Origin of the sequence: Nocardia sp. NPDC005978 (assembly GCF_040614455.1) — a bacterium.
Taxonomy (GTDB): Bacteria; Actinomycetota; Actinomycetes; order Mycobacteriales; family Mycobacteriaceae; genus Nocardia.
This window is the reverse complement of sequence record NZ_JBEXUS010000039.1, coordinates 1-57433: the sequence shown is the minus strand read 5'-3', so window position 1 is coordinate 57433 and position 57433 is coordinate 1. Positions and strand designations below refer to the sequence as shown.

The 57433-nt window shown below is 67.7% G+C and carries 51 protein-coding genes and 2 pseudogenes (1 of these 53 cut by a window edge); 23 read left to right on the top strand and 30 right to left on the bottom strand.

The window, feature by feature from the left end; genetic code table 11:
- Together ABZ319_RS19520 and ABZ319_RS19515 are read right to left on the bottom strand one after the other, a co-directional pair.
- Nucleotides 1-36 carry the 5' end (the start) of an APC family permease gene (locus tag ABZ319_RS19520; RefSeq protein WP_354987831.1) on the bottom strand. It extends 1524 nt beyond the left edge of the window, so the window shows 36 of its 1560 coding nt (coding positions 1-36); its start codon is at nt 34-36; its stop codon lies beyond the left edge, outside the window.
- Between the two features lie 31 nt (nt 37-67).
- On the bottom strand, nt 68-634 hold the full coding sequence (locus ABZ319_RS19515) for a hypothetical protein (RefSeq protein WP_354987830.1): 567 nt from the start codon (nt 632-634) through the stop codon (nt 68-70).
- Nucleotides 635-783: 149 nt separating this feature from the next.
- Between ABZ319_RS19515 and ABZ319_RS19510 the strand changes: the two genes are divergently transcribed.
- Nucleotides 784-1326 carry a YceI family protein gene (locus ABZ319_RS19510; RefSeq protein ID WP_354987829.1) on the top strand — a complete coding sequence of 181 codons (543 nt, stop codon included), beginning with the start codon at nt 784-786 and terminating at the stop codon, nt 1324-1326.
- A gap of 279 nt (nt 1327-1605) precedes the next feature.
- On the opposite strand, the gene ABZ319_RS19505 is transcribed toward ABZ319_RS19510, so the two are convergent.
- The 5 genes from ABZ319_RS19505 to infC all read right to left on the bottom strand — a co-directional run bounded on the left by ABZ319_RS19505 (nt 1606) and on the right by infC (nt 5382).
- Nucleotides 1606-3030 carry an alpha/beta fold hydrolase gene (locus ABZ319_RS19505; protein ID WP_354987828.1) on the bottom strand — a complete coding sequence of 475 codons (1425 nt, stop codon included), beginning with the start codon at nt 3028-3030 and terminating at the stop codon, nt 1606-1608.
- Nucleotides 3031-3115: 85 nt separating this feature from the next.
- Nucleotides 3116-3913 carry an RNA methyltransferase gene (locus ABZ319_RS19500; RefSeq protein ID WP_354987852.1) on the bottom strand — a complete coding sequence of 266 codons (798 nt, stop codon included), beginning with the start codon at nt 3911-3913 and terminating at the stop codon, nt 3116-3118.
- Between the two features lie 41 nt (nt 3914-3954).
- Complete coding sequence (gene rplT, locus ABZ319_RS19495) at nt 3955-4335, bottom strand: 50S ribosomal protein L20 (RefSeq protein ID WP_354987827.1); 381 nt, start codon at nt 4333-4335, stop codon at nt 3955-3957.
- Nucleotides 4336-4426: 91 nt separating this feature from the next.
- Entirely contained in the window at nt 4427-4621 is a 195-nt protein-coding gene (rpmI, locus tag ABZ319_RS19490) for a 50S ribosomal protein L35 (RefSeq protein WP_354987826.1), read from the bottom strand.
- A gap of 65 nt (nt 4622-4686) precedes the next feature.
- The gene (gene infC, locus ABZ319_RS19485; protein WP_354987851.1) at nt 4687-5382 is read right to left on the bottom strand and encodes a translation initiation factor IF-3; all 696 of its coding nucleotides are present in this window, start codon (nt 5380-5382) and stop codon (nt 4687-4689) included.
- A gap of 313 nt (nt 5383-5695) precedes the next feature.
- On the opposite strand from infC, the gene ABZ319_RS19480 reads away from it, so the two are divergent.
- Nucleotides 5696-6067 carry a DUF1844 domain-containing protein gene (locus tag ABZ319_RS19480; protein WP_354987825.1) on the top strand — a complete coding sequence of 124 codons (372 nt, stop codon included), beginning with the start codon at nt 5696-5698 and terminating at the stop codon, nt 6065-6067.
- Between the two features lie 34 nt (nt 6068-6101).
- Here ABZ319_RS19480 and ABZ319_RS19475 read toward each other — a convergent pair whose 3' ends face one another.
- The gene (locus tag ABZ319_RS19475) at nt 6102-6953 is read right to left on the bottom strand and encodes an SGNH/GDSL hydrolase family protein (protein ID WP_354987824.1); all 852 of its coding nucleotides are present in this window, start codon (nt 6951-6953) and stop codon (nt 6102-6104) included.
- A gap of 223 nt (nt 6954-7176) precedes the next feature.
- Here ABZ319_RS19475 and ABZ319_RS19470 point away from each other — a divergent pair, with 223 nt between their 5' ends.
- From ABZ319_RS19470 to ABZ319_RS19445, 6 genes are all read left to right on the top strand, one after another.
- Nucleotides 7177-7491: a hypothetical protein gene (locus ABZ319_RS19470; protein WP_354987823.1), complete on the top strand. Its 315-nt coding sequence runs from the start codon at nt 7177-7179 to the stop codon at nt 7489-7491.
- Nucleotides 7484-8305, top strand: coding sequence for an LppX_LprAFG lipoprotein (locus ABZ319_RS19465; protein ID WP_354987822.1), 822 nt, complete (start codon nt 7484-7486; stop codon nt 8303-8305). Before ABZ319_RS19470 ends, ABZ319_RS19465 begins: the two co-directional genes overlap by 8 nt.
- Nucleotides 8306-8615: 310 nt before the next feature.
- A complete protein-coding gene (locus tag ABZ319_RS19460) occupies nt 8616-10076 on the top strand; it encodes a fatty acid desaturase (RefSeq protein ID WP_354987821.1) in 1461 nt (486 codons plus the stop codon).
- A 162-nt stretch (nt 10077-10238) separates the two neighbouring features.
- Complete coding sequence (locus ABZ319_RS19455; protein ID WP_354987850.1) at nt 10239-11369, top strand: 3-oxoacyl-[acyl-carrier-protein] synthase III C-terminal domain-containing protein; 1131 nt, start codon at nt 10239-10241, stop codon at nt 11367-11369.
- A gap of 47 nt (nt 11370-11416) precedes the next feature.
- Complete coding sequence (locus tag ABZ319_RS19450) at nt 11417-13405, top strand: ATP-binding cassette domain-containing protein (RefSeq protein ID WP_354987820.1); 1989 nt, start codon at nt 11417-11419, stop codon at nt 13403-13405.
- A 180-nt stretch (nt 13406-13585) separates the two neighbouring features.
- Entirely contained in the window at nt 13586-14428 is an 843-nt protein-coding gene (locus ABZ319_RS19445; RefSeq protein ID WP_354987819.1) for a helix-turn-helix transcriptional regulator, read from the top strand.
- A gap of 772 nt (nt 14429-15200) precedes the next feature.
- Here the strand turns inward: ABZ319_RS19445 and ABZ319_RS19440 are convergent.
- Nucleotides 15201-16682: a DUF222 domain-containing protein gene (locus ABZ319_RS19440; protein WP_354987818.1), complete on the bottom strand. Its 1482-nt coding sequence runs from the start codon at nt 16680-16682 to the stop codon at nt 15201-15203.
- Nucleotides 16683-16874: 192 nt separating this feature from the next.
- Between ABZ319_RS19440 and ABZ319_RS19435 the strand changes: the two genes are divergently transcribed.
- Entirely contained in the window at nt 16875-17687 is an 813-nt protein-coding gene (locus ABZ319_RS19435; protein WP_354987817.1) for a glucose 1-dehydrogenase, read from the top strand.
- Between the two features lie 553 nt (nt 17688-18240).
- A complete protein-coding gene (locus ABZ319_RS19430; protein ID WP_354987816.1) occupies nt 18241-18735 on the top strand; it encodes a hypothetical protein in 495 nt (164 codons plus the stop codon).
- Here ABZ319_RS19430 and ABZ319_RS19425 read toward each other — a convergent pair.
- From ABZ319_RS19425 to ABZ319_RS19415, 3 genes are all read right to left on the bottom strand, one after another.
- Entirely contained in the window at nt 18699-19442 is a 744-nt protein-coding gene (locus ABZ319_RS19425; protein ID WP_354987815.1) for a ferritin-like domain-containing protein, read from the bottom strand. The two genes, ABZ319_RS19430 and ABZ319_RS19425, sit on opposite strands and share 37 nt — an antisense overlap.
- A 227-nt stretch (nt 19443-19669) precedes the next feature.
- Nucleotides 19670-22714, bottom strand: coding sequence for an excinuclease ABC subunit UvrA (gene uvrA / locus ABZ319_RS19420; protein WP_354987814.1), 3045 nt, complete (start codon nt 22712-22714; stop codon nt 19670-19672).
- A 142-nt stretch (nt 22715-22856) separates the two neighbouring features.
- Entirely contained in the window at nt 22857-23678 is an 822-nt protein-coding gene (locus tag ABZ319_RS19415; protein ID WP_354987813.1) for a sigma 54 modulation/S30EA ribosomal C-terminal domain-containing protein, read from the bottom strand.
- A 191-nt stretch (nt 23679-23869) separates the two neighbouring features.
- On the opposite strand from ABZ319_RS19415, the pseudogene ABZ319_RS19410 reads away from it, so the two are divergent.
- Nucleotides 23870-24277 (top strand): annotated as a pseudogene (locus ABZ319_RS19410) (response regulator); the annotation flags it as partial.
- Nucleotides 24278-24425: 148 nt separating this feature from the next.
- A complete protein-coding gene (locus tag ABZ319_RS19405) occupies nt 24426-26159 on the top strand; it encodes a GAF domain-containing sensor histidine kinase (protein WP_354987812.1) in 1734 nt (577 codons plus the stop codon).
- A 21-nt stretch (nt 26160-26180) separates the two neighbouring features.
- On the opposite strand, the gene ABZ319_RS19400 is transcribed toward ABZ319_RS19405, so the two are convergent.
- Nucleotides 26181-27377, bottom strand: coding sequence for a beta-ketoacyl synthase N-terminal-like domain-containing protein (locus tag ABZ319_RS19400; RefSeq protein ID WP_354987811.1), 1197 nt, complete (start codon nt 27375-27377; stop codon nt 26181-26183).
- 166 nt (nt 27378-27543) lie between these two features.
- On the opposite strand from ABZ319_RS19400, the gene ABZ319_RS19395 reads away from it, so the two are divergent.
- Both ABZ319_RS19395 and ABZ319_RS19390 read left to right on the top strand, forming a co-directional pair.
- Nucleotides 27544-28887 carry a diguanylate cyclase gene (locus tag ABZ319_RS19395; protein ID WP_354987810.1) on the top strand — a complete coding sequence of 448 codons (1344 nt, stop codon included), beginning with the start codon at nt 27544-27546 and terminating at the stop codon, nt 28885-28887.
- 126 nt (nt 28888-29013) lie between these two features.
- Nucleotides 29014-31443 (top strand): ATP-binding domain-containing protein, encoded by a 2430-nt coding sequence (locus ABZ319_RS19390; RefSeq protein ID WP_354987809.1) that lies wholly within the window; start codon nt 29014-29016, stop codon nt 31441-31443.
- Between the two features lie 72 nt (nt 31444-31515).
- Here ABZ319_RS19390 and ABZ319_RS19385 read toward each other — a convergent pair whose 3' ends face one another.
- The 3 genes from ABZ319_RS19385 to ABZ319_RS19375 form a co-directional block, all read right to left on the bottom strand.
- A complete protein-coding gene (locus tag ABZ319_RS19385; RefSeq protein ID WP_354987808.1) occupies nt 31516-31965 on the bottom strand; it encodes a universal stress protein in 450 nt (149 codons plus the stop codon).
- Between the two features lie 471 nt (nt 31966-32436).
- Entirely contained in the window at nt 32437-32856 is a 420-nt protein-coding gene (locus tag ABZ319_RS19380) for a DoxX family protein (protein ID WP_354987807.1), read from the bottom strand.
- 81 nt (nt 32857-32937) lie between these two features.
- Nucleotides 32938-33672 carry a helix-turn-helix transcriptional regulator gene (locus ABZ319_RS19375; RefSeq protein ID WP_354987806.1) on the bottom strand — a complete coding sequence of 245 codons (735 nt, stop codon included), beginning with the start codon at nt 33670-33672 and terminating at the stop codon, nt 32938-32940.
- Between the two features lie 379 nt (nt 33673-34051).
- On the opposite strand from ABZ319_RS19375, the gene ABZ319_RS19370 reads away from it, so the two are divergent.
- Nucleotides 34052-34522, top strand: coding sequence for a VOC family protein (locus tag ABZ319_RS19370; protein WP_354987805.1), 471 nt, complete (start codon nt 34052-34054; stop codon nt 34520-34522).
- Between the two features lie 59 nt (nt 34523-34581).
- Here the strand turns inward: ABZ319_RS19370 and uvrB are convergent, their stop codons facing one another.
- The gene (gene uvrB / locus ABZ319_RS19365) at nt 34582-36750 is read right to left on the bottom strand and encodes an excinuclease ABC subunit UvrB (protein WP_354987804.1); all 2169 of its coding nucleotides are present in this window, start codon (nt 36748-36750) and stop codon (nt 34582-34584) included.
- A 443-nt stretch (nt 36751-37193) separates the two neighbouring features.
- Between uvrB and ABZ319_RS19360 the strand changes: the two genes are divergently transcribed.
- The gene (locus ABZ319_RS19360) at nt 37194-37778 is read left to right on the top strand and encodes a DUF402 domain-containing protein (RefSeq protein WP_354987803.1); all 585 of its coding nucleotides are present in this window, start codon (nt 37194-37196) and stop codon (nt 37776-37778) included.
- 113 nt (nt 37779-37891) lie between these two features.
- Here ABZ319_RS19360 and ABZ319_RS19355 read toward each other — a convergent pair whose 3' ends face one another.
- Entirely contained in the window at nt 37892-38323 is a 432-nt protein-coding gene (locus ABZ319_RS19355; protein ID WP_354987802.1) for a hypothetical protein, read from the bottom strand.
- A gap of 186 nt (nt 38324-38509) precedes the next feature.
- On the opposite strand from ABZ319_RS19355, the gene ABZ319_RS19350 reads away from it, so the two are divergent.
- Nucleotides 38510-39037, top strand: a complete 528-nt coding sequence (locus tag ABZ319_RS19350; RefSeq protein ID WP_354987801.1) for a DUF402 domain-containing protein — start codon at nt 38510-38512, stop codon at nt 39035-39037.
- 84 nt (nt 39038-39121) lie between these two features.
- Here the strand turns inward: ABZ319_RS19350 and coaE are convergent.
- Both coaE and rpsA read right to left on the bottom strand, forming a co-directional pair.
- Nucleotides 39122-40042 (bottom strand): annotated as a pseudogene (gene coaE / locus ABZ319_RS19345) (dephospho-CoA kinase); the annotation flags it as partial.
- Between the two features lie 730 nt (nt 40043-40772).
- Nucleotides 40773-42254, bottom strand: coding sequence for a 30S ribosomal protein S1 (gene rpsA / locus ABZ319_RS19340; RefSeq protein ID WP_354987800.1), 1482 nt, complete (start codon nt 42252-42254; stop codon nt 40773-40775).
- Between the two features lie 306 nt (nt 42255-42560).
- On the opposite strand from rpsA, the gene ABZ319_RS19335 reads away from it, so the two are divergent.
- Complete coding sequence (locus tag ABZ319_RS19335; RefSeq protein WP_354987799.1) at nt 42561-43433, top strand: class I SAM-dependent methyltransferase; 873 nt, start codon at nt 42561-42563, stop codon at nt 43431-43433.
- Nucleotides 43434-43452: 19 nt separating this feature from the next.
- Here the strand turns inward: ABZ319_RS19335 and ABZ319_RS19330 are convergent, their stop codons facing one another.
- The 4 genes from ABZ319_RS19330 to ABZ319_RS19315 all read right to left on the bottom strand — a co-directional run bounded on the left by ABZ319_RS19330 (nt 43453) and on the right by ABZ319_RS19315 (nt 46937).
- On the bottom strand, nt 43453-44040 hold the full coding sequence (locus ABZ319_RS19330) for a hypothetical protein (protein ID WP_354987798.1): 588 nt from the start codon (nt 44038-44040) through the stop codon (nt 43453-43455).
- Nucleotides 44041-44320: 280 nt separating this feature from the next.
- Nucleotides 44321-44485: a hypothetical protein gene (locus tag ABZ319_RS19325; protein WP_354987797.1), complete on the bottom strand. Its 165-nt coding sequence runs from the start codon at nt 44483-44485 to the stop codon at nt 44321-44323.
- Nucleotides 44485-45369 carry an SPFH domain-containing protein gene (locus ABZ319_RS19320; RefSeq protein WP_354987796.1) on the bottom strand — a complete coding sequence of 295 codons (885 nt, stop codon included), beginning with the start codon at nt 45367-45369 and terminating at the stop codon, nt 44485-44487. Before ABZ319_RS19320 ends, ABZ319_RS19325 begins: the two co-directional genes overlap by 1 nt.
- A gap of 200 nt (nt 45370-45569) precedes the next feature.
- Nucleotides 45570-46937 carry an FAD-binding oxidoreductase gene (locus tag ABZ319_RS19315; protein WP_354987795.1) on the bottom strand — a complete coding sequence of 456 codons (1368 nt, stop codon included), beginning with the start codon at nt 46935-46937 and terminating at the stop codon, nt 45570-45572.
- Nucleotides 46938-47007: 70 nt separating this feature from the next.
- Between ABZ319_RS19315 and ABZ319_RS19310 the strand changes: the two genes are divergently transcribed.
- Entirely contained in the window at nt 47008-47937 is a 930-nt protein-coding gene (locus tag ABZ319_RS19310) for a LysR family transcriptional regulator (RefSeq protein WP_354987794.1), read from the top strand.
- Here the strand turns inward: ABZ319_RS19310 and ABZ319_RS19305 are convergent.
- Entirely contained in the window at nt 47921-48400 is a 480-nt protein-coding gene (locus tag ABZ319_RS19305) for a DUF4383 domain-containing protein (protein ID WP_354987793.1), read from the bottom strand. The two genes, ABZ319_RS19310 and ABZ319_RS19305, sit on opposite strands and share 17 nt — an antisense overlap.
- Nucleotides 48401-48557: 157 nt before the next feature.
- Here ABZ319_RS19305 and ABZ319_RS19300 point away from each other — a divergent pair, with 157 nt between their 5' ends.
- From ABZ319_RS19300 to ABZ319_RS19290, 3 genes are all read left to right on the top strand, one after another.
- Nucleotides 48558-48989: a helix-turn-helix domain-containing protein gene (locus ABZ319_RS19300; RefSeq protein ID WP_354987792.1), complete on the top strand. Its 432-nt coding sequence runs from the start codon at nt 48558-48560 to the stop codon at nt 48987-48989.
- Nucleotides 48986-49867, top strand: coding sequence for an alpha/beta fold hydrolase (locus tag ABZ319_RS19295; protein WP_354987791.1), 882 nt, complete (start codon nt 48986-48988; stop codon nt 49865-49867). Before ABZ319_RS19300 ends, ABZ319_RS19295 begins: the two co-directional genes overlap by 4 nt.
- A gap of 399 nt (nt 49868-50266) precedes the next feature.
- Nucleotides 50267-51715, top strand: a complete 1449-nt coding sequence (locus ABZ319_RS19290; RefSeq protein WP_354987790.1) for an aldehyde dehydrogenase family protein — start codon at nt 50267-50269, stop codon at nt 51713-51715.
- 196 nt (nt 51716-51911) lie between these two features.
- Here ABZ319_RS19290 and ABZ319_RS19285 read toward each other — a convergent pair whose 3' ends face one another.
- From ABZ319_RS19285 to ABZ319_RS19270, 4 genes are all read right to left on the bottom strand, one after another.
- Nucleotides 51912-52664 (bottom strand): amino acid ABC transporter ATP-binding protein, encoded by a 753-nt coding sequence (locus tag ABZ319_RS19285; protein ID WP_354987849.1) that lies wholly within the window; start codon nt 52662-52664, stop codon nt 51912-51914.
- Nucleotides 52665-52714: 50 nt separating this feature from the next.
- A complete protein-coding gene (locus ABZ319_RS19280; protein WP_354987789.1) occupies nt 52715-53695 on the bottom strand; it encodes an amino acid ABC transporter permease in 981 nt (326 codons plus the stop codon).
- Between the two features lie 9 nt (nt 53696-53704).
- Complete coding sequence (locus ABZ319_RS19275) at nt 53705-54601, bottom strand: ABC transporter substrate-binding protein (RefSeq protein ID WP_354987848.1); 897 nt, start codon at nt 54599-54601, stop codon at nt 53705-53707.
- A 161-nt stretch (nt 54602-54762) separates the two neighbouring features.
- Nucleotides 54763-55851 carry an isocitrate/isopropylmalate family dehydrogenase gene (locus ABZ319_RS19270; protein ID WP_354987788.1) on the bottom strand — a complete coding sequence of 363 codons (1089 nt, stop codon included), beginning with the start codon at nt 55849-55851 and terminating at the stop codon, nt 54763-54765.
- 129 nt (nt 55852-55980) lie between these two features.
- Between ABZ319_RS19270 and trxA the strand changes: the two genes are divergently transcribed.
- A complete protein-coding gene (gene trxA, locus ABZ319_RS19265; RefSeq protein WP_354987787.1) occupies nt 55981-56349 on the top strand; it encodes a thioredoxin in 369 nt (122 codons plus the stop codon).
- 116 nt (nt 56350-56465) lie between these two features.
- Here trxA and ABZ319_RS19260 read toward each other — a convergent pair whose 3' ends face one another.
- Nucleotides 56466-56888: a 2-keto-3-deoxygluconate kinase gene (locus ABZ319_RS19260; protein ID WP_354987786.1), complete on the bottom strand. Its 423-nt coding sequence runs from the start codon at nt 56886-56888 to the stop codon at nt 56466-56468.
- Between the last annotated feature and the right edge of the window lie 545 nt (nt 56889-57433).

The window sequence follows — 57433 nt, the reverse complement described above, 5'->3', positions numbered from 1 at the left end:
GAGCGCGCCTGAGCGCAGGGTACCGGGGGACGTCACCGGGTCAGCCTAAGGGCAACCGTTCAGCACACTAAATCGCCGTGCCCGGCTCCCGTCCCGGGAAGAGCGCCTTCAGCCCCTCGTCCAACTGCCGGACGTTCTGCAGGTTCTTGCCGTAGTCGACCGCGGTGCCGGGGAACCTGGGCCGGCTCTCGAGGCGCACCTCGGTGCGGCCGTCGCCCAGGGACAGCACGGTGGCCGACAGCCGTTCGCCCCAGCTCTTCCAGGAGAACCCCGTGCGGGCGTCGATACGGCCCGCGGTCACGTCGCGCTGGGACACCCGCGCGCCGGAACCCTGGATCAGATGATCGACGGCCTCGAACACCGCGACCGGTTCCGCGATCAGAACCGTGGTGAGCTGCTGGCGGACCGGCGCGTTCGTGGCCGCCTCGCCACCGATCCGGCGCACCGATCGAATGCTGATGGTGCCGAGCAGCAGGGCCATGATCACGCCGAAGAGCAATCCGCCCACCACGCCCACCAGTACGGCGCCACCGGCGCCGCCGCCGAGGATCACGAAATAGCCGGCCAGGAGGACACCGAACAGCGGAGCAGTCCGGACGAAGATTCGGGCGTAGACACGCGTTGCATCGCTCACTTCAGTACCCTACCCGCGCGTAACTTGTGCCCGCACCGAGGCGGGCGCCCGAGCGCGACCACCACGAACCCGGACATACCCGGCGAGCTGCGGAAACACGCGGGAACCGGTGCGGCACAGGGGCATAGACGCCGCCTAGTCTGTGCGCCATGACGACCTCCGAGCAGACAGTTATCGCCCCCGGCTCCTGGACCCTCGACACCGCGCACTCCGCCGTGCACTTCACCGTCAAGCACCTCGGCATCTCGAAGGTCCGGGGCCGGTTCAACCATTTCGACGCCGGATTCATCGTCGACGAGAACGGCGCCGCGGCCATCGAGGCCACCATCTACTTCGACTCCTTCGACACCGGCAACGAGTTCCGCGACAACTACGTGCGCGGCGCGGACATCCTCGATGTCACGAAGATCCCGCACCTGACCTTCCGGGTACCCGAGCCGGTGGCCATCACCGACGAGTTCGACGTCACCGGCCTCAGCACGATCGGCGACGTCAGCAAGCCGGTCACCCTGCACGTGGAATGGGGTGGGGTACAGCTGTTCCCGCTCGACAACAAGCACCACGCCGGCTTCGCCGCCCGGGGCACGATCGACCGCAGCGCGTTCGGGATCGCCCCCGGCATTCCGACCATGCTGGTGAGCGACACGATCGAGATCGAGCTCGACATCCAGCTGATCGAGCCCGGCAACTGACACCCGCCGTGGCGGCGGCGCGGTTGCCGCCACCACGGTTCAGCGGCGCGCGGTGAGACGGTCACGACCTCGACCCCGTCCTTCGGAACGGCCCGCCCGAAACTCCGGAAACCCCTGACAGCCTTGCCCCACACCGGATTTGACGAGTAACACCGCGGCCGTCACGGGTACCACAGCTGTCCCGAGAGTCGGCGGCGTCGATGGAGACGAAAGCCCGGGCGGCGCAACGAGGGTGGTGGCCGTTGGCGGCGGTCACCCATCGGGTGTGGGCCGGGGCGGTCAGCGGGCGCCGGGCACCACCGTGGGCGGGTTCGGGGTGGTGATGGGGGCCTCGGGGGCAGAATCGATGGTGAACTCACCGGTGCGGAGATAGTGCAGGACCGCCGTGTTGAGGGTGGGGTTGGGGCGCGTGAAGTGGCCGTGATCGCCGCCCTCGACCCAGAGGATGTCGCCGCCGAGCGCGGCGGCCATGGCGGGGGCGCCGGAGGTGGCCGGGTCGCGTGGGCTCTGCACCAACATCGGGCGCACGGCGAGGCCGGCGCCGTCGACCGGTACGCGGCGGGTGGTCTGCGGCCAAGCGGCACAGGTGATTCCGGCGCGCATGAGGGCCTCCTGCTGCGCGAAGGGATCGCTGTCGGTGAGCAGGGTGACGGCCATCGTGGTCAGGGCCGCGGGGTTCAGGCCGCTGTCCTCGTTGCAGCGGGTGGCGTCCCGCATCCAGCCCGATGTCATGTCCGACACCGCCGCCGGGCGCGCGAGGTACTTCAGGAATCGCAGCTGCTCCGGATCGTCCCGGTATTCGCGCATGCCCTGGGCGAGGTACGGCCATGCCGATCGCCCGTAGGCCGCGTAGGTGGTGGCGCCGACGATGGGCGAGGACCAGCCGCCGGATTGGCTCGCGGACTGGCGTTTCCACTCCGCGAGCACCTCCTCGCGGGTCGCGCCGAGACCGTAGATCGAGTCGTTGGCCGCGATCCAGTCGAAGATGTCGTTCAGCCTGTCGGCGACGCCGGCGGGCACGCGGGCGACCTGGTCGACCCAGCTCACGTTCGGATCGACATTGGAGTCCAGCACAAGTTTGTCGACGCGCCCGGGGAACAGGGTCGCGTACACCGCGCCCAGATACGTCCCCCAGGACACCCCGAAGAAGCTGATCCGGTCCAGTCCCAGCGCTTCCCGGACCGCGTCCATATCGCGCGCGACCGATTCGCTGGTCACGGTCGCGGGGTAGCCGGGCCGAGCCACCTCGCAGGCGGCGCGATCGGTGATCGGCGCGATGTCCAGCAGCGACGAGCAGGACAGGGGCGTGGACCAGCGCAGCCCGCGCGGCTGCACGGCGAACAGGTCGAACTCCCGCAACTGCGGCACCCGCGTGCTGGGTCCCGACCAGAAACTCAGCGAATCACCGCCGGGCCCACCGGGATTGCCGAACAGCGCGCCGCGGCTGCGGGCCGGGTCCAGCGCCGGAATCCGGCTGACCATGACCTCGATCCGCGCACCGTCCGGGTCGGCGTAGTTCATCGGCACCGATACCGTTGCGCACGAGGCCTTCTCGGCTCCAGCTTCGGCCGGGCACGGACCCCAGGCCGGTGCGGGCTCCGCCGTCGCCGGTGCACCGGGCAGCAGCGCCGCCACTCCGAGCAGCGCGGTCAGCGCGAGCCCGCGACCGCCCGCCACCCACGTCCGTCCTCGTCCCGCGCGCATGTCCGCTCCCCTCCCGAGCTTGACGATCATGGTGAACCGTCGCACGCCGCCCGCCCGGCGGCGGTCGGCGTGCGGTGTATGCGATCTACTTCGCGTGCTGGACGCGCGAGCTGGCGTACAGGCAGATGGATGCCGCCGCGGCCAGGTTCAAGCTTTCCGCACGACCGCGAATAGGAATGCGAATGCGGTGGTCGGCGCGCCGGGAGATTTCCGGATCGAGACCGTGCGCCTCATTGCCGAAGAGCCAGGCCACCGGCCCGCGCAGAATCTCGTCGGCCGAATCCAGGTCGACCTCGCCCTTGGCCGCGGTGGCCAGCACCGTGATGCCCGCCGCGCGCAGGCCCGCCAGCACCGCGTCGATGTCGCGATCCCGGGCGATGGGCACGTGGAACAGACTGCCCGCGGCCGCGCGCACGCTCTTGCCGTTGTGCGGATCGACCGAATCACCGGCCAGCACGACCCCGTTCGCGCCCACCGCGTCGGCGACCCGGATCAGGGTGCCGGCGTTGCCCGGATCGGACATGGCGACCGGGACGGCCAGCAGCCGGGGCGCGGTCGCCAGGATCTCGGTCAGCGGCACATCGATCTGACGGCACACCGCGACCAGCCCGGGCGGAGTCACCGTCTCCCCCAGCGCCTCCGCCGCGCGATCACTCACCAGGGTGGTGCGCACACCGTTGGCCGCGGCGCCCGCGACCAGCTCGTGCTCACGGCCCGCGGCCTTCAGCGAATAGAACAGTTCCTCGACACGACCCGTATCCAGTGCGGATTCCACCGAATTGGGTCCCTCGGCCAGGAACAGGCCGGATTTGCGCCGCACCGGCGCCCGGTGCAGCTTGACAGCGGAAACGACCCGCGGATTGCGCTCGGAGAGCGCTTCCACGGGTCGTTCCGAATGCTGTTGCGTTGTCACGCAGCGGCAGCTTACGCAGCCGGGGCGTTGACGTCGGCCGGGAGAGCGGCCTTCGCGATGGCGACCAGACCGGCGAACGCGGCGGCGTCGGAGACGGCCAGCTCGGCGAGGATCTTGCGGTCGACCTCGACACCCGCGGCCTTGAGGCCCTGGATGAAGCGGTTGTAGGTCATGTCGTTCAGACGCGCGCCGGCGTTGATACGAGCGATCCACAGCTTGCGGAAGTCACCCTTGCGCGCGCGGCGGTCGCGGTAGGCGTAGGTGAGCGAGTGCAGCTGCTGTTCCTTGGCCTTGCGGTACAGCCGCGAGCGCTGGCCGCGGTAGCCCTTGGAGGCCTCGAGAACGGAACGGCGCTTCTTCTGAGCGTTGACGGCCCTTTTGACGCGTGCCACTTGTCAGTCCTTGATCGATTGGGCGGGCGCAGCTTTCGCGCCCGAAGTTAGTCGGGGATGGCGTTCGAGAACGCGAGGTGCTTGCGCAGCCTTAGAGGCCGAGCAGCTTCTTGACGCGCGGGACGTCCGCCTTCGCGACGACCTCCGTGCCGTCCAGACGACGAGTCCGGGTGGACGGCTTGTGCTCGAGCAGGTGGCGACGGTTCGCCTGCTGACGCAGCAGCTTGCCCGCACCGGACACCTTGAATCGCTTCGAGGCGCCGCTGTGCTTCTTCATCTTCGGCATGGAATCCTCAATCTGTCTCGTGCCGGAGGCGCGCCGAAGCGCGCTTCCGCCAATGCTGTTCGTTATTACTGCGGCGGGGTGGCAGCCGGAGCCGGAGCGGCTTCGGGAGCCGGAGCCTCGGCCGGGGCCGCGGGCGCCGGCGCACTGCTGCGCTGCGGTGCCGAGCTGGCCTCGTTCTGAGCCTTCACCCGCGTCTTCGCGCCCTTGTGCGGGGCGAGGACCATGGTCATGTTTCGGCCGTCCTGCTTGGCCGAGGTTTCGACGAAACCGAGATCGGCGACGTCGGAGGCCAGCCGCTGCAGCAGCCGGAAACCGAGTTCCGGCCGGGACTGCTCACGACCACGGAACATGATCGTGACCTTGACCTTGGATCCGGCCTCGAGGAAGCGAACGACGTTGCGCTTCTTGGTCTCGTAGTCGTGATCGTCGATCTTCGGTCGGAGCTTCTGCTCCTTGATCACGGTCTGGACCTGGTTCTTCCGGGACTCACGCGCCTTCTGCGCGGTCTCGTACTTGAACTTGCCGTAGTCCATGATCTTGCAAACGGGTGGACGCGCGTCCGGTGCCACCTCGACCAGGTCGAGGTCGGCCTCCATGGCGACGCGTAGTGCATCTTCAACACGCACGATCCCGACCTGCTCACCACCCGGTCCGATGAGGCGGACCTCGGGTACGCGGATGCGATCGTTGATGCGAGTCTCAGTGCTGATGGGGCCTCCTAGGTCAAGCGGTTCGTCAACGACCGCAAGCAATAACTGCAACCCCAATTTCAACACGAAAGCCCCGGGTTGGTATTTCTCCAACACGGGGCCCGAGTCGACCGGTCCGCGACGCAAACTACTCGCATCGCGCCTGTACAGGGCAAACCCATACAGTTGACTCACCAGAAAAAGGTGAGCGACCGGACCGTAAACCTGGTTCTAGACCGGCAGACGGTGGGAGTCGGGCTCCACTTGATGCCCTGAACCGGAGTCCGGGGCGGTCGTCGCAGGAGAGTCTAACAGCCTCGGGCCGAACCGCCGAATCGGCAGCCCCCTCGACCATTGACAACCTGCTCGATGCCATGCTCTACCCATGAGCGAGGCGTCTTTGAACGAGCGGGAATCGGACCTCATCGAGGGCGAGGCCGTGCGTGAGCTGGCCGAGATCCCGGCGGTCGAGGTTATCAGCCGCGCGGCCGTCATGCTGATGAGTTCCGCCGCGGAGAAGCTGGGCCTGGGCGAGGCCGATCCGTCCGCGAGCCCGCATCTGGATCTGGACGAGGCGCGCCGGGTCATCACCGCACTGGCCGGTCTGGTCACCGCGTCGGTGGAGTACCTGGGCCCGCACGCCGGTCCGATTCGCGAGGGCCTGCAGTCGTTGCAGCGCGCGTTCCGCGAAGCCTCGGCACACCCGGACGCGCCGGGCGCGGGACCGGGCGAGAAGTACACCGGCCCCGTCTACTGAGTTCGGCTCCGCCGGCCGCCGAGTCGCGACCGGTTCAGTTCCCGTCCGCGCGGATCGCGCGGACGATGATGTCGGCGACGCCGCTCATGCCCTCCAGGGTCGGGTGGTACGGAATGAGCGTCTGGGTCGCGAGCAGCGGATCGAACCAGCGCGCGCCGGGCGCGGCGCACATGTCGTGGCCGACGGATCCGGCTCGGGTGTCGATGTAGGTCGCGCCGTTGGCGGCGGCCTCGCGCGCGACAACGGTGTTGAGCCGGTCGAAGGCCCGCTGCACGACGGCCGCGTCCTGGGGGCGCAGGCCGGGCAGGTCGGCGCAGCCACCGTCGCGAACGTAGGTCGGCCAGCCGTCCACGTAGATCTTCGCGTTCGGCGCGAGCGCCGAGATCTGCTGCAGCGCAGCGGCGTACGAGCCGGCGATCGCATCGATGCTGTCGTCCCACGCCGGATCGGCGCACTGCTTCACCCCGCCCAGGTGGCAGCTCAGGATGTAGGTCGTCATGGACGCGTCGTTCGCGCCGATGTGCACGGTCACCAGTTTCGTGGCCGGGCCCAGCGCCTCGAACTGCGGCGCGATGCCCGCGCCCTGCGAGGTGGTCAGGTGCGGAATCTTGGCCGAGCTGCAGCTGCGATCGTCCAGGCGCACCCCGAGCGCCGCGGCGACCAGCTTGGGGGTGTTGGCGGTGGACCTGATGCACTGCAGCGGCGCACCGGAGTCGAACTTCTGGATCCCGGTGGTGGCCGCGCCGGAGTCGCCGAGGGCGACGTATTCCGCGCCGCCGTCGGCCGGGGCGGCCTGCGCGGGCGCGGAGAGCGCGGCGGCGGCGAGGGCGCACAGGCCGGCCGCGAAAGCGCCACGGCCCCAAGGGTTTCGGCGGGTCGTCGTCATTGTCGTTCCCTCGCTCCGGACTTAAAGTGGTACGATTCGGTTTCAGTTTGATTGTGACGCAGGTTACCCTCGGGACACGGCGGCCGCAAGCATGGACACATGTTCGGTCGCAAGACCATTCGTGGCCGCGAATCCGGCGCGGAGAGCCTGTCGGTGGGCCGTGCCATGCTCGAGCCATGACCCACGCTTCGCCGCCGCCGAACCCACCGGGGGGTGCGGATTCGTGGTGATTGCCGAACAGTTGCTTGATATCCGGGGAGTGCCCCTGTTCGACATTGCAGCGCGGTCGACAGCGCTGGAAAAACGCTATTGCCGACCGATAGCCCAATTCTCGCTACCACCTGAAAGTAAGCATCCGGGAATGGGTTTCGCGACACCCGCGACAAAAGCCTTGGCGCGTTCGCGACCACCCTGGTTGGATGCCGGTGTGCCGCCCGATCATGCGGAATGCATCTCGGGTGCTGCATACTACGACGCGGGTGGCGGCAGCCGCCCGCATACCGAGATCACGAACTCTTCGGGGGTTGTACATGATTGACTCCATTTCCCGCGGGACCGGCTCCCATCGGCGTCGCCGGGCACTCGTCCCGGCCATGGTCGCGGCGGCGGCCCTGTTCGGCGCACTGGTGACGGGCTGCACCTCGGACTCCGAATCCAGCACCAGCTCTTCGGCTCCCGCCACGGGCCCGCTCCCCGAGGGCGGCCAGCTGGTGGCCGAGTGCTCGCGCACCACCCAGACCCTGCAGTCGGTCCACCTGGACCTCAAGGTCACCGACATCCCCAACCTGCCGGTGGACTACGTCAAGGCCGACATCACCAACCAGCCGCAGGGTGAGGGCCAGGCGGTCGGCGAGGCCAAGGTCCGGGTCAAGGAAGGCGACACCACCTGGACCGAGACCAAGTTCCTCGTGGTGGACAAGACCCTGTACGCCGGTGACGGCTCCAAGTACGCCCCCGTCGGCCCCGCGGAGAAGATCTACGATCCGGGCGTGATCCTGGACAAGGACAAGGGCATCGCCCACGTCATCGCCCAGGTGCAGAACCCGAAGGTGGAAGCCCGCGAGACCATCGACGGCGTGAACACCGTCCGGGTCACCGGCACCATCGACTCCTCGGTCATCGACCCGGTCGTCCCGCGCATCGGCCAGCAGGCCGGCGTCCTGCCGATCACCCTGTGGATCGCCGATGTCGCGCCGCCGACCACCTCGGTCGCGGCTCGTCCCTCCGCGGACGCCTCCCCCGGCACCGGCCCGAACCTGGTTCGCGCCGTCGTCACCAAGGATTCGGGCAACATCAAGCTGACCCTCTCCGGCTGGGGCAAGGACGTCAACGTCGTCAAGCCCGCCGGCTAGGTCCTAGCTGCTCGCTCCCACGCGGAGCACCGGTCCGGGAAAGCGCCACGGCGGCAACGACTGTCGTGCGCGGTCCCGGACCGGCTGTCGTCTCGGGCCGCGGTGGCGTCCGGCCGCCGCGAGATCGCACGACCGCGCCGCAAGATCACACAGCCGCTCGAGGCGGCGCAAGCGTTTATTCAGTGAAATGCAAGGCGCTACACGCACGATAACCACACAACGCTCGAATGCGGTGTGTGCGTTAGGCATCAGGGGTAGCTAGGAACCCTGATCGGCCCGACAGGCAGCCGGTCAGACATGGAGGATTGAGATGACGAACGACCGCCCGGAAACTGAGGAGCGGGAACTCCGTCCACCTCCGCCCTCGGGTCCGCCTCCGGTGTCGAACGTCTGGGTCTACAACGGCAAAGCCTACGACCTGAGCGACTGGATCTCCAAGCATCCCGGCGGCGAGTTCTTCATCGGCCGTACCAAGAATCGGGACATCACCTCGATTATCGGTTCGTACCACAAGAATCCGGAGGGCATCGCCAAACTGATCGAGCGCTACTCGCTCGATCGACAGGCACTGCCGGAGGACATTCACCCCAAGGCGAACGCGCCCGACTTCCTGTTCAAGGAAGGCTTCGACAGCTGGCGCGATACCCCCAAGTACCAGTTCGACAATAAGAACGACCTGCTGCATCAGGTGAAGAAGCGGCTCAAGGATCCGACACTGGCCGCGCGCGTCAAGCGCATGGACAAGATTTTCAACGTCGTCGTGGCGACCCTGGCGGTGCTGTACTTCGCGGTGCAGGGCCTGCGACTGTGGGACACCAGCTGGATGCCGCTGCCGGTCTTCGTGATCGCGATGGTGCTGCTGCGCAGCTCACTGGCCGGATTCGGGCACTACGCGATCCACCGTGCCCAGAAGGGCATGAACAAGATCTGGGTCAACGCCTTCGACCTCAACTACGTCGCACTGGCCTTCGTCACCGCCGACGGCCACGCGCTGCTGCACCACCCGCACACCCAGAGTGAAGTCGACATCAAGAAGAACGTCTTCACCATGATGATGCGAATCCCCAGGTTGTACCGGGTTCCGGTGCACACCATGCACAAGTTCGGGCACACCGTGACCGGCATGATCATGCGCCTGCTGGACGTCTGCCGCCTCACCCGCAAGGTGGGCATCAAGGACATGTACGGCACCTGGGGCGGTGCGCTGCCGCACTTCATCGGATCCTTCGGCGTGCGCTTCCTGCTGGTGGGCGAGCTCGTAGTGTTCACCCTGGCCGGCGACTTCTGGGCCTGGGCACTGCAATTCGTGCTCACGATGTGGATCAGCACCTTCCTGGTCGTGGCCAGCCACGACTTCGAAGTGGAAACCGAGCACATCGAGACCAATACCGAGGACTGGGGCATCAATCAGCTCGAGCAGGCCTACGACCTCAAGGTCATCGGCAATCGCTACGTCGACTGCTTCCTGTCCGCGGGCCTGAGCTCGCACCGAGTCCACCATGTGCTGCCCTATCAGCGCAGTGGCTTCGCCAATATCGCCACCGAGGACGTATTGCGCGAAGAGGCAGCCAAATTCGATGTTGAATGGCTGCCGGCGAAGAGTTTCTTCACGGATCGCTTTCCGAAGCAGATCCGAACGTACATTCTCGCGGCCTCGGATGAAGCGAAAGAACGGGAGTGGGGCTTCTTCCGCGAGCATTTCGCGCCATCGGCCTTGAAGACCTGTGTCGTCTATACCGCCCAGGGCTTCTCCGGAATCGGCACTGTCTGAATCGATTTCGCCGGTCGTTAACGCAATAGCGCAGCAGCGCAATATCTTTATCGAAAGAAGGGGAGTAATTTCGTGTCTATCACCATTGACGAGGGCGCCGCGCGCCCCGAGGCTCTGAACCGTCACCACGGCTCGAGCGAGCGCTACGACCGGGTCGAGGGGCTGGTCGAGCGGGTGCTGCCGCCGGCGCCGCCGTCCACCGTCGGCGTAATCGAAAGCATCGCAACGGGTTCGCCCGCACCGAGTGTAGATCAGGCCGAGGCCGCCCGCCGGGTGGCCGAGCGATTCACCGATCCCGCCCAGCAGGCGCGCATCCCGCGGGTCTACCAGAAGACCCGGATCACCACCCGGCGCCTGGCGATCGATCCGCTGGATCCGGAATTCCTGCCGTTCAGCCAGCGACCGGCCACCATTCGCGAGCGCATGAACCTGTTCTACCAGCACGCGGTGCCGCTCGCGGTCGACGTAGCGGGCCGGGCCATCGCCGGAATCGATGACCCCGCAGCCGATCTCGGCATGCTGATCTTCGTGACCAGCACCGGCTTCATCGCACCGGGGGTCGACGTCGCGGTGGTCAAGCAGCTCGGACTGTCCCCCACCGTGAACCGGATGGTCATCAACTTCATGGGCTGCGCGGCCGCGATGAACGGCATGCGCGCCGCGGTGGATTACGTTCGGGCACACCCGGACAAGAAGGCCATGGTCATCTGCCTCGAGCTCAGCTCGGTGAACGCGGTGTTCGACGACGACATCAACGACGTCATCACGCACAGCCTCTTCGGCGACGGCTGCGGCGCGGTCGTCATCGGCGCCGGCCAGGTGCATCAGCAGCTGGCCCCCGGCAAAATCGTCATCCGCGGCGGCTTCAGCCACCTGTTCGACGACGCAGAGGACGGAATCGTCCTGGGCGTCAACGACAACGGCATCACCTGCGAACTGTCGGAGAACCTGCCGCAGTACATCTACCGCGGGGTGGATCCGGTCATCACCGACATGCTGCGCGGGCACGGACTACGCAAGTCCGACGTCGATCTGTGGGCCATCCACCCGGGCGGCCCGAAGATCATCGAAGAGTCCGCGAAATCGCTGGGCATCGATGCCGAGCAGGCCGCGGCGGTGAGCTGGGATGTGCTGGCGCGCTACGGCAACATGCTGAGCGTGTCGCTCATCTTCGTGCTCGAGCAGATGGCGGCCCAGGTCGAGTCCGACAAGCCGATCTCCACCGGCGTCGCGTTCTCCTTCGCCCCGGGCGTCACGCTCGAGGGCATCCTGTTCGACATCGTCCGGCACTGAACCGCCGGCATCGACGCGAACATTCGTTCCGAAAGAGCGCAGTAACAATGCAACTCATCAGATTCCTCATCTCGATTTCGTGGGTACGGATCGCGGCGGTCACCGCCACGGGCCTGGTATGCGGCATCGCCAACACCTTCCTGGTGATGCTGATCCGCGGCATCGTCTCGCCGGAACCGCCGCCGTACGTCCATGTCGGGAACTTCGCCCTCACGGCGGTGGTGATCCTGGTGAGCGGCGTGCTGTCGCAGGTGCTGCTGATCCGGCTGGCGCAGGACGCCATCTACCGACTCCGCGCGGAGCTGAGCTCGAGCATCGTCTCGGCTCCGCTGGAGCACCTGGAACGGCTCGGCATGCACCGGCTCATGGCCACGCTGACCGAGGACGTGCGAGCGCTTTCCCAAGCGGTGACGGCGATTCCGAGCATCGTGGTCGACGTCGCCACCATCGTGGGCTGCTTCGTCTTCCTGCTCGTACTGTCCGGGCCGATCTTCGCCATCACGGTGGCGGGCACGCTCGTCGGCATCGCCTGCGTCGAGATCTTCCTCAAGCGAGTGCGCAGGCTGTACCAGGAGGCCCGCGAGAACGAGGACGTGCTGCTGCGTTCCTTCCAGGCCGTGACCCTGGGCATCAAGGAACTCAAGCTGCACCGCGGCCGGCGCCGCGACTTCATGGATCGGCATCTGCTCGGATCAGCGCAGGCCCTGCGCGGACAGAACATCGAAGCAGCGTCCAAATTCTCGATCGGGCAGGGGCTCGGCCAGCTGCTGCAGCTGGCCACCATGGGCCTGATCCTGTTCGTGATCGCCAAGGCGCTCAACGTGCCCGGGCCGGTCATGTTCGGATACGTGCTGGTGACCACCTTCCTGTCGATGCCCATGCAGAACTTCATGCACCGCATTCCGGACCTGCTGCGCGGCGACGTGGCACTGGCCAAGATCCGCGGCATGAACCTGTCCATGGAGACCATGCACAACGAGGACGAACTGCCGTACACCGAACGGCCAGCGGTCACCTCGGCGCGACTCGAGCTGGCGGGAGTCGGGTACAACTACCGGTCCGAAGCGCCGTCACCGTTCCCGACGCCGGGAGCGCCCGAGGGCACCGGACCGCATCCGGGTGGCCGGCCACCGCGGCCCGGCGCGCGAGCGAAGTCCGAAAAGGGCAGTGCCCCGGGGCATCCGGCAGGAGCACCGGCTCATCCCGAGGGTGCGGGCGCACCGCCGAACGGTCCCGGCGGACATCCCGGCGGACCCGAGGGCGGACATCCCGCCGGTCCCGGCGGACAGCCGGGGCACCCCGGCGGCCACCCGCCGCATCGCGGTGGAACACGACCGCCCGGCCCGGATGTCAACGGGCACAGGTTCGTCGAGCACAGCGGGCACGACGGTCGGCCCGCGCCGCTCGGGCACCCACCGCTGGAAGAGAACGGCGACGGCTTCAAACTCGGGCCCATCGACCTCGTCTTCGAGCCCGGTCAGATCTCATTCGTCGTGGGCGGCAACGGCAGTGGCAAATCCACACTCGCCAAACTGATCACCGGCCTGTACGTGCCGCGAATCGGAACCATGACCCTCAACGGCGAACGCATCGACCACGAGAACGTGGAGTGGTACCGGCAGAACGCCTCGGCGATCTTCACCGACTTCCACCTCTTCGAGGACTACCTGGGCTTCGACCGCCCCGGCATCGACGCCGAAGTGCAGCACTACCTCGAGGAACTGCAGATCGCCCACAAGGTGACGGTCAAGGACGGGAAACTCTCGACCATCGACCTGTCCCAGGGCCAGCGCAAACGCCTCGCCCTGCTGACCGCCCTGCTGGAAGATCGCGCCATCTATCTGTTCGACGAATGGGCCGCCGACCAGGACCCCAAGTTCCGCGAGGTCTTCTACACCGAGATCCTCGCCGACCTGAAGGCCCGCGGCAAAACGGTCATCGTGATCACCCACGACGACCGGTACTTCCACCTCGCCGACCAGATCGTGAAGCTCGACTTCGGCAAGGTGGTAGCCGACACCGTCCCGGTCTCCTGACCTCGACGAATCTCCCCCTTTCGACAGCGCCCGGCCGGCATCCCCGGCCGGGCGCTGTCGCGTAGTCACCGGATTCGATCGCAGGTCGGATGGTCACGTAGCCGAACGATTCGAAACGCGACCTCGCGGGCACGTGCGGTGGACCGGAGTAAGCGCCGGGCCACTAGTGTTGCAGCCGATATGGCCGGCACATCCAAGGCGGCGCGCGAGTTGCGCCGAGAGCAGCTCCGAGACTTCCTGCGCACGCGGCGAGCTCGACTCACACCCGCCGATGTCGGCATCGTCTCCACCGGAACCAGGCGTACGCCGGGATTGCGGCGGGAAGAAGTCGCATTGCTGGCCGGAGTCGGAGTGTCCTGGTACACCTGGCTCGAGCAGGGGCGAGACATCAACGTATCGGGATCGGTCGTGCGCGCCATCGGGCGGGCATTGCAATTGGACGATGCCGAGATGGCACATCTGTTCACGCTCGCGGGACTCACCGCACCGCCACCGGGGCGGCACGGAAGTACGCGAGTCGGGCCGGAATTGCGGCGAGTGATCAACGCGTGGACAGCGGGGCCCGCGCTACTGCGCGACCGATACTGGAACATCCTCGCTATCAACGCGATGACCCGCGCGGTATTCGGATACGGGGACGCCGACCACAACTGCTTGATCTCGTTCTTCACCAACGAGCGCTACCGGGCAGCTCATCCGCAGTGGGAAGCAACCGCACCCGCCGTCGTGGCGGCTTTCCGAGCCGACGCCGCTCAGTCGCCGGGGGATCCGGAATTCGAGCGTGTGATCGCCGAACTGCATTCCGCCAGTGTGGATTTCGGGGCACTGTGGGCTCGGCACGACGTTGCCGTACCGCGGCAGGGGGTCAAGGCGATCACGCATCCGGAGGCCGGCGAGCTGCACTTCGACACCACGACGTTGGCGGTCACGGATCAGCCGTCGTGGTTTCTCGAGCTTTATCATCCTCGGCCGGAGAGTGGGACTGCTGAGCGGCTTGTCGAGTTGGATGTGGGGGTTGTTTAGGGGTGTGCGTGGCCGGATGTCGGGTCGTTGGGTGAGTGGTTGCGTTGGTGGACGACTGGATAACGAGATACCAGCGGGGTGCGGTTGGGGTGGGCGGGCTGCGGTTCCTGCCCTGCCGGGCAGAGCAGCCTGGATAACGAGACACCCCGCGGGGGTCGGTTGGGGGTCGGGCTGCGGTTCCAGTCCCCTCTGGGAGAGCTGCCTGGATAACGAGAACCAGCGGGGACCGGTCGGGGGTCGAGCTGCGGTTCCAGCCCCCTCCAGGGAGAGCAGCCTGGATAACGAGAACCAGCGGAGTGCGGTTGAGAGCCTCGACTACGGTTCCAGCCCTCCCGGGGCAAAGCAGCCTGGATAACGGAGTAGCAGCGTGGCCGGGTTGGGAGCCTCGACGGCGGTACCAGCCCTCCCGGGCCGATAAACGTGATCCACCACTAGCGGGGGTAAGAGCGAGCCTCGAATCGACTACCGCTCACCACAATCACCCGCTAAGGCTGTACCAGCATTCAGCGATGACGGATCTTGTGTCTGTAGAGCTCGAGAAGGTTCCCACAGCCATCCAGCCACGCTGGAAGGGCGAACGCGCTCCCAACTGGGGAGCCGAAGTCGGGTACGGCAGGCGAAGTAACCAGCACTGCCTCATTGCTCTTGCTTGTCCTCCCGAACCCCGCTGGAAGGCGCACGGTGCGTGCGGGTTCGGGCTACGTCGGCCACTGGAGTGAACACCAACGCCGCTCTTGAGTTTTGGGCTTTGGCTCCGGCTGGAGGCAGTGCTCTAGCAGAGTCGCCGCGCTGGGATACCCGGAATCCCCGAAGGACTCGGCACACGCGGGTGATGACGGAAATTCACCCGAGGTCTGCGAGCGGGATCGATGTGCGGTGGTGGTATCCACCCGGTTTTGCCCGGATTCTCCGAATCATTGGGCATGACTATCGTTTTCCAGCCGTTCGGGCCGGTATTGATCTGTGCATGGCAGGCATCGCACGCGAATGTCAGGTTCTCGATGTCCGTTTCGCCGCCGTCAGCCCATTCTGTGATGTGGTGGACGGCGGAGCGGGTGGCGGGTGCGTCGCATCCAGGGCGGGTGCACCCGCGTTCGACTGCGGTGAGTGCGAGGCGCTGCTCTGCCGATGCCAGGCGTTGACCGCGTGAGAGGTGCAGTGGGCGGCCGTTGGCATCCACGATCACCAGGTACGGGGTGGAACGCGCGGCCAGTTTGATCGCTTCGGTGATCGAGAGTGTGCCACCGGTATTCGTGGTCGCGAGCCCGGTACGCTGCTCGAGGTCCGTCAGGCGCATGGTCACCACAGTCGAGACCGGCAGCCCCCGGTGATAGCCGAGTTTGGTGGGCCCCATATCGGGGTGCAGGAACCGCAGCAACGCATCGTGATTGCGTTGCGCTTCACTGCGGTGATCACGCTTGGCAGCAGCCCGCAGCACCGCACGAGCAGCGACGGTGGCTGTGTCGGCGTCACTGTCGTCGGTCTCGGTTTCGGTGTCGATCCCGAGTTCTGCGGTGGTGTGCGGGCTCTCGGGATCATCGGGATTGCACATGCCGGGTCGCGCGAACTTGGCGAACATCGGCATGAACACCGCACCCAACTCCGGCGTCAGCAAACCCGAAATAGGGAACATCCCATCCGCGCGCTGGCGTCCGATGCAGATGCCGCGCATCCGCTGGCGGTCGTTGTCCGCGGTCAACACCCCATCGGGGTCGGTGTATGCCAGTACCCGCACCCCGAGTGTGGTCACACCCTTGGGGTCGCCGGTGCGCGCGAAGTCGGTCAGGGAGCGTTCAGCGAGTTCCTTGAGCTTCGGTTCCACACTGGCGGGGATCCGGTCCAGGACCTTCACGATCGCCTGCACGTGCTCGGCGGAGATCTCCCCGGCACGTTGGGCTGCGGCGATGTGTGGGAACACCGGTGGCCGATGGAAACTGCCTTCGGACACGGTGGAGAGCCGGTCGGCGTTCCGCACCCGAGCGGCAGCGTCGAAATGCGAGATCCGCAGGGTCTGTTGCAGGTACACGATGGGGCTCTTGATCCCGGCCTGCGCGGGCAGTCCTCGTGCCGCGCATTCGAGGGCGAAGCGCTGCTTCACCGCTTCGAGTTTGCGGTAGTCCTCTTCCAGCTTCTGCATCATCGCGATGACCTGGTCATCGGATGAGGAAAACAGGGGTGATTCGAGCAGGCCCTCCACCGCGACGCCATGTCCTTCAACATGGTGCGCGATGCTGGATTCCCCTCCCGAATTCATACCCCTATTCTACTCCTCGATAGCCACCTGCAATAGCCCAATTCCATTGTGATACAACAGTATTCAGACTCAACCACGATTCAGAACCACAGTCTCGGCGATGCTGGAACAGCGATCGAACACCCTGGTGGTGCCACACCCGGGATGACCGCACACTGTCACGCCGCCCGCGCGCCGCGCAGTCTGAAACGCATGACAAACAGCACTCCCCGATTCCAGGGCCACGTCGCTCTCGTCACCGGCGGCAGCAGCGGCATGGGACTCGCCACGGCGCGACGGTTGCTGACCGAAGGCGCCCAGGTGGTGATCACCGGTCGCGACAAGGTCCGATTGGACGCGGCGGCAGCCGAACTCACGGCACATGTCGACATCGATGACCCCGCGGATCCGAAAGCCACTGTGACCGAACGCATTCTGGCAGTCCCCGGCGATATCGGAAACGCCACCGACCGCGCGGCCCTCTTCGACGCCATCGACGCCCGCTTCGGCCGGCTCGACGTGGTCTTCGCCAACGCCGGTGTCGGCGTCTTCGACCCCGTCCAGGCGGTGACCGAAGAAAGCTTCGACCACATCGTCGGAATCAACTTCAAGGGCGTGTATTTCACCATCCAGCAGGCTCTTCCGCTGCTGACCGACGGCGGCGCGATAGTCGTCAACGCGTCCTGGACCCTGCACCGCGGCATCCCCGGCGCCACGGTCTACTCCGCCACCAAGGCCGCGATCCACAACCTGTCCCACACCCTCGCCGCCGACCTGGCTCCCCGCCGCATCCGCGTGAACTCGGTCAGCCCCGGCTACATCGAAACCCCGATGTTCCACGAAAACGTCTCTCCCACAGCCCACGCCGAAGTGGTCGCCACCGTCGCCGCGGCCCGCCTCGGCACCGCCGAGGACGTCGCCGCGGCCGTAACCTTCCTCGCCTCCCCCGAGGCGTCCTACATCAACGGCCAGGACCTCGTCATCGACGGCGGCCTGGTCGCCGCCACCCCGGCCGCGATGCTGTAACCGGCACCCGCCCGACCGTCGCGATCCCTCTGCCGCATCTCCCCGAACGAGCTGGTGGCCGTGCGCGGCAACGGAAACTGCATCCACTCGGGATACGCTCTGTCCGGCGGGCGTACGGCGCGGCCAACCACCGCGACAGCGTCGGCGGCGCATGGCACCGAACAGCCTTCGCGCACAACAACTCACGATGATGGGGTTCCCAGCTCGCCGCCGGGGGTGGCAAGGCGACGACCGAGGCCGCGTCCGGGTACACCTCCGAACCAGGCACAGTTCAGTCGTAGATGATGCCCAATTCCCTTGTGCATGAGCTTTTTTGATCGACTTCAGGTCGAATCAGCTCATCCCGGAGCGGGGTGCTCGCAATCGGCTTTGCCGGAGCAGGTTGGCTGCAACGGCAGCGAGCGGTCGACTCCGATGCAGGCTGGTGGCGACGAGGTCGATCAGGATCTTCGACGCACGAATAGTGTTAAACGCCAGCATTTTACAGTGATCTTGTTGTAGCTTGCTCTCGCCAGACCGAATCGCGAGGGTACGGCTCGGCGTTGGAGAGCAGATGAAGAAGTTCGTGCAGTTCCTCACCGCGGCGATCCTGGTCGTCGCCGCCGCGACCATGGGTGCGGGGGCGGCGCAGGCCGCGCCCGAAATGCAGCCCGCGCAAGCGTCTTTGGTGTACACGTGGATCCACAACAACACCGGAGCCGCGATCGGCATCATCAATCCGTACGACGCCGCGCACAATACGCGCGCCACGGCGCTGCCCATGGGGGCCTGGACCAATCAGGCCATGTACGTGCTCTCCACCGGTTACATCGTGATCTACGGCAACACGTGCCTGCGGGTACCGGGCAGCATGGCCAAGAAGACCGACTACCACGGCGTGCAGTCCGACAACGGCTTCACTTTGAACAGCAGCAAGCACTTCAACGTCGGGCTCGGCATCAAGAACAGCCTCGGCGGCGCGCTGATCCTGGCCCAGCAGTACAGCAACCCCGAGAACAACGTCTACGTCAATCACGGAGTCTCCGGCGCGAGTTGCGCCGGGCTCTGACCCCGTGGGCGAATCGGTCCCGGAGTCAGCGACTTCGGGACCGGCGCGGCGGCGCCGGGTCGAGAGGTCTCGGCCACCACGTCGCGGAACAGCGCGATCACGTCGCGGGCGAAATCCGTTCGGGTGACGCCCAATCGACGGAGAGCGGAACCGTGGTCGAGGGCGACGACGAGGGTCGCGCCGAGTAGGACCAGCCACCACGCGAGCAGCAGGACCGATCGAACGGGGCGTGGTGTCGGGGCGAAGGCGAGGCGCAGGCGATCGCAATGGAAGGGAACGTGGCGGAGCTCGTCATCGAGGATCAGCCGGGCCACTGCGGTGGTGACCGGATCCGTGGTGCCATCGCGCAACGCGCGGTAGTAGCGGAGGGCGACGACCTCGGCGATGGACAGCACCATCAGTTCGAGGCGCAGGCCCAGGGCGCGGCGCAATCGCACGAAGATCGCGTCGGTCCAATGGGATGAGATCGTCTCGTAGCCGGCGGAGAGCAGAAGATTTCGCAGCAGCCGGGCGTGGTTGATCTCCTCGGCGACGAACAGGCGGGTCGCCGCCGCGTAGTCCGGATCACCGGCGGCCTCGGCCTTGCGAACGAGGTTCGCGCCGTCGCCGCTCTCGCCGACTTGAAACCGTTGCACGCTGCGGGCCAGGACCGGATCGAGTCGTGCGCCCGCGCCCCACTCCGGATCGCCCGCGGCAGAGCGCGTCACCGCGTTCGCCGCGAACTCCCTTGTCCACGTAGCGAAATCGCTCGGCCGCCCCATAGGTTCCTCCCAGTCTGTCCCGTGATCGGGTCGACTTTCGAGCCTAGGAACAAAGTGTGCGGATCGGTCGATCGATTGGTGGAGATCCTGTGTGCGGATCGCGGACCGAACCCGGCGTTGCGCTCCCCCGCCCGGCCGAGCGGTGAACGCCGCGGCCGGGGTGGGGACGGCGCTCAGCGCAGCGCCGCTGCCTTGCGGCGGGCGGCGGCGGCCTTCTTGGCGGCGGCGTCGGCGGGAGCCGCCGTCTTCTTCGCCGCCGCGGTCGACTTCTTCGCGGTCGCCGCCTCGGGCGCGGACTTCTTCGCCGCCGCCTTCTTCGCCGGAGCCTTCTTCGCCGCGACGGCGCGCGGGGCCGAGGCCGGGGGCGCCTCCAGCACCTCCTTCAGGAACTGGCCGGTGTAGCTGTCGGGCTCGGCGGCAACGTCTTCCGGGGTGCCCTGGGCGATCACCATGCCACCGCCGGAACCACCCTCGGGACCCATGTCGATCACCCAGTCCGAGGTCTTGATGACATCGAGGTTGTGCTCGATCACGATCACCGAGTTGCCCTTGTCGACCAGGCCGTTGATCACCTTGAGCAGCTTGCGGATGTCCTCGAAGTGCAGGCCCGTGGTCGGCTCGTCCAGGATGTAGACCGTGCGGCCGGTCGAGCGCTTCTGGAGCTCGGCGGCCAGCTTCACGCGCTGGGCCTCACCGCCCGACAGCGTCGGCGCGGACTGGCCCAGGCGCACATAGCCCAGACCGACCTCGACCAGGGTCTTGAGGTAGCGGTGGATCGAGGTCACCGGTTCGAAGAACTCCGCGGCTTCCTCGATCGGCATGTCCAGGACCTCGGCGATGGTCTTGCCCTTGTAATGCACCTCGAGGGTTTCCCGGTTGTAGCGCGCACCGCCGCAGACCTCGCACGGCACGTACACGTCGGGCAGGAAGTTCATCTCGATCTTCAATGTGCCGTCGCCGGAGCACGCTTCGCAGCGCCCGCCCTTGACGTTGAAGGAGAACCGGCCGGGCTGGTAACCGCGCACCTTGGCCTCGGTCGTGGCCGCGAACAGGGTGCGGATCTTGTCGAACACGCCCGTATAGGTCGCCGGATTCGAGCGCGGCGTGCGCCCGATCGGCGACTGGTCCACCTGCACCAGCTTGTCCAGATGATCGAGACCGTTGATGCGCGTGTGCCGCCCGGGCACCTGCCGCGCGCCGTTGAGCTTGTTGGCCAGCACGGTCGCGAGAATGTCGTTGACCAGCGTGGACTTACCCGAACCGGACACACCCGTCACCGCGGTGAGCACCCCGAGCGGGAAGCTCACCTGAATGTCGCGCAGATTGTGCTCGACCGCACCCACGACCGTGAGCTGCTTCTTCTTGTCGGTCGGCCGCCGGATCAGCGGCACCTCGATTCGCTCGCGCCCGGAAAGGTAAGCGCCGGTGAGCGATCGCGGATCCTCGAGCAGGCCCGGGTACGGGCCGGAGTACACGACCTCGCCGCCGTGCTCGCCCGCCAGCGGGCCGATGTCGACCACCCAGTCCGAGGCGTGGATGGTGTCCTCGTCGTGCTCGACCACGATCAGCGTGTTGCCCAGGCTCTTGAGCCTGGTCAGCGTCTCGATGAGCCGGCGGTTGTCGCGCTGGTGCAAACCGATCGACGGCTCGTCCAGCACGTACAGCACGCCCACCAGACCCGAGCCGATCTGCGTCGCGAGCCGGATGCGCTGCGCCTCACCGCCGGACAGCGTCGCCGCCGCGCGCCCCAGGCTCAGGTACGCCAGGCCGACATCGAGCAGGAAGCCCAGGCGCGCCTGAATCTCCTTGACCACCTGGGCCGCGATGGCGGCCTGGCGATCGTCCAGGGTCAGCGACAGCAGGAAGTCCGCGGCGTCACCGATCGACAGATCGGCGATGTCGGCGATCGACTTGTCCTGCCCGCCCGCGCTCAGGGTGACCGCGAGAATCTCCGGCCGCAGGCGCGCACCGTTGCAGACGGGGCACGGGATGTCCCGCATGTACCCGTCGTAATGGTCCTTCATCGCCTCGGACTCGGTGTTCTCCATGCGCCGCTGCAGGAACGGCATCACGCCCTCGAAATCGGCGTAGTACGAACGCTTGCGGCCGTACCGGTTGACGTAGGAGACGTGCACCTGTTCGGAACTGCCCTCCAGCACCGCTTTTCGCGCCTTCGCGGGCAGGTCCTGCCAGGCGGTGTCCATGGAGAAGCCGACGGCCTCGGCCAGACCCGACAGCAACCGGGTGAAGTATTCGGCGGTCTGCCCGCGCGACCACGGCGCGATGGCGCCCTCGGCCAGACTCAACTCCGGATCCGGCACCACCAGGTCCGGATCGACCTCCTTGCGGATGCCCAGACCCGTGCAATCCGGGCAGGCGCCGTAGGGCGAGTTGAAGGAGAACGAGCGCGGTTCCAGATCCTCGATGTCCAGGGGATGCCCGTTCGGGCAGGCCAGGCGCTCGGAGAAGCGGCGTTCGCGATCATGGGCGTGCTCGTCGCGATCGACGAAGTCCAGCACCACGATGCCGTCGGCCAGGCGCAGCGCCGTCTCGATCGAATCGGTGAGACGCTGCTTGGAGGCAGGCTTGACCGCGAGCCGGTCGACGACCACCTCGACGTCGTGCTTCTCCTGCTTCTTCAGCTTCGGCGGTTCGGTCAGCGGATACACCACGCCGTCGACCCGCACGCGCGAATAACCCTGCCCGTGCAGCGATTCGAAGAGATCGACGAACTCGCCCTTGCGGGTGCGCACCACGGGCGCGAGCACCTGGAACTTGATGCCCTCCTGCATGGCCAGCACCTGATCCACGATCTGCTGCGGCGACTGCTTCTCGATCAGGTGACCGCAGGTCGGGCAGTGCGGGGTGCCCGCGCGCGCGAACAACAGGCGTAGATAGTCGTAGACCTCGGTGATCGTGCCGACCGTGGACCGCGGGTTGCGGTTGGTCGACTTCTGATCGATGGAAACCGCCGGGGACAGCCCCTCGATGAAATCCACATCCGGCTTGTCCATCTGCCCCAGGAACTGGCGCGCGTACGCCGAGAGCGACTCGACATAGCGGCGCTGGCCCTCGGCGAAGATGGTGTCGAACGCCAGCGAGGATTTGCCGGACCCGGACAGCCCGGTGAATACGATGAGGCTGTCACGGGGTAGGTCGAGATCGACCCCTTTGAGGTTATGTTCCCGTGCTCCGCGCACCGTAAGGCGATCCGCCACCGGCCATCCTTCCAACGTTCGGTATCCAGAATTACCCCCGAAGCCATGCTAGGCGTGCCCACCGACAAGTTCTGTCGAGCGGGCTCGGACGCTGGTCACACCCTGTGTTGTTGTGTCGGCTCCCGCCCGGTCGCGGGCGGTTTCAGCGGTCGGCGATCACGCCCTCGGCGAACCATTCGGTGAGCGCTTCGGTCTGGGTTCGGCGCACACATGTGGCGCTGAGCACGCGCGGCTGCAGTCCGCGATCGCGCGGGCGCTCGTCGCTCCCGATCGCCGCGACCAAGGTGAGGTCGCCGTCGAAGCGGCGGTACAGCAGCCTGCCCCGCCGGGTGCCGGGATCGGTGAAGAACAGATACGGCAGCCCGCCCAGGCACAGCCGCTCCGCGGCCTCGTCCTCGAGCAGCGCGGGCACCGCGTCGCGATACTGGCGCCGGCATCGCGCGCCGAGCGGCCCGCTCCAGCACACGACCGCGTCCGTACCCGTATCGGCGTCGGTATAGAGGTGCGCGTCGTAATCCATGGCGTCGAGCACCAGCGCCGCGTTCGCCGCGGTGGCGACCCGCAGCCGGCAGTCCTTGCGCCGCACGATCTCGCGCGGCTCGCTGACCACCGCCAGCACCGGCCGCGCCGGATCCGGCCACGGCCGCGACGCGACCTCCGGCTCGCACCCGAGCCGCAGATCCAGACGTTCCAGCGCGAACGTGGTGGCGAACCGCCCCGGCCCGGCGACCTGCACCCGGATCGCCTTCCCCAGCGCCCGGACCGACACCTGCACCAGGGTCGGACCGTCCTCAGCACCGGGCCAGCGCAGGCGCACCCGCACCGGTCCATCCAGCCCGTGCCTGCGCAGAATCCGCCCGAGCCCGCGCACCGCCCGCGTCACCTCCGCGGCTGGAACCGCCCCCTGGGTGGTGACAACGAAATCCGGATCCATGCCACTGGACCACACTTCCAACCCGCCCATAGCCAACCACCTTTCCCGTATCCGACCCGGCAACTCGCATTCATGGCATCACGGTCCTCACAACACGAAACAGGGCCGAAAGTCCCCACCGAGATAACAAGTGACCTTCGCCCGTATTCACCTGAGCCATCACGGGTTACGTTCGAAGGGACATTGCGCACCCTGGTTTCACCGAGAGCACGGAGGCAGCCTTGATCACCGTCTTCCTCGTCACCGCACCGGGTACCGTCCGCCGCGGACTCACCGAGATACTGGAGCAGGATCCCGCCCTCACCGTGGTCGGCGGCGCCGCCGATGTCGCCCAGGCGCGCTCGCGAATACCGGCGCTGCGCCCCGACGTCGCGGTGCTGGACGCGCGGCTGCCCGACGGCGACGGCATCGAACTGTGCCGGGAGTTGCTGGCCGGCATCGACAAACTGCGCTGCCTGATCCTGGCCTCCTATCCCGACGAGCAGGCCATGATGGCCGCCATGGACGCCGGGGCCAGCGGTTACGTGGTGAAGGACATCAAGGGCATGGAATTGGCCTCGGCCATCAGGGAAATCGGCGCGGGCCGCTCACTGCTGGACAATCGCGCCGGGGCCGCGCTGCTGGCGCGGCGGCGTGCGTGGGGTGTGGTCGCCGATACCGCGCGGACGACGAAACACCGTACGAGACGGTCACGTTCGGCGTAACAACCCTTCGGCAATCGTGCCGAGCGTAGTATCCACCGTGCTGTGTGCGCGCCCGCCGGACACCAGGACTACCATGCACGACACCACTCGCACCGGACCCTATTCGGTACGTGACACGTTGTCGCAGTTGCGATTACGAGAATTGCTGACCGAGGTCAAAGACCGCGTCGAGCAGATCATCGACGCGCGCGATCGCATCGACGGACTGGTCGAGGCGATGCTCGCGGTCACCTCCGGGCTCGACCTGGATCAAACGCTGCGCACCATCGTGCGCGCGGCCACCAGCCTGGTCGACGCCCGGTACGGCGCGCTCGGGGTGCGCGGGCACGATCAGCAGTTCAACCAGTTCATCTACCACGGCATCGACGATCAGACGCGCATGCTCATCGGCGATCTGCCCGAGGGCCACGGCGTGCTGGGGCTGGTGCTGAGCAAGGCGCAACCGGTCCGGCTGGACGATCTCACCCGGCATCCGGCCTCGGTGGGCTTCCCGCCGCAGCATCCGCCCATGCACACCTTTCTCGGTGTGCCCGTGCGCATTCGCGGCGAACTCTTCGGAAACCTGTATCTCACCGAGAAATCCGGCGGGCACCCCTTCACCGAGGACGACGAGGTCCTCATGCAGGCCCTGGCGGCCGCGGCCGGCATCGCGGTCGACAACGCGCGACTGTACGAATCCGCGCGCACCCGCCAGGCCTGGATCGAGGCCACCCGCGACATCGCCACCGAATTCCTGGCCGACACCGATCCCAACCAGGTGCTGGCGCACGTGGTGGAGCACGCCCGCGAACTCACCGCCTCCCAGCGCGCGCTGCTGGCCGTGGTCGCCGACACCGACACCCCGCCCGAGGAGGTCACCGAACTCGTCGTGGCCCAGTGGTCCGGTCCCGCCGCGCCCGCGGCCGGACCGGACGCGGCCATCGTGCGCACCGTCGACGCGGCGGTCGGGCAGGCCCTGACCACCCGCACCCCGCTGCGCTTCGACGACGCCCGCCACATCGATCTCGGCATCCCCATCGACGACATCGGCCCGGCACTGGTGCTGCCGCTGCACACCCCCGACTCCACCATGGGCGTGCTCATCATCGTGCGCTCGGCCGAATCCGCGCCGTATACCGACGAATTGGTGGAGCTCATCGCCGCCTTCACCGATCAGGCCGCGGTGGCCATGCAGCTGGCGGTGGCCCAGCGGCGCATGCGCGAACTCGACATCCTCACCGATCGCGACCGCATCGCCCGCGATCTGCACGATCACGTCATTCAGCGGCTGTTCGCCATCGGACTCTCGCTGCAGGGCACCGTGCCGCGCGCCCGCGTTCCCGAGGTGCGCCAGCGCCTGAGCGACACCATCAACGATCTACAGGACGTGGTCGAGGAGATCCGCACCTCGATCTTCGATCTGCACGGCGGCAACGGGCACAGCACCCGGCTGCGCCAGCGCATCGAACGCGCGGTGAAACAGCAGACCACCGACAGCGAGATCCGCGCGCTCATGCACATCACCGGCCCGCTCTCGGTGGTCGAGCCCGGGCTCGCCGATCACGCCGAAGCCGTGGTGCGCGAGGCGGTCAGCAACGCGGTGCGGCACTCGGGGGCCAGCACCATCACCATCGACATCGGGGTCGCGGACGATCTCACCATCGTGGTGGCCGACAACGGTTGCGGCATCGCCGACGACATCACCCCCAGCGGGCTGACCAATCTCGCCACCCGCGCCGAGGAGTCCGGCGGCAGGCTCGCGGTCTATCCGCGCCGCGACGGCGAGGAGACCGGCACCAAACTGCACTGGTCCGTGCCGCTGCACTGACACGGGGACGGGTCGCGCGGGTCAGTCCACCGGCCCGAGCACCAGCGCCGAATTGTGCCCGCCCATACCGAGCGAGGTCTTGAGGGTGATGCCGTCGCCGCCGACGGCCACCCCGTCGAGCAGCCGCGGATGCGCGGGCGCCACGATCGGGGACGAGATCACCAGGCCGCGTTCGTACCCCATGGCGATCGCCGCCACCTCCACCCCGGCGGCCGCGCCCTGGCAGTGCCCGGTCAGCGGTTTGGTCGCGCACACCAGCGGCCGGTCCGCGAACATGTCCGCCAGCAGCGCGGTTTCGGCGTCGTCGCACTGTTCGGTGCCCGAGCCGTGCGCGTTCAGGTACGCGATCTCCTCGGGCCGCACGCCGGCGCCGGCCAGTGCGCGGCGCACGCATTCGAAGATGTGCTCGTGGCTGGGTTCGACCGACACGACGTGATAGCCGTCGTTCGACATGGCGCCGCCCAGGACCGCGGCGTAGGGCCGATCGGCCGCGCGGGTCACCACGAACGCGGTCGCGGCCTCGCCCATGCTGAACCCGCGGCTGCCCTGCTGGAACGGACGGCACGCGCTGAGCGGTTCGTCGTCGGTGACCGCGGCGCCCAGGGCCACGAAGTGCTCGACCATGTCGGGGGTCGCGGACAGATCGGTGGCCACCACGATCACGTCGTCGGCGAAACCCTGTGCCAGCCACAGCTGTGCGGTGATCATGGCGACGTTGGCCGAGGAGCACGCGGCCGAGACGTTCATGGACGGACCGTGAAAGCCGAACTCCTGCATCAGCATCGACACCACGGTCGAGGGAAGTAATCGCATGTAGTCGCGCGAGCGCCGCTGCCCGCCGTCGACCAGGTAGAAATCTCGCCATTCGGACACATCCCCCAGGACGATGGCGTGCAGCAGACCGACCGTCCGGCCCGGCCGCCAGCCGCGCGCCGCGGCATCGGCCACGGCCTCGCGCACCGACTGCTGCGCGGCCCGCGCGTATCGGCTCGGCCCCAGCTCCGCGTCCCCACCGTCCGGCACGCGGGCAACCCAACCGTGCCGATCACGTTCGGGGCCGTACCCTGGAAAGAGCCGAGCGGCGGGCTTACCGCTCAGCAAACCTTCCCACAGAGCTTCACGACCCCAGCCGTACCCGGTCACCGCACCGATTCCGGCGATGGTCATATGATCTTGGTGCTGTTCTTCGGTATTCGGGATGGGGATGGTGCCAGCCATGAGCATCGCTCCTTCCAGAGCCGGTGCCTGTAATGATCGTCAAATGCCGCCCGATGCTGTGCGGGACTGTGATTGATTCAATACAGGTCGGCAGGGTGTCACAGCAACCTCGCCGACAACATAATGGTGCCGGGCTCCATCGACGCTTCATGACGACGATCAGGGGGTGCAAGAGGTGGTGGGTAACGATCGGGCAAATGCTCCGACCGATGCTGAGCAGTTGGCCCAGCGGTACCGGACCCTGGTGGAATACAGCCCCGACGCCGTGGTCGTCCACGAGCGCGGCGTCATCGTCTACGCCAACCCGGCCACCGTGCGCCTGCTCGCGGCCGAGACCACCGACGACATCGTCGGCCAGCCCATCACCAAGTTCGTCCATCCGGCCTCGCTCACGCCGATGCTCGAGCGGATCCGCTGTCTCACCATCGCCGGCACCGCCTCGGTGCCCGCGGAGATGACGCTGCTGCGCCTGGACGGCCGCACCGTGGACGTGGAAACCGTCTCGGTGCTCACCGCCTGGCACGAACACCTCGCCTACCAGGTGGTCCTGCACGATCTGACCCCGCAGCGCGCCGCCGAGGCCGCGCAGGAACGCGCCGAGCAATTCTTCGCCACGGTCGTCTCCCAACTCGAGGAAGGGGTGGTGGTGATCGACCGGGAGGGCCGCATCGAATCGGCCAATCCGGCCGCGCGCCGCATCTTCGGCTACGACGCCGACGATCTGGTCGGCACCCGCATCGACGACATCCCGCTCGCGCTGCTCGATGCCAACGCCCAGCCTATGCCGCAGTCCTGGTACCCCGTCATGCGGACCCTGGCCACCGGGGAGACGGTGACCCGCTTCGTGTTCGGCGTCGACCGGCCCGACGGGCAGCGCCGCTGGCTCTCGGCCAGCAGCCGGCTGCTCAATCCGGAGGATCCCAACTCCGCGGCCGTCTCCTCCTTCAACGACATCACCGAATTCCGGGCCAGCCGAAGGCAACTGGAGTACCAGGCCACCCACGACCCGCTCACCGGGCTGGCCAATCGGGCGCTGGTGCTGTCCCGGCTCGCCGCGGCCCTGGGCACCAGCGAGGATCTGCCGGTGTCCACGGTGCTGTTCATCGACCTGGACGGCTTCAAGGCCATCAACGACACCCTCGGGCACGCCATCGGCGACACGGTGCTGCAGATCGTGGCCCAGCGCCTGCAGCGCGGCCTGCGCTCGGACGACATCGTCGGGCGCATCGGCGGCGACGAGTTCCTGGTCCTGCTGTCCGGCCGCACCCTGGGCGAGGACCTGGAAACCCTGGTCACCCGCCTGCGCACCACCATGGCCGAACCGATCATCGCCCGCGGCCACCGCATCCAGGTGAACGCCTCGATCGGCATCACCCCGCTGCACCCGGGTGACGGCCGCACTCCCGAGGCCGTCCTGCACGACGCCGACATCGCGATGTACCGGGCCAAACCCCCCGGCCACCGGGACAGCGCCCTGAGCCGCCGCAGCGACTCGACCCACGCGTCCTGAGCCGCTCGTCACGCCACGAGCAGCCGATACGGCGCGGCGGGCGAACGCGAACTAGACTCGACAACTCTGTTCTCGATGGTGCGCGCGCCCTGCCCGGCGACCGGTGTGGTGACAAGGAGTTCCGTTTTGCCCGACCTCACGCAGGAGCGATCCGTATCCGGATCCGATGCCGAACCGACGGCGGACCTGGAAGCCGAACAGCGGCACCTGACCCTGCTGTACGAGCGGCTCGACGGCATGCGCGAGTACGCGCAGCGGCGGCTGCGGACCGTGCTGCTCGAGACCGGGGGCACGCCGCAGGCCCGCAGTGAGCGCGAGTCGTTCACCCAGCTGTACTCCGAGGACCTATCGAAGTACGACGCCGCCGAACACGGATTGTGTTTCGGGCGAATCGATCTCGCCGAGAGCGCCGAGGAGGACGCGGGACCCGCCGCCGGCCCGGGGAGCAACGGCCGGGTGAGCAACGGCAACGGCCGGGCGGCCACGGGCAACGGCGACGGCCAGGCGGGCGCGGCCGGTGAGGGCGAACGCCGGTACATCGGCCGCATCGGCATCCTGGACGAGCAGTCCGATTACGAGACCCTGCTGCTGGACTGGCGCGCGCCCATGGCACGCCCGTTCTACCTCGCCACCACCGCCGCCCCGGACGGGGTGACGCGGCGCCGGCACATTCGCTCGCGCAACCGCAAGGTCACCGCAGTCAACGACGAGTACCTCGATCTCGGCGCGGCGCAGCGCGACGGCGTGATCGACGGCGCCGGCGGCGTAGGCAGCGAGAGCGCGCTGCTGTCCGCGCTCAACGCCGCCCGCACCGGACACATGAACGACATCGTGGAAACGATTCAGAGCGAACAGGACTCGATCATCCGCTCCGAGCACCGCAGCGTGCTCGTGGTGCAGGGCGGGCCCGGCACCGGCAAGACCGCGGTGGCGCTGCACCGCGCGGCCTACCTGCTCTACACCTACCGTCAGCAACTGGACAAGGCCGGCGTGCTCATCATCGGGCCGAACTCGACCTTCCTGGACTACATCGGCCAGGTGCTCCCCTCGCTCGGCGAGACCGGCGTGCTGCTGTCCACCGTCGGCAACCTGTACCCGGGTGTGCGCGCGACACTGGAGGATTCGCTGCGCGCCGGGGAGCTCAAGGGCTCGCTCGACATGCTCGAGGTGCTCAAGAAGGCGGTCCGCGACTGGCAGGACGTGCCGCGCGAACCGGTGCGCCTGCACTTCGACGGCCGCGAGCTGACCCTGGACCGGCGCATCATCACCAAGGCACGCGGGCGGGCCCGCTCCTCGCGCCGCCCGCACAACCTGGCCCGGCCGATCTTCGCCGCCGGGGTCGTGGACGCGCTCACCGATCAGCTGGCCCAGCTCATCGGCGCCGATCCGCTCGGCGGGCGAAACCTGTTGAGCCAGGCCGATCTCACCGAGATCCGCGACGAGATGCGCGCCGACGCCGAGATCCAGCGCGCCATCGCCGGACTGTGGCCGCTGCTCACCCCGCAGGACGTGCTCGGCGGACTGTGGGCCGATGCCCGCCGCCTGGCCAACGCCGCGGGGAACCTCGGCGCCGAGGACCGCGCCGAACTGCAGCGCACCGACAGCGGCGAGTTCTCCGACGCCGACGCGCCCCTGCTGGACGAGCTCGCCGAACTGCTCGGCATCGACGACAGCGAGGAACGCGAACGCTCGCGCCGGCGCTGGCGTGCCCAGCTCGCCGAGGCGCAGGACGCCCTGGACATCCTGACCGGTTCCGCGCCACAGGATCTCGAGGACGACCTGGACCCGGAACTGCTCATGGCCTACGACCTCATCGACGCGAGCCAGCTCGCCGAACGCCAGCAGGTCCGCACCAGCCAGACCACCGCCGAGCGCGCCGCCGGGGACCGGACCTGGACCTACGGGCACGTCATCGTCGATGAGGCGCAGGAGCTCTCGGAGATGGCCTGGCGAATGGTCATGCGCCGCATCCCCAATCGCTGGATCACCGCCGTCGGCGACGTCGCCCAGACCGGCGACCCGGCCGGCGCGGCGTCCTGGCAGCAGGTGCTGGAACCCTATGTGGCCAAACGCTGGAAGCTCACCGAGCTGACCGTCAACTACCGCACCCCCGCCGAGATCATGGCCATCGCCGCCGACGTGCTGGCCGAGATCGATCCGGGCATGTCGATCCCGCGCTCGATCCGCGAATCCGGCTTCACCCCCGCCGCCCACCGCGTGGCCGCCGCGGAACTGACCGCCGAGGTGGCGCGGCACGTCGCGGCCGAGGCGGCGCACCCGGGCACCACCGCGATCATCGTGCCGCACGACCTCGCGCCGGAATTGGCCGACGCGGCCGATGATTCGGCCAGGGTGCTGACCGTGCACGACGTCAAGGGGCTGGAGTTCGACGCGGTGATCCTGGTCGAGCCGCAGCGCGTGCTCGCGGAGTCCCCGCGCGGCATGAACGATCTGTACGTGGCCCTGACCCGTGCGACCCAGCGCCTGACGGTCGTGCACACCGCCGACCTGCCGCCGGTGCTCGGCAAGATCGCGGACGCCGGAACCACCGCGTAGCAGCGGGGTTCGCCCCGCGAACGCGAAAGCGGCCGTGACCAAGTGGTCACGGCCGCTTCGGCGTACGGGGACTCAGCGCACGGTGTGCACGATCAGCACGTCGCTGCGCGACTTGCGGGCCACGTCCGAGGGCACGGAGCCGAGCAGCCGGCCCGCGAGGGTGTTCAGGCCGCGGTTGCCGACCACGAGCAGATCGGCGTCCACCTCCTTGAGCAGGTGCAGCAGCGACTCGACGGGCTCGCCGACCACCGCCTTCTCCACGATGTTCGCGGCGCCCGCGGCGGCGGCGCGATCGCGTGCCACGCGCAGGATCTCACTGGTCGGGGCCGAGCCGCGGACCTGGTAGGCCTCTTCCTTGAGCACGTCGGCGGCCGCGGCGACATCGCGGTCGTCGGTCGGGTAGTAGGCGCAGGCGATGTACAACGTCGAGCCCTCACCGGCCAGCGCCGCAGCCCGCTCGACGGCGACATACGACGAGTCCGAGCCATCGGTACCGACGACGATCGTCCGGTAGGCGGTCATTCTCTCCTCCAAGTACAAGGGTCGGGGGCCGCGACGCCCGCGTGCTGCGGATGAGTCGGCGGCGACTGCGCCTGACAATAGCGGCATATCCGACGGAAATTTTCGATATGGCAACACATCACACTCGCGTGGCGCATCGGACGCAGCACACATTCCGCGCGCGGATACCGAACGGACCCCGGCTACCAGCGAATTTCCATTGGCCGCCGGGAGACGGCGTAAAACGTCAACCCTATTGCGCGCCTGGGATATTGGTCACAAGCGGTGTTTCCTGCCCGGAAACGCCCGGATGAAACGGATCGGCCCATCCGGTGCTCGACACGCACCGGATGGGCCGGAAATACAACCGCTACCCACTCACCGCTGGTGATAGTCGGCCCAGAACCAGCCGAGAATCACGCTCATGATGTTCATGCGCTCCTCTTCGTTGTGGCCGATCACAATGCCGCGCAATACTAGCGCGCCGATCGGTCAGAGGTTGAAAAGCGGTCCGGTGAGCGTCAATCCGAGGCAGTGGCCCGCCGCGGAGAAGAAGGCGAAGAGCATGAGCGCCGCACCGGCGAGCGCGACATCCTTGTTGAAGCTGATCATCTCGGTCTGCTTCGCCTCGGGATCGGTCTCCTTCCAGAACGGGTGCATGAGGAAGGCCGTCGGGAGCAGGAAGATCACCAGCAGCAGCGCGCCGAGATCGGCCCAGACGCCGAACAGCACGCTCAGCCCGCCGACCAGCAGCAGCACACCCGAACCGATGACCGCGAGCTTGGGCGAGGGCACGCCGCGGAACTGCGCGTACTGCGCCATCGCGTCGGCTTTGGTGAGATGGCCCATCGCTGAGCCCAGGAACAACGCGGCGAACAGGATCCGCCCGATCAAAACCAGCACATCCACCATGGCTCACTCCTCGGTTGATCGACTCTGCCAGTAGGTGACATGGCAACCAACTGGTCGTGCGACTTCCTTATTCCCAATATCTCAGGACAGTAGCGAGGCGCGGGCGTATTCCAGCGGAGAAATTCCGATTTCCTGGCCGAACTCGCGCGAAAAGTGCGCTTGATCGAAGTAGCCCAGGTCGAGCGCCAGCGCGGCCAGGTCCGACGTGCGGCCCTGCGCCAGCAGATGCGCGCCGTCCTGCAGGCGGTAGCGGCGCAGCACGGCCTTCGGGGTCGTGCCCACGTAGCGGCGGAACAGCCGTTGCAGGGTGCGGACCGGAATGTCGAAACGCTCGGTGACCTGGTCGACCCGGGTGAGCTCGCGGTCCTGCGCCATGGCGTCGATGATCGTCAGCACCTGCCGGTACGGCGCGTCGTCGGTCACCGCGCGCCGCTCGGCGATGCCGGCCAGGAAGTCCTCGACGAGCGTGCGGCGCTGTTCGAGTTCCGGCTCGGCCAGCACCGCCTCGGCCAGGCCCGCCGCCTCGGGGAAGACCTCGGTCAGCGGGACCGCCCGATCACGCAGGGCGCCCACATCCATCCCGGTGAACGCGCCGAAGCCGCCCGCCAGGAACTTGACCCCGAATGTCTCACCCGCCTCGGCCAATTCGCGGACGTACTTGGTGGTCCACACCCCGGAGACGAAGCCCCCGAGCCGCTCCCGGGTGTTCTCGAAGGTCACGTTCACCGCCGGGAACGGCAGTACCTCGGCGTAGTAGGGCTCGAGGCCGCGCCGATCCCAGCGCACCGCCCAGTACCACTCGACGTAGCGGGACACCCGCTCCCCTGCCGCTAGCCGGGCGTGGTTGTTGACCGCGGCCTGCTCCCGGGGTCGCAGAATGCCTTTCGCGGTTTCCGGCGGCGGCACCGGGCGCGGGGCGAACGTGCCCGGAACCGGGACGGCGGGATTCGGGCCGGAGTCCGCGTGTGGGCCGCGTACGGCTACCGGGCGCTCAGGGCCGAAGTCGGCGTGTGGGCCGCGACCTCCCGCCGCGGACTCGGGACCGGGAACAGGGCGCGAATTGCGGCCGCCCGCCGGGGAATTCGGGCCGACGGGCGGGGTCCGCGGTGCGGGGTGCGGGCGCTCAGGGCCGGGCATCGGGGGCCTGTCGCATTCCTACAAGACCACGAAGCCGGTGCGGAGCAGAGTTCTTCCCATGAGCGAAACAGTGCATCCCATCCCCGCGAACTACCACTCCATCACCTGCTTCCTGGCGGTCCCGGACCCGAACGCCGCCATCGACTTCTACTCCGCCGTCTTCGGTGCGGCCGTACTCAGCCGCAATGATCTGCCCGACGGCCAGGCCGCGCACGCCGAACTGCTGATCGGCGATTCCACCATCCAGGTCGGCGTGCCCATGCCGGACGAGGGCGTGCGCGCGCCCGAGGCGGGCTGGGTGCACAGCAGCGTCGTGCACTACTGCCCCGATGTCGACGCCGTCGCGAAACTCGCGGTCGAGCACGGCGCACGCCACGTGGACGAGCCGCAGACCTTCGTCACCGGCGACAGGTTCGGCCGGGTCATGGACCCCTTCGGTCACCGCTGGATCGTCATGACCCGCGTCGAGGACGTGTCCCGCGAAGAGGCCGAACGCCGCGTCGACGAGTGGCTGGCCCGGCAGGGCTGAACCCGCACCGCCTCGGGGAGCGCTTGCTCCCCGGGAGGTTCGGGGCCGGCCGGACCCGTTCACTGCAGACCGGCAGCGTCCATGCCGCGCAGCTCCTTCTTCAGATCGGCGATCTCGTCGCGCAGGCGACCGGCGAGCTCGAACTGCAGCTCACGCGCCGCGTTCATCATCTGCGCGGTCATGTCCTTGACCAGGTCGGCCAGTTCGGCGCGCGGCATGGACTTGATGTCGCGGCCCTCGTACACCCCCGCGCTCACCGCGCGGCCGGGCTCGCCCTGCGCGCGGCGGCCGCGGCTGGCATTGCGGCCGGAGCCGCCGACCTCCACCGCCTCGGAGTCCTCGGCCTCGCGGTAGACGGTGTCGAGAATGTCGGCGATCTTCTTGCGCAGCGGCTTGGGGTCGATGCCGCGTTCCTCGTTGTACGCGACCTGCTTCGCGCGCCGGCGCTCGGTCTCGCTGATGGCGTGCTGCATCGAATCGGTGATCTTGTCCGCATACATGTGCACCTCGCCGGACACATTGCGGGCCGCGCGGCCGATGGTCTGGATCAGGCTGGTCCCGCTGCGCAGGAACCCTTCCTTGTCCGCGTCCAGAATGGCCACGAGCGAGACCTCGGGCAGGTCCAGGCCCTCACGCAGCAGGTTGATGCCGATCAGGACGTCGTACTCGCCCAGGCGCAGCTGCCGCAGCAGCTCCACGCGCCGCAGCGTGTCGATCTCCGAATGCAGGTACCGCACGCGGATGCCGAGCCCGAGTAGATAGTCGGTGAGGTCCTCGGACATCTTCTTGGTCAGGGTGGTGACCAGCACGCGTTCGTCGCGTTCGGTGCGCAGCCGGATCTCGTGCACCAGATCGTCGATCTGGCCCTTGGTCGGCTTGACCACCACGTGCGGATCGACCAGACCCGTCGGGCGAATGACCTGTTCGACGAATTCGCCGCCGCTCTGGCCCAATTCGTATTTGCCCGGGGTCGCCGACAGATACACGGTCTGCCCGATGCGGTCGGCGAACTCCTCCCAGGTGAGCGGTCGGTTGTCGACCGCGGACGGCAGCCGGAATCCGAATTCCACCAGATTCCGCTTGCGCGACATATCGCCCTCGTACATGCTGCCGATCTGCGGGACCGTCACATGTGATTCGTCGATGACGAGCAGGAAATCATCGGGGAAATAATCGATGAGGGTGGCCGGTGCGGTGCCCGCGCCACGACCGTCGATATGCCGCGAATAATTCTCGATGCCGGAGCAGAAACCGACCTGCCGAATCATTTCCAGGTCGTATTGGGTGCGCATGCGCAAACGCTGCGCTTCCAGAAGTTTGCCCTGCTTCTCCAATTCGGCCAGCCGCTGCTCTAGTTCGGCCTCGATATCGTTGACCGCGCGTTCCATGCGCTCGGGACCCGCGACATAGTGGGTGGCCGGGAAAATGCGGACCATATCCACCTTGCGCACCACGTCACCGGTGAGCGGATGCAGGTAGTACAGCGCCTCGATCTCGTCACCGAAGAACTCGATGCGGATCGCCAGCTCCTCGTACGAGGGAATGATCTCGACCGTGTCGCCGCGCACGCGGAAACTGCCCCGGGTGAAGGACATGTCGTTGCGGGTGTACTGCACGTCGACCAGCAGCCGCAACAGCTTGTCGCGGTCCACCTCGGCGCCGACGTCGAGCTGCACCGAACGATCGAGATAGGACTGCGGGGTGCCCAGACCGTAGATGCACGACACCGACGCGACCACGACGACATCGCGCCGCGACAGCAGACTCGAGGTGGCCGAATGCCGCAGCCGCTCGACGTCGTCGTTGATCGAGCTGTCCTTCTCGATGTAGGTATCGGTCTGCGCGATGTACGCCTCGGGCTGGTAGTAGTCGTAGTACGAGACGAAGTACTCGACCGCGTTGTTCGGCAGCATCTCGCGCAGCTCGTTGGCCAGCTGCGCGGCCAGCGTCTTGTTGGGCGCCATCACCAGGGTCGGGCGCTGCAGCTTCTCGATGAGCCAGGCCGTGGTGGCCGACTTGCCGGTGCCGGTGGCGCCCAGCAGCACCACATCGCGCTCGCCGCCGTTGATGCGCTTCTCCAGCTCGGCGATGGCCGCCGGCTGGTCACCGGCGGGTTTGTGCTCGCTGACCACCTGGAACCGGGCTTCGGTGCGCTCGATATCACCGATGGGCCGATGTTCGGAGTGCGCCAGCGGCCGATCTTCCGGGATCTCGGTTGCAAAAGCCATGTTCACCAGCCTAGAGCCCCCCACCGACAGAACCGCCTCCCCGGGACTTTGGCGCACGGCTTGGGAGCCGTTGGCCGTTGGGGACGCGTGACTCGGTGGGGAGGCGCGACGATTTTGGGGGTGCCCCGGGAGTTACCCCGATCCTTACGAAATCAGGCATTGCTTGCTTCGTGGGGGCTCGGGGGTCAAAGCATTGCTTGATTTGGGGGGTTTCGAGGGTGGGGATTGCTGTGTTGTGGGGGGTGGATTACTTTGGGTTGGGTGGGGGTTTGTATTGGCATGGGGGATGTCTTGATTGTCTGAAATGTGTTTTCTAACAAGGGAGTTCGGGGGGTGTTCCGAGTTTGTTGCGCTCGGATTCCGGTCTTCTCACGGGGGTTGTGCGGGGGCGTGGCGGGCGTAACCTGATCTGGTTCCAGCACGTCGAGACGAGGCGAGGCGAGATGACCAGTCTGCATACGCCACAGGGGAATTCCACCAACGGATCGGGTCCCCGGGAATCGAGACGTGTCCTGCCGGGCGCGCGGCCGCATCGGCCCAGACTCGAGTTCTTCAATCTGGCCGAGCTGTCCTGGACCGACCATCACGGGTACGTGCACCAGGTCGAGCGGCTGCACGCCGAGTCGTGGGGGCTGTACATGGAGCGGATCGTGGACAATCCACGGTTCCGATACATCGAATCCTGGCTGCTGCCGCAACTTTCGCTGCGAGCCAGCGTCTATCACCTGCGGCCGGGCCACGATCGCGCGCAGACCTACTACCTCGACATCGGGGACTACGGCCCGGTCGGACCCAAGCGCTGGCGGGCCGAGGGGCACTATCTGCACGTGGTGGCGCGGCCGGGGCAGGTGCCCGAGCTGCTCGGCATCGACGAGCTGCTGACCGCGCACGCGGCGGGGTATTTCGACACCGCGCACACCCACCGGGTCATCGAGCACGCCAGCCGGGTGGTCGACGGCATCGCGGGTTACGGGCACGATGTCGACCGCTGGCTCGCGGCCCAGGGGCTCCAGCTCACCTGGCTCTGACCGCGGGGGGTGGCGGCAAGCGAAAGCCACCCGGTTCGGCTCGCGCTCGTCCCGGGTGGCTTCGGCTTCGTTCGGTTCGGCTCGCGGCGTTCGCCTTTCGAGCCGCGCGCGGTCTAGCCCGCGGACAGGCTCGGCAGCAGATCGCCGAGGCCGCCGCCGCAGCCCAGGCTGCCGGTGCCGGTGCCGGCCGCCACCTGCACGGTGATCGAGTCGCTGATCAGCAGCTGCCGTGCCTCGATCTTGTGCGCGCCCGCGGAGTCCGGGGTCCACTTGATCGTCACCTTGTTGCTGAGCAGCGACGGCGAGACCGGGCTGCCCGGAATGTCCTTGCCGTTGTCGGTGAACTTCACCGACGAGAGGCGGTCGACCTCGACCGAGGCGGTCACGGTGTAGCTGCAACCGGCCTTGTGGTTGGACCCGGAGACCGCAACATCTCCGACCCAGGCGCTGGCCTGCGGCGCGGCAAGAATGACGGTGCAAGCCATCGCACCGAAGGCGGTGACGCCAACCCCGGCCCGGCGAGCACGGACGCTCTGAGAATTCATGCGTAGTACTTCCCTTTGGTTGAACTCCCCCACGTCAACGTGGGTAGCCGCACCGTAACGGAAGGCAGTGTTTCACATTGGCTTTTTCCGGAAAATTTCCCGGGAAATTGCTGAACTCGCGGTTTCTGCCCGCGATTCGGCCACACTCCCCTGGACGCCGAACCCCCGACGCGCGATGCTGTTCGCATGACTCAGGCGCCGACCGTAGACCTGCACCGACCGAAGGTGGAGCACTTCAACGTCGATGAGCTCACCAATATCGACCCGAAGGGTTTCGTCCGCCACGTCGAGCGGTATCACGCCGAACCCTGGGGACTTTACATGGCGCGCCCGTCGGACCATCCGGAGTTCCACTACATCGAATCCTGGCTGCTGCCACGGTTGTCCATTCGCGCCACCATCTTCCATTTCACCCCCGGAAACCTGCGCGATCAGGACTACTACATCGATATCGGCGAGTTCGTTCAGGTGAGCCCGCAGCAGTGGACCTCCGAGGATCACTACCTCGATCTGGTGGTGCGCACCGCCCGCGAGGTCGAACTCCTGGACGTGGACGAACTACTGGCCGCACACGCCGCCGGCTATCTCGAACTCGGCCAGGCCCAGCGCGCCATCGAGACCGCCACCACCACCATCGACGGCATCGCCGCGCACGGGCACAGCCTCGAGGGCTGGCTCGCGTCCCAGGGCATCACCCTGACCTGGAAGCAGTAGCGCGACCGGCAACGGCGCGGGGGCGTATCGAGCAGCGCACCCGCGCCGTCGCGCTGTCCGGGGTCAATCCCGGACCGCGAGCACCACATTCACCGGGCGGCCCGGATCCGCGTTGACGTGCAGCAGCTCGTCCGCGCCGGCCGCGGCCGGAAAGCCCGCGTCCGCCAGCCGATCCCGCAGTCCGGCGGCGGTCGCCGCGTCCGCGACCGTGATCCGCAGATCCAGGATGTCCTCGGCGGGCTTGTCCGGCACCGCCGTCGAGCCGACGTGCTCGATGCGCTCGGCCGCGCCGCCGCACGCGACGTGCAGGCGTGCGATGAGGCGCTGCGCCTGGGCGGGCCACTCCGGATTCGCGGGCACCACGGGCGATTCGGCGGGCCGCGCGGCCGGGGTGCGGGTGCGCAGGTTGCGCTCGAAGGGAATCAGCCGCTCGTCCCAGAGCCGATGCACCTCGGCGCCGATGATCCCGTCCGCGCCGTTGTTGTCCAGCAGCACATCCGCCGCCGCCCGGCGCTGAGTGTCGGTGGCCTGCGCGGCGATTCGCGCCCGGGCGTCGGCCTCGTCGATGCCGCGGAACTCCACCAGGCGGCGCACCCGGGTCTCCTGCTCGGCGTCCACCACCAGCACCAGGTTCATGAACGGACCGAGGCCGTTCTCCACCAGCAGCGGAATGTCCTGCACCACAATGCCGTCCGCGGGCGCGGCGGCGATCAGCGCGGTGGTGCGCTGCCCGACCAGCGGATGGGTGATGCCGTTGAGGGTGGCGCGGGCCTCGTCACTGGCAAAAGCCTTGGCGGCCAGGGCGGGCCGGTTCAGGCTGCCGTCGGCGGCCAGGATCTCGTCCCCGAACGCGGCGACGAGAGCGGCCAGGCCCTCGGTGCCGGGGGCCACCACCTCGCGCGCGATGACATCACTATCCACGAGCACCGCACCGCGTTCGACGAGGATTCGGGCGACGGTGGATTTACCCGCTCCCATGCCTCCGGTGAGACCGATTCGCAACATCGGATCAGTCTCGCATCCGCTCGAATGCGCCGTTCCGGCACCCCTAACCAGCCGATAGAACGGAATACCCATTCACTCACCGAATTTCACAAGCAATCGTCCGAATTGCTCATTCCGTGATAGTCGCGAGACCAATTCGCAACTTTTCCGGCGAATTCGGATCCGAGGGCGACAACATTCCGACACGCCGACGCGAAACTCGCGCAAAATCCTGTGTCGGACACTTTTGTTCGGCTAAGGTTCGCCGCAGGCGATCGCAGGCCGGTTCACGCAAGAGAAGGAATATCATTGGGCACCAGAAACATCCAGGCGGGTCGCCACCGTCTGGGACTGCCGGGCATGATGCACTGCATCGAGATCCCCGCGGTCGCGGCAGCGCTTGTCCAGCACCGTCGCACGTGGCTCTCCACCCTGATAAATCCCGCCCGCCACAGTTTCGCGGCCATGCGAAAACGCTCCGCGGCGGCTGCGAGTCGATGGGTACCGGCGACAGCCGGCTGACGAAACACATCGCCGCCGTGGCCCAGCCCCTTTCGGACTGGGCCACCTTTGTGCGCGGAATCCACCACCGGTACAGCTGCCGCCTTTTATAGGCGGCAGCTCTAATTCGCGTACCTGTAATAAATGGCGGAATTCGTCCGCGCAATTCGATCCCGAATATGACGAAACCCCCGGATCCTGAGGGATCCGGGGGTTTCGGTGTAGCTTATCGCGCTACCGCGTCAGCGAATCAGGCGTTGCCCGACAGCTTCTCGCGGAGGGCGGCCAGCTGCGCATCGCTCGCCAGCGAGCCACCGGCGGACTCGCCGGAGGTCGAGGACGACGACGAGGAGGACGCGGCCTGCGAGCCACTCTCGGAGGAGTAGTTCGAGGAACCGCCGTTGGCGGCCTCGGCGGCAGCGTCAGCGGCCATCTTCTCCATCTGAGCGGTGTGCATCTTGTGGCGACGCTCGGCCTCGGCGTAACGGCCTTCCCACTCCTCGCGGACCTTGTCCGAGCCCTCGAGCCATTCGTTGGTCTCGGGATCGAAGCCCTCGGGGAAGATGTAGTTGCCCTGGTCGTCGTAGCTGTCGGCCATGCCGTACTTCGACGGGTCGAACTCGGCGTTGTAGTCCTCGTTCGCCTGCTTCAGCGACAGCGAGATCCGGCGACGCTCGAGGTCGATGTCGATGACCTTGACCATGGCGTCGTCGCCGACGGCGACAACCTGGTCCGGGACCTCGACGTGGCGCTCGGCCAGCTCGGAGATGTGCACCAGGCCCTCGATGCCCTCTTCGACGCGCACGAAGGCGCCGAAGGGAACGAGCTTGGTGACCTTGCCCGGGACGATCTGGCCGATCGCGTGGGTGCGGGCGAACTGACGCCACGGGTCTTCCTGGGTCGCCTTGAGCGACAGGGAGACGCGCTCGCGGTCGAGATCGACGTCGAGAACCTCGACGGTGACCTCGTTGCCGACCTCGACAACCTCGGACGGGTGATCGATGTGCTTCCAGGACAGCTCGGAGACGTGCACCAGGCCGTCGACGCCACCCAGGTCCACGAAGGCACCGAAGTTGACGATGGAGGACACGACGCCCTTGCGGACCTGGCCCTTCTGGAGCTGGTGCAGGAACTCGCTGCGGACCTCGGACTGGGTCTGCTCGAGCCAGGCGCGACGCGACAGGACCACGTTGTTGCGGTTCTTGTCGAGCTCGATGATCTTGGCCTCGATCTCCTTGCCGACGTACGGCTGGAGGTCGCGGACGCGGCGCATCTCGACGAGCGAGGCGGGGAGGAAGCCGCGGAGGCCGATGTCCAGGATCAGACCACCCTTGACGACCTCGATGACGGTGCCCTTGACGGCCTCGTCCTTCTCCTTGAGCTCCTCGATCGTGCCCCAGGCGCGCTCGTACTGAGCCCGCTTCTTCGACAGGATCAGGCGGCCTTCCTTGTCCTCCTTGGTGAGAACGAGGGCCTCGACCTCATCGCCCACGGAAACGACCTCGGAAGGATCGACATCGTGCTTGATGGAGAGTTCGCGGGAAGGGATGACGCCTTCGGTCTTGTAACCGATGTCGAGAAGAACCTCGTCACGGTCGACCTTGACGATGGTGCCTTCGACGATATCGCCGTCGTTGAAGTACTTGATCGTCTTGTCGATAGCGGCGAGGAAGTCCTCGGCAGAGCCAATGTCGTTGATGGCTACCTGCGGCGAGGTCACGGTGGTGGGCATGTGTTGGGAGGCTCCGGACGGATTGTGGTCGGTAGTGGACATGTGGGCTTTCGGTATTGCTGCGAACACACAGCGATGGAACTACGTTGGTCATGCGACAGCACATCGCTGTGGCGGAGCACAACGCTGCCAGAAGCATGCGGACTCACAGCACGAACGTCTGCTCTGCTCGATCGCCCCGTGAAGTTCCGGTCCGGATCCCCCTGGAGGAACGAGTACAGAAGACACTCGCGGAAAACAGCGTACGCGACTGTCGTTGTACCAAGCAAACACGGGTGCCGCAACGCGAGTCGATAGAGTGCGGCCATGGCCGAAGATCACCCCGATTCCCCCGATGATACCCGGCATGCCGAGGCGAACGCACTGCTCGGCACCGTGGGCGTGGCCCGCACCAAGGTCGATTCGGCCGTCAGCGAGCGCGCGAACCGGCGCTGGTGGGACGCGGACGCGGCCGCCTACCACGAGACGCACGCCGACTTCCTGGGCGTGGACTCCCCCGCCGGCGAATTCGTCTGGTGCCCCGAGGGTTTGCACGAGGGCGACTGGCGGCTGCTCGGCGACATCGTGGACAAGACGATCCTGGAGATCGGCTGCGGCTCGGCGCCGTGCTCGCGCTGGCTGGCCGCGCACGGCGCGCACCCGGTGGGCCTGGACATCTCGCGCAGCATGCTCGACCGCGGCGTCGCGGCCATGGCGGCCGGTGGGCCGCGCGTCCCGCTGGTGCAGGCGGGAGCGGAACAGCTGCCCTTCGCCGACGCCTCTTTCGATCTGGCGTGCTCGGCCTTCGGCGCGGTGCCGTTCGTGGCCGACTCCGCGCGGGTGATGCGCGAGGTGGCGCGGGTGCTGCGCCCCGGCGGCCGCTGGGTGTTCTCGGTGAATCACCCCATGCGCTGGATCTTTCCGGACGATCCGGGCGCCGAGGGCCTGCGCGCGACGATCCCGTATTTCGATCGCACCCCCTACGTGGAGCACGACGCCGACGGCGAGGCGACCTACGTCGAACACCATCGCACGGTGGGCGACAGAGTTCGCGAGATAGTTGCCGCGGGCCTGATCCTGGTCGACGTCATCGAACCCGACTGGCCGGAGTGGCTGGACCGCGAGTGGGGCCAGTGGAGCCCGCTGCGCGGCGAGATCTTCCCCGGCACAGCGATTTTCGTCACCGAGAAACCCGCCTGAGGATCGCGGCCGTCCGCGTTCAGCCGCGGAAGGGCGGCAGCGCGGCGAAGGCCGGGTCGAGGCGGATCGTCGGGACCGCCCGCGTCAGCCACGCCCGGACGCGGCTCAGCGGATGGTCCGGGAAGTCGGCGTCGAATTCGGCGGCGTCGGCGCGGTTGTACGGGAGGTCGCCGCGTACGTCGGGCGCGTAGGGGTGCGGCGGGTACATGGACTCGAATCCCAACCGGGCCATGGTCATCGCCTCCCGCATGCCGGTGATGCCGGTCTCCTCGCAGAAGAGCATGAGCACGGCGCTGCACCGGTCCTTGGGCACCACGATCGACGCGGCGAAGACCAGCCCGGACGGCTGGTCGCGCCGCCGCATCTTCTCGATGCGCAGCAGCGCGGGCTGCCCGTCCACCCCGATGACCCAGGCTTCGATGAGCCCGCCGGCGGGCGCGTGGATCGCGGTCAGCCGGGCGCGCAGGGTCTCGACGTCCTCCAGCGGCGCGGGCAGGTCGGGCGGCAGCTCGAAGTACTGCACCGCCGCCATGTCGCCGGTCCCGGGATCGACCCAGCTGGAAGCGTCCGCCTGCTGAAAACCGGCTGTATCGAACGAGATTGGCACCCGGTCACCCTAAACGGACGATGCCGGAAGTGTCGGATCGTCGTCCGGGTTCGCCGGGGGCGGGCGCTCGGTGACGCCGTCCGGGCGGGACGCGATGGGCGGTCCGGCCGGATGCGTCACGCGGCCGACGCTCTCACCCGACACGCCGGACACCCTCACGCGGCACGGCGAACGCACTCCCCGGCACGGCGAACGCACTCCCCGGCACGGCGAACGCACTCCCCGGCACGGCGAACGCCCGCGACGCGGGGTCGCGGGCGTTCGGCGGAAACCGGTGGAACTACGGGGATTTGGGGTCGCGGCCGGCTTGTTTGAGGGCCAGGCGCAGGGCGTACTCGATCTGGGCGTTGATGCTGCGCAGGTCGTCGGCGGCCCACTTGGCCACTGCTTCGTGAACGGCCGGGTCGAGCCGGAGCAGCACCTTTTTCGGCTCGCGCTTGACCATTACGAGTAGAGGGAGCCGGTGTTCACGACGGGCTGGGCGGGGCGATCGCCGCAGAGCACGACCAGCAGGTTGGAGACCATGGTGGCTTTGCGCTCCTCATCGAGTTCGACCATGCCCTGTGCCGCGAGACGCTCGAGGGCCATCCCGACCATACCGACAGCGCCCTCGACGATGCGGCTGCGGGCGGCCACGACCTGGGATGCCTGCTGGCGCACCAGCATCGCCTGTGCGATCTCCGGCGCGTAGGCCAGGTGCGTGATGCGGGCCTCGAGCACCTCGATGCCGGCCAGATCGGTGCGCTCGCGCAGCTCGGTGGTGAGCTCCTCGGCGATCTCGGCGCCGTCGCGCAGGCTGGTGCGGGCGTCGTCGTGCGCGTCGTAGGGGTGGATGGTGGCCAGGTGCCGGACCGCGGCCTCGGACTGGGTCTCCACGTACTGCTCGTAGTCGTCGACCGAGAAGGCGGCCTTGAAGCTGTCGACCACGCGGTAGACCACGACCGCGCCGATCTCGACCGGGTTGCCGTCCGCGTCGTTGACCTTCAGCTTCTGGGTCTCGAAGTTGCGCACGCGCAACGAGATTCGGCGCCGGTCGGTGAGCGGCACCACCCAGAAGAAGCCGGGTTCGCTGACCGAGCCGATGTAGCGGCCGAAGAACTGGATGACCCGCGCCTCGTTCGGGTTGACGACCAGCAGCCCGGTCAGGCCCAGCACCGCCACCGTCGCGATCACGAATCCGGCGACCGCCACCGCGACCCAGCCCGCGCCACCGCCGTCGCCCGCGGCGGCCAGCGCCGCGACCGCACCCACGATGGTCACCGTGATGACCGCCAGCAGCACCAACAGCAAGAGGAAACCGTTCCGCCGGAATGCCGGACGTAGCTCCATGAGTGCCCTCCAAATATCGAAGTGATATCACGACGATAGCGCGGATCGGCGGGGTTGCCAAGCGGGCTTCCGGCCCGCCGGGCCGAGATTCCATGCCTTGATGCGCATATTCCCATCGGCTGATGTGGACGTGCGGCAACCCATTACGGCCGGCCCGCGATACAGCCTCGGCGGCCACGGGGCACGCCCGAGACCTCGGATCAGCGGGGGCGGATGTTGCGATTGCCGCGAAAGAGGTTGCGGGGGTCGTGAACCGCTTTCGCCGCCGCGAGCGACGCGTACCGGGCGGGCTCGTAGCCCGAGCGGGTCTGCGCCTCGTCCGCGTTCGCACCGTCGCCGTAGAGGAAGTTGAGGTGGTGCCCGATCGTCCACGGGGACAACGCTTCCCGGATTCCGGCGAGTCGTTCGCGAGCCGCGGAGCCGTCGGCGTCGGGCATCGCGATCGCCCGGGCCACGTACTCGGCGGCGCGATGGTCCACCGCGATCCCCGCGGGTCCGGGGCGGCCCAGCGCGCCGCCGAGGTGCCGTAGCCCGGCCACGACCGGGGCGCCCGATCCGGGACCGGTGTGGTCCAGGAACGTGTCGGTGGCCTCGGCGGGCAGCTGCGACAGCAGGGCGTTGGTGGCGGCGTAGGGGTGCGGGAAGTCCGGGTCGCGGTAGATGGCGTGCGAGTCGGTGTACGGCATGACGCGCAGGTCGTCGGCCAGGCGCGCGCCGATCTCGCGCAGCGGGGCGACCAACCGCTCGCCCTGTTCGGGTCCGCCGTTGTACGCGATGTTGATCGTCGCGGTGTACCGGCCGCGGAGGTGTTCGGGTACCTGCGGGCTGTCCGGGATCGTGAGCATTGTGATGGCCGAGGTGAGCTGTTCGGGCAGGTCGGCGGTCCACAGCCGCCAGCCCTCGAGCGCGGGCCCCACCAGGCGAGCGTCGAATTGCAGTTGACCGCCGTAGACGGTGGTGATCGGCAGCAGTTCGATCTCGAGGGCGGTGACCACGCCGAAATTGCCGCCGGTGCCCAGCACCGCGCCGAAGAGTTCGTCGCCGGGCTCGAGCCGGCGCGGGCGGCCGTCCGCGGTGACGAGTTCGATCGCGCGCACATGGTCTGCGGCATAACCGAATTCGCGGGCGAGCAGCCCGATGCCGCCGCCGAGGGTGTAGCCGACCACGCCGACCGAGAGCGAGGAGCCATTGAGCGGCGCGAGCCCGTGCGCGGCGGCGGCCTCGATCAGCGCGCCGGCCCGGACCCCCGCGCCGACCCGGGCGACACGGGCGGCGGGATCGATCCGGACGGCGTCCATACGCCGGGTGGAGATCAGGATCCCACCGCTCAGGGCGACCGAGAGGCCGTGCCCGGTCGACTGGACCGCGATCGGCATATCGCGCAGCGCCGCGAACTCCACCGCCGCGCGCACGTCCTCGGCGTGCAACGCGCCGACGACCACCTCCGGCCGATGCGTGTACGCCGTTTGGAATCCGGCGATTTCGTTGTCGTAGCCCTCGTCACCGAGCCGGAAGACCGGCCCGGCCACGGCGGGCAGATCGGATGTCGAACGGGTTGTCTGAGCCATGGTCCCAGCCTGCCGAGCCGCGATTGATAACTCCAACAGATAGTTGTTCTGATAATTAGAATTATTGGTTATGGAACTGCGGCAGCTGCGCTACTTCGTCACGGTGGCCGAAGAGGCCAACTTCACCCGGGCCGCCGCCCGCCTGCACCTGAGCCAGCCCGGACTGAGCGCGCAGATCCGGCAGCTGGAACGCGAACTGGGACAGCAACTTCTGGACCGCTCGACCCGAACGGTCACCGTGACCCCGGTGGGCGCGGCGGTACTCCCGCACGCCCGGGCCGCGCTGGCCGCGGCCGAGCGGGTGAGCCACACCGTCGACGAGTTCACCGGATTGTTGCGGGGCCGCGTGCGGGTGGGGATGATCTCCGGCGCGGCCGACGGCGAGGTCGACATCGCGCGCGTGCTGTCGGAGTACCACCGCGATCATCCGCAGATCGCGATCACCCTGACCGAGGACACCTCCGAGGCCATGTACGAGGCGCTGCGACACGGCGCCCTCGATATCTGCCTGATCAGCCTCTCCGGTGCGGATTCCGATCCCGATATCGCGCTGGAGACGGTGTACGAGTCCCCGATCGTCGCGGCGGTCGCGGCGACCGCGACGGGCTTCGGCGATCGTATCGGACTGGCCGAACTGTGCACCCATCCGCTGGTCTGCCTCCCCGCGGGCGCCGGTATCCGAGGCGTGCTGGAAAAGAGCTGCGCCGCAGCGGGTCTGGTTCCGAACGTGGCGTTCGAGGCGGCCGCTCCCCCGCTGCTCATGCGGCTGGCGTCCTACGATCTCGGCGTCGCGATCGTGCCGCCGATTCCCCCGGACGCCGCCGCGGCGCTCGGGGTGCGCCTGCTCGACATCGATCCGCCGATGCGCGGCCGCCTGGCCCTGGCCTGGGGTACCGCGCAGCCGCTGAGCCCGGCCGCGAAGGTTCTGCTCGGACAGCTGCGCATCGCCATGTCGGTGTGGAAGGACCCCGCGGCCATGTTCGTCAGCGCGCCGGAGTGAAGACCGCGCGCAGACCGCCGTCCAGCACGGCCTGTACGGCGACCAGGGCGAGAAGCAGGACGCCGGTCACGATGTGCTGAACGGCGTCGGCGGTGTGGTTCGGGAAGCTGAAGACCAGCACCCGATGGGAGAACAGCGCCCAGACGCCGACCCCGAAACCGCCGCCGAGCGCGGCGATGACGCAGTACCAGGCGGACCAGTGCTTACGGGTGGCGGCCGCCAGCGCGGGCGTGAACAGCAGCAGACCGGCGACGGCATGCCAGCCGTTGTAGTCCATGCCGAGCACCGGCGTGGCGGGTGCGTGTTCCCCGAGAGCGAAGCTCGGTTCGGCGATCCAGCCCGCGATGGCCCACACGATGTGCACCAGCCCGACGACGGCGGTCGCCCATTGCAGAAAACTCCACCGGGACAGGGTGATTCGGAGTTGGTCGGAAGTGTGCGCATCCATCGCCAATGCCCCCATCGCATTCGACACAATATCTACTACATGTCGTAGTTGGATCTACTACACAGCGTAGCTGCCGAGCGGCACCACGCGGAAGGCTTCGGCCAGAAGCTTCCCTAAACTTCCCTAAACAACCCTATTGCGCATCTACATAGGGTTGTTTACAGTCGTTCCCATGAACGATCGTCTGTACTCGGTGGAAGAAGTCGCCGAACGACTCGGACTGCACGTGCGCACCGTGCGCGGCTATGTCCGCGACGGAAAGCTCACCGCCGTGCGGATCGGTAAGCAGTACCGCATCGCGCACGCGGATCTGGAGGCGTTCACCGGCCTGCCGGTGCCCGCCTCCCCGAGCGAGAGCGTCGCCCGGCGACGGCACGCCGAAGCCTCGACGATCGTCGAGGTCGATGCCGTGGACCCGGCCACCGTCGACCGGGTCGCGTCGCTGCTCACCGGCGCGACGGGCAATCGCCGGCTCGGCGACGATCCCCTGCGCTTCCAGACCTTTCACGATCCCGAACGCGCCCGGCTCAAGATCATCATCGTGGGCGGTCTCGCCGATACCGCGCGACTGCTCGAATACCTGGAAGGAGTGCTCGTCCCATGAGCACGCGAAGCACCACCGACACCGTCGCCCCCATCTACAAATCCGCCGCCGGGGCGGAAGCCATCGCCGAGCGCTACCGGGAAGTGCTGCGCGAGTGGCCGGTTCCCGCCGAACAGCTGCGGATACCCACCCGCGCCGGCGAGACGTTCGTACTGGCCTCCGGCCCGGTGGACGCACCGCCGCTGGTACTGCTGCACGGATCGGGGGCGAACTCCTCGATGTGGCGCGGCGACGTCGCCGCCTGGGCGCGCGAATTCCGCGTCTACTCGGTGGATCTGGTCGGCGAACCCGGCGCCAGCGCGCCCACCCGGCCGGCACTCGGCTCGCCCGACGTCGCGCTGTGGCTCGACGATGTACTTGCGGGACTTGGGATTTCGGACATGTCGATGGTCGGCATATCGCTCGGCGGCTGGACGGCCCTCGACTACGCCCTTCGCCGGCCCGGCCGGATCACGCGGCTGGCCCTGCTGTGCCCCGGCGGGATCGGCAGGCAGCGCTTCGGCTGGATCGCCAAAACCGTTGTGGCCAAGCTCTTCGGCCGCCATGATGTGCGCTCCTCGGCCGCCCTGGTGACCGGCCTCACCGGCCCCGAACTCGAGCCGGTGCTGGACGACGTGACCCTGACCTTCACCCACTTCAACCCGCGCACCGAACGCCTGCCCGGCTTCACCGATGCCCAGTTGCGTTCGCTCACCATGCCGGTGCTGGCCATCGTGGGCGCGGACGACGTCATGTTCGACTCCGCCACGACCGCGCGCCGCGTGCGCTCGGAGGTCCCGAACGCGACCGTCGAGGTTCTGCCCGGCGTCGGCCACGCCGTCCTCGGCCAGACCGACCGCATCCTGGGGTTCCTGCACGCGGACGCTCCACCCGCCTGAATCCGCGCGGATCGCGGCGTCCCAGAGGTAGGCGGGGTCGGCCGCCGGGCCGGTCCGACACTGCGGCGGCCGACCGATCATGCGGACCGGGGGCGCTCCCCCGCCACCCCCGCAGCCCCACCCGCGACTTACAGATTCACCCTCTCATGCAACGAGAGTCTTATTTCGCTTTCGAGAGAGTGTTATTCTCCTATCGCTCCCGGCCGCGCGGAGATGCCATCCTCCCGCGACCGCGGTTACGGCAACGGTCCGCCTGTGACGCTCGACGCGGCGCGCGCGGGAGCACTCGAGCGCTCGAACGCGCCGCCGCGCACACGACGTGCGCAGGGCACAGAGTTCTCGACAACCGAAGGCACCGCGCTTCTCCGGACCGGAGGGGCTCGGCGAAAGGATGAGACAGTGAGTAGCACCATCGACGTCGAACCTGTGGTCGAAAGCCCCAGCTCGGGCATCATTCCGGTCTTCGACCCCTCCACCGAGGAGCAGATCGCGCAGGTCGTCGATTCCGATCGGAAGGCCGTCGACGAGGCCGTGGCGCGGGCCCGGGAGACGTTCGAGTCCGGTATCTGGCGCAAGCTGCCCGCCGCGCACCGCGCCGATGTGCTGTTCCGAGCCGCCGCCCTCGTGCGCGAGCGCACCGACGAGCTCGCCGCGATCGAGGCCCGCGACAACGGCATGAACGCGATGGCCGCGAAGCAGATCATCAAGGTCGCCTACGACATGCTGGTCTACTACGCCGGCTGGGTCGGCAAGATCCACGGCGAATCGAGCAACCTGGTCTCCGACGGCCTGCTGGGCGAGTTCGAGACCTTTCACACCTTCACCCAGCTCGAGCCGGTCGGCGTCGTCGGGCTCATCGTGCCGTGGAACGGGCCGTTCTTCGTTGCCATGCTCAAGGTCGCGCCCGCCCTGGCGGCGGGGTGCAGCGCGGTCCTCAAGCCCGCCGAGGAGACCCCGCTCAGTGCGCTCGAGCTCGAGAAGATCTTCCGCGACGCGGGCCTGCCCGAGGGCGTGCTCAATGTCGTCACCGGCTACGGCGAGACCACCGGCGCCGCGCTCACCGCGCACCCGGGCGTGGACAAGATCTCGTTCACCGGTTCGACCGAGGTCGGCCGACTGATCGTCAAGGCCGCCGCGGGCAACCTCAAGCGCCTCACCCTCGAACTGGGCGGCAAATCGCCGCTGATCATGTTCGACGACGCCAACCTGGACAAGGCGATCATGGGCGCCGGAATCGGCCTGCTCGCCGGCTCGGGGCAGAACTGCTCGTGCACCTCCCGCATCTACGTGCAGCGCGGCATCTACGACCGGGTCGTGGACGGGCTCGCCGCCTTCGCCAAGATGCTGCCGATGGGCGGCAGCGACGATCCGACCTCGGTCCTGGGCCCGCTGATCAGCGAGAAGCAGCGACAGCGGGTGACCGGCATCGTGGACGAGGGCGTGGCCGCAGGCGCGCAGGTGATCACCGGCGGTAAGCACCTGGATCGGCGCGGCTACTTCTACGAGGCCACGATCATCACCAACACCACCCCCGACATGCGGCTCATCCGCGAAGAGATCTTCGGTCCGGTCGGCTCGGTAATCCCGTTCGACGACGAGGACGAGGTGATCGCCGCCGCCAACGACACCGAGTACGGTCTAGCCGGCTCGATCTGGACCGAGAACCTGGGCCGCGCGCACCGCGTCGTCAACGAGCTGCGCGCCGGGCAGATCTGGGTGAACACCGCGCTGGCAGCCGACCCGTCGATGCCGATCTGCGGGCAGAAGCAGTCCGGCTGGGGCGGCGAACGCGGCCGCAAGGGCATCGAGGCCTACTTCAACACCAAGGCCGTCTACATCGGAATCTGAGCCAATCTCGCCCAGGTGCGGGCCGGAAACCGAACATCGATCGGCCCGCACCTGCTCGGCGAATTCGGTCGTCGATGCGTTCGGCCACCCGCTGCGGCGCGCTGCGTGTCGCGAGCCAGCGCAGCAGCGGCGCGACCGGATCGGCCCGGTGGCGACCCACTATCGAAGGGCCGCACCGTGTCTCGCGACCGAGCGGTCAGAGAATGCGGGACAGGAACGCCTTGGTGCGCTCGTGCCGGGGATTGGCCAGCAGCTCGCGCGGATCCCCGGCCTCCACGACCACCCCGCCGTCCATGAACGCCAGCTGGTCGGCGACCTCGCGGGCGAAGCCCATCTCGTGCGTCACCACCACCATGGTCATGCCCGAGGCGGCGAGTTCGCGCATGACGCCGAGCACCTCGCCGACGAGTTCCGGGTCCAGCGCCGAGGTGGGCTCGTCGAACAGCATCAGTTTGGGATCCATGGCCAGCGCCCGGGCGATCGCCACCCGCTGCTGCTGCCCGCCCGACAGCTGCGCCGGATACGAATCGGCCTTGTCCGCCAGGCCGACTCGGGCCAGCAGCTCCCGCGCGCGCTTGATCGCGTCGGCCTTGCGCACCTTCTTGACCCGGGTCGGGGCCTCGATGATGTTCTCGAGGACGGTCCGGTGCGGGAACAGGTTGAAGTGCTGGAACACCATGCCGATGTCGCGGCGCTGGCGGGCGGCCTCGCGCGGGTGCAGCTCGTAGAGCTTGTCGCCCTTCTCGCGGTAACCCACGAGTTCGCCGTCCACGTACAGCCTTCCGGCGTTCACCTGCTCCAGGTGATTGATGCAGCGCAGGAACGTGGACTTGCCCGAGCCGGACGGGCCGATGAGGCACAGCACCTCACCGCGTTTCACCTCGAGCGAGATGCCCTTGAGCACCTGCAGCGTGCCGAAGCTCTTGCACACCCGGTCCGCGCGCACCATCGGCGTGGCCGCGGCGACCGGATCCTTGTCGAGACTCTTCTTCTCGAGGCTCACTGACCCTCCACCCCCGAACGCTGCATGGAAGCCAAGGCCCGCAACTGTTTCGCGGTCATCTTGCGCGAGGATCCGCGAGAGTAGTACCGCTCCAGGTAGAACTGGCCGACCATGAGCACGCTGGTGATGGCCAGGTACCAGGTGGCCGCGACCAGCAGCAGCGGGATCGGCTGGAAATTGATGCCGTAGATATCGCGCGCCCGCCCGTACAGGTCGGTGGTGAGCGGTATGGCGGTGACCAGCGACGTGGTCTTGAGCATGGAGATCAGCTCGTTGCCGGTCGGCGGGATGATCACGCGCATGGCCTGCGGCAACACCGTGCGGGTCATGGTCTGCGACCACGACATGCCCAGCGCGGTCGAGGCCTCGCGCTGCCCGTCACCCACCGAACCGATTCCGGCGCGGACGATTTCGGCCATGTAGGCGGCCTCGTTCAGACCCAGGCCGATGACCGCGAACACGAACGGCGCCGAGAAGTCCTGCACGTTCCAGTTCGCCAGCGTCGGCCCGAACGGCACGCCGAGGGTGATGGTCTTGTACAGCGACGGGAACAGGCCCCAGAACACCAGCTGCACGTACACGGGCGTGCCGCGGAAGATCCACAGGTACACCCACGCCACCGAGCGCAGCACCGGATTGGGCGACAGCCGCATGACCGCCAGCAGTACGCCGAGCACCACGCCGATCGCCATGGCCAGCACGGTGAGTTCGAGGGTGACCAGCGCACCGGAGGCGATCTTGCTGTCCCGCAGGTACAGCCGGTACGTATCCCAGTGGTAGGCGGGATTGGTCGCGGCCCCGTACAGGAACAGACCCAGCAGAATCAGGATTATCGCGGCCGCGAGCCACCGGCCCGGCCGTCGCAGCGGAATCGCTTTGATCGGCGCGGGCTCGGTGGCGGTCACGGCGGTCGCAGCCGAGGCTGCGGAATCAGGCTCCGGAGCCGAAGCGGCGGAGTCCTTCTCGTCCTGCGACATGGTCGGCGATCAGCCCTGTGCGCCGTTGATGACCGACTTGGTGATCGCGCCCTCCTGGACGCCCCAGTTCTCGGTGATCTTGCGGTACTGGCCGTTGTCCATCAGGTACTGCACGGCTTCCCGCAGCACGGGGGCCAGCGCGGAACCCTTCTTCACGGGCCAGCCGTAGGGCGCGGCGTCGAAGAGCTGGCCGGCGGCCTCGATGGTGCTCTGGTTCTGCTTGATGGCGTAGGCGGTCACCGGGGAATCGGCGGACATGGCGTCGACCTGTCCGTTCACCAGCGCGGTGGCAGCGGCGCTCTGCTCGTCGTAGGCGACCTTGGTGATCTCCGGCTTGCCGGCGGCGACGCAGGCCGCGCTCTTGGCCGGGATCTCGTCGGTGTCCTGAACGGTGGTGCGCTGCACCGCGACCCGCTTGCCGCAGGCGTTGTTCGGGTCGACCGTCTTGCCCTTCTGCTGGGCCCACTGGCTGCCCGCGTTGAAGTAGGTGACGAAATCGGCGGTCTTCTCGCGCTCGGCGTTGTCGGTCATCGAGGACATGCCGAGGTTGTAGGTCCCGGCCTCGATGGCCGGGATGATCTTCTCGAAGTCGGATTCCTTGTAGTCCGCGCTCAGGCCCAGGACCTTGGCGACCGCGTCCATGAGGTCGACGTCGAAGCCGACGATCTTGCCCGAGTTCGGGTCCTTGTACTCGTTGGGCGCGTAGGGGATGTTCACGCCCACGGTGAGCTTGCCCGAACTCGCCACGTCGGCGGGAACCTTGGCGGCGATGGCGTCGACCTTCGCTACCTCGACCTTGTCCACCTTCGGGGAATCGGTCTCGGTAGTGCTGGTACAGGCGCTCAGCACGAGAGCGCCACCCGCTAGGACGCAGGCGGCCCGCAGGGCACGCCCGCGGAAATCGATACGAGACACAGCAGTCCTCCACAGTTCGGTCACGCGACAACCGGACGTCGCCCGCCGTTTGAAATGTAGGCGAGTCGTACATTTCGTGCGGGCCGGTAACCGAACATTAATCGGCGACACGCCGACAGGTGCTCGTTACACGACCGGTTCCGGCAGTGCGCTCACCAGCGATGCAGCCGGGCCCGCACCTGCTCGGTGAATTCGGTCGTTGATGCTAACCCACCCAAATCGGATGTTGCCACACCAGCCCGCAACGTCTCGGCTACCGCATGTTCGATCCGTTCGGCCACGCGGTGCAGCGCACTGTGCGAAGTGCGTGTCGCGAGCCAGCGCAGCAGCAACGCCGCCGAGAGCTGCAGCGCCACGGGATTGGCGCGGTTGCGACCGGCGATGGCCGGGGCCGCGCCGTGCACCGCCTGGGCCATGGCCTGGTGGTCGGAGCAGTTCAGCGAGGGCGCCATGCCGAGCGAACCGCTCAGTTCCCCGGCCAGATCGGACAGGATGTCGCCGAACATGTTCTCGGTGACGATGACGTCGTAGTCCTGCGGCGCGCGCACCAGATGCGCGGCCGCGGCGTCCACGTGCTCGTCGGTCACCTCGATATCGGGGAACTCCGCCGCCGCGATCTCGTAGCACACGTCCCGGAACAACCCCATGGACATGGGCAGCACATTGGCCTTGTGCACGATGGTGACCCGCTTGCCCCGGGAGCTCGCGTTCTCGAACGCGGCGCGCGCGATGCGCTCGATCGCCGCGCGGGTGAACAGCCCCACCGCCATGGCCACGTCCGGGGTCGGCTTGAACTCGCCCGAACCGGCGAACATGTTGCGGTCGGCGTAGAGCCCCTCGCTGTTCTCGCGCACGATCAGCAGATCCATCTGCGGAACCGTGGACCGCACGCCCTCGACGGTGCGCGAGGGCCGCAGGTTGCCGTACAGGCCGAAGCGTTTGCGCACCGCGCCCGCCGGCGGCAGCCCCGTGCGGTAATCGGCTGCGTAGGAAGCGTTGTCGTGCGGGCCCATGATCCAGCCGGTCAGACCCTCGAGGGCGGCGAGCGTCGGCTCGGGCACCGGGTCGCCGTACTCCTCGATCGCGGCGTGCCCGATCAGCAGCGGCACCCAGTCGATGGGCGGCAGTCCCACCACCGCCACCGCGTCATCCACCACGTTCCGGGTGGCGCGCACCACCTCCGGGCCGATGCCGTCACCTTCGATCAACCCCAGCCGGAGCCGAGTCTCGCTGTCGCTCATAGCAGTCATCCTCGCGCAAACCGGGCGGCGGCCCGGAGGCGGCACGCGGTTGGCGGTTACCGTTATGGGTACAGGGAAGAGAACCGCACGGCCCGGTGTTGGACCGGGAAATCGACACGAGAGGACGCCATGGCCACCCAGACCCTGACCGAACAGAACTTCGACGAGACCGTCACCGGCAGCGACATCGTGCTCGTGGACTTCTGGGCCTCGTGGTGCGGCCCGTGCCGCGCCTTCGCCCCCACCTACGAGAAGTCCTCCGAGAAGCATCCCGACGTGGTTTTCGGCAAGGTCGACACCGAGGCCGAGCAGGGTCTCGCGGCGGCGGCGAACATTCGCTCGATCCCGACCATCATGGCCTTCCGCGAGGGCGTGCTGGTGTTCGCGCAGCCGGGCGCGCTGCCCGCCGAGGCCCTCGAGGACCTCATCGGCCAGGTGCAGGCGCTGGACATGGACGAGGTCCGCAAGCAGCTCGCCGAGCAGCAGGCCGCCAAGTAAGGTCCGCAGCGCGCTCGATCGCGTCAACTCGAAAAGACTGCGCCGCAACCGATTCCGGTTGCGGCGCAGTCTTTTACGTTGCGGCGGAGGTGGCCCGCGGTGGCGGGCCCGTCCGGTCAGCGCAGCGAGTTGATGCCCGCGATCATGGCGCGGACGGTCGATTCGGCGCTCTCGTCGGCCAGGGCGGCGCCCCAGCCGCGGCGGCCGTTGAACTCGCATTCGACGAAGGTGGCGGTGCCGCGGTCGATGCGGCGCTGGTGGAACTGCAGGATCTCGACCGGATAGCCCTCGTCGTACAGGGCCGAGGTCAGGGCGGCGACCGGGCTGCCGGTGGAGGTCACCGTGCGCAGACGGCCTTCGAATTCGAGGGTCGCGGAGAAGTCCGCGGCCCGGCGGTAGGTCCATTCGCCGAGCTTGATCGCGCCCGCGTCGCGGCAGTAGCGATCGGTGAGTTCGGCGAGGGTCAGGCCGGTGCTCTCGGCCCGCAGGCTCGCGGGGGCAGCGGCATGGAACGTGGGGGTGTCAAATGTGATTGTCATTGGACTAGGTCTTCCCGACTTCTTCTCAGAAATTGGCAGAGGGGACCAGCACAGAAAAGTTCAATCGGCCCGCAGCGAGGGACCGGTCCGAATCAGACCCCGCTACGGCGGAGAACTACGAGTACGCGCGCCACAGCCACCATCGCGGTGAGCGGAACAAGCGCGGCGCGGTCGCGGTCGGCGACATTGCACGCTGCGCTGCGGCTGTGGGCGGGATTCGGCACGGCACCGAGCATAGGGGCAGATCAACGCAATGGCAACCATATTCGCATTCGACCCACGGGTAACTTCGTCGCAGGTCATCGACCCTGTGGTGCACGCCATATCGCCGGCCCTCCCGATGCTCGGCTATCAGCGTTCCGGCCGCCGGCAACCACCGCTGCGACAGCGAGCAAACCCCGCCGGACGATCGTTCGAACCCTCCGTGAACACGCCGCCCGCGGCGGGGTCGTCCGGCGCGGCCGGGGGCGCCGCCCGCGACCGGCGCGGGACACGAGTCGACCGTCACGGGACACGCGTCGGGGCCGGGGCCCGGGGGCCCGGGC

Bases quoted from the DNA above. Each gene is read 5' to 3' on its own strand.
- ABZ319_RS19415 (WP_354987813.1), bottom strand. From the start codon at position 23,678: ATGGGCGGGTTGGAAGTGTGGTCCAGTGGCATGGATCCGGATTTCGTT.
- ABZ319_RS19505 (WP_354987828.1), bottom strand. From the start codon at position 3,030: ATGCGCGCGGGACGAGGACGGACGTGGGTGGCGGGCGGTCGCGGGCTC.
- ABZ319_RS19380 (WP_354987807.1), bottom strand. From the start codon at position 32,856: ATGGTGGATGTGCTGGTTTTGATCGGGCGGATCCTGTTCGCCGCGTTG.
- ABZ319_RS19460 (WP_354987821.1), top strand. From the start codon at position 8,616: ATGACGAACGACCGCCCGGAAACTGAGGAGCGGGAACTCCGTCCACCT.
- rpmI (WP_354987826.1), bottom strand. From the start codon at position 4,621: ATGCCGAAGATGAAGAAGCACAGCGGCGCCTCGAAGCGATTCAAGGTG.
- ABZ319_RS19450 (WP_354987820.1), top strand. From the start codon at position 11,417: ATGCAACTCATCAGATTCCTCATCTCGATTTCGTGGGTACGGATCGCG.
- ABZ319_RS19510 (WP_354987829.1), top strand. From the start codon at position 784: ATGACGACCTCCGAGCAGACAGTTATCGCCCCCGGCTCCTGGACCCTC.
- ABZ319_RS19440 (WP_354987818.1), bottom strand. From the start codon at position 16,682: ATGAATTCGGGAGGGGAATCCAGCATCGCGCACCATGTTGAAGGACAT.
- ABZ319_RS19355 (WP_354987802.1), bottom strand. From the start codon at position 38,323: ATGAATTCTCAGAGCGTCCGTGCTCGCCGGGCCGGGGTTGGCGTCACC.
- ABZ319_RS19400 (WP_354987811.1), bottom strand. From the start codon at position 27,377: ATGGCTGGCACCATCCCCATCCCGAATACCGAAGAACAGCACCAAGAT.
- ABZ319_RS19475 (WP_354987824.1), bottom strand. From the start codon at position 6,953: ATGACGACGACCCGCCGAAACCCTTGGGGCCGTGGCGCTTTCGCGGCC.
- ABZ319_RS19285 (WP_354987849.1), bottom strand. From the start codon at position 52,664: ATGGTGCGCGCGGACCGGGTGTGCAAGAGCTTCGGCACGCTGCAGGTG.
- ABZ319_RS19435 (WP_354987817.1), top strand. From the start codon at position 16,875: ATGACAAACAGCACTCCCCGATTCCAGGGCCACGTCGCTCTCGTCACC.
- ABZ319_RS19465 (WP_354987822.1), top strand. From the start codon at position 7,484: ATGATTGACTCCATTTCCCGCGGGACCGGCTCCCATCGGCGTCGCCGG.
- ABZ319_RS19295 (WP_354987791.1), top strand. From the start codon at position 48,986: ATGAGCACGCGAAGCACCACCGACACCGTCGCCCCCATCTACAAATCC.
- ABZ319_RS19370 (WP_354987805.1), top strand. From the start codon at position 34,052: ATGAGCGAAACAGTGCATCCCATCCCCGCGAACTACCACTCCATCACC.
- ABZ319_RS19430 (WP_354987816.1), top strand. From the start codon at position 18,241: ATGAAGAAGTTCGTGCAGTTCCTCACCGCGGCGATCCTGGTCGTCGCC.
- ABZ319_RS19445 (WP_354987819.1), top strand. From the start codon at position 13,586: ATGGCCGGCACATCCAAGGCGGCGCGCGAGTTGCGCCGAGAGCAGCTC.
- ABZ319_RS19310 (WP_354987794.1), top strand. From the start codon at position 47,008: ATGGAACTGCGGCAGCTGCGCTACTTCGTCACGGTGGCCGAAGAGGCC.
- ABZ319_RS19325 (WP_354987797.1), bottom strand. From the start codon at position 44,485: ATGGTCAAGCGCGAGCCGAAAAAGGTGCTGCTCCGGCTCGACCCGGCC.
- ABZ319_RS19315 (WP_354987795.1), bottom strand. From the start codon at position 46,937: ATGGCTCAGACAACCCGTTCGACATCCGATCTGCCCGCCGTGGCCGGG.
- ABZ319_RS19360 (WP_354987803.1), top strand. From the start codon at position 37,194: ATGACCAGTCTGCATACGCCACAGGGGAATTCCACCAACGGATCGGGT.
- ABZ319_RS19300 (WP_354987792.1), top strand. From the start codon at position 48,558: ATGAACGATCGTCTGTACTCGGTGGAAGAAGTCGCCGAACGACTCGGA.
- ABZ319_RS19335 (WP_354987799.1), top strand. From the start codon at position 42,561: ATGGCCGAAGATCACCCCGATTCCCCCGATGATACCCGGCATGCCGAG.
- uvrB (WP_354987804.1), bottom strand. From the start codon at position 36,750: ATGGCTTTTGCAACCGAGATCCCGGAAGATCGGCCGCTGGCGCACTCC.
- ABZ319_RS19350 (WP_354987801.1), top strand. From the start codon at position 38,510: ATGACTCAGGCGCCGACCGTAGACCTGCACCGACCGAAGGTGGAGCAC.
- ABZ319_RS19260 (WP_354987786.1), bottom strand. From the start codon at position 56,888: ATGACAATCACATTTGACACCCCCACGTTCCATGCCGCTGCCCCCGCG.
- rpsA (WP_354987800.1), bottom strand. From the start codon at position 42,254: ATGCCCACCACCGTGACCTCGCCGCAGGTAGCCATCAACGACATTGGC.
- ABZ319_RS19280 (WP_354987789.1), bottom strand. From the start codon at position 53,695: ATGTCGCAGGACGAGAAGGACTCCGCCGCTTCGGCTCCGGAGCCTGAT.
- ABZ319_RS19320 (WP_354987796.1), bottom strand. From the start codon at position 45,369: ATGGAGCTACGTCCGGCATTCCGGCGGAACGGTTTCCTCTTGCTGTTG.
- ABZ319_RS19405 (WP_354987812.1), top strand. From the start codon at position 24,426: ATGCACGACACCACTCGCACCGGACCCTATTCGGTACGTGACACGTTG.
- ABZ319_RS19270 (WP_354987788.1), bottom strand. From the start codon at position 55,851: ATGAGCGACAGCGAGACTCGGCTCCGGCTGGGGTTGATCGAAGGTGAC.
- trxA (WP_354987787.1), top strand. From the start codon at position 55,981: ATGGCCACCCAGACCCTGACCGAACAGAACTTCGACGAGACCGTCACC.
- ABZ319_RS19480 (WP_354987825.1), top strand. From the start codon at position 5,696: ATGAGCGAGGCGTCTTTGAACGAGCGGGAATCGGACCTCATCGAGGGC.
- ABZ319_RS19385 (WP_354987808.1), bottom strand. From the start codon at position 31,965: ATGACCGCCTACCGGACGATCGTCGTCGGTACCGATGGCTCGGACTCG.
- ABZ319_RS19305 (WP_354987793.1), bottom strand. From the start codon at position 48,400: ATGGGGGCATTGGCGATGGATGCGCACACTTCCGACCAACTCCGAATC.